The organism is Stenotrophomonas sp. TWI273 (genome assembly GCF_039674765.1).
Classification (GTDB): domain Bacteria; phylum Pseudomonadota; class Gammaproteobacteria; order Xanthomonadales; family Xanthomonadaceae; genus Stenotrophomonas.
The window spans coordinates 56,006-112,710 of the sequence record NZ_JBDJOA010000002.1 but is presented as its reverse complement, the minus strand read 5'-3'; the positions used below and the strand labels follow the sequence as shown (position 1 = coordinate 112,710).

Genomic DNA, 56,705 nt, shown 5'->3' with positions numbered 1-56,705 from the left:
CCAGCGCGCGGTCGGCGGCTGGCCCTCCTTGTCCTCGCGGCGCCAGCCGGTCCACAGGTTGTGCTGCTGCTCGATCATCTCCAGCGCCATGCCGAGGTTGCGCTGCAGGCGCTCGCGCGCGGCATCCTCGGGCTTGCCTTTGGCCACCTGCGTCAGCGCGGCGTGCGCCCAGTTGAACAGCGCGCGGGTGTCGTCGGCGATGGCCTCGATCTCCGGCATCCAGATGTCCGGCAAGCGGCCATTCGGAGCGCGCCACATCGGCTCCTGCGCGGAAGGATCCGGCCGCCAGCTGCGGTCGATCACATCGCGGAAGGCCTTGAGCTGCTTGCTGACCTTGGCGGCGGCCTCGATCGCCTCGTTGGGCAGCAGGTTGCCCAGCTTGTCCTTGTCCACCGCGCGGTAGGACGCGGCGATCAGCACCTGCAGACGGCCGGTGCGCTTGGCCATTTCGTCCAGCGCGAGGCTGGCCGCGCCCTGGTCGATGGCGACGTTGCCGATGTGATGCCCTTCATCAAGCACCAGCAGCATGTCCGAGGGCGGCGCGATCAGCGGCTGGCCGTTGTCGCTCTCGCCGATCGACAGCGCCGACAACAGCAGCGCGTGATTGGTCACCACGATCTGCGCCTCGCGCACGGTGTTGCGCGAGCGCAGCACCGCGCACTGCGCCGAGTAGGCGCACTTGCGCCCGGCGCAGCCGGAGGCCGGCGTGGTGATGCGCGAGCGCAGGGTGTTGCTGATCGTTTCCGGCGCGTTGTCCAGGTCACCGTTCCAGCGGCCTTCCAGGAAGGCCTTGCTCAGCGACTGCGCCAGGTCCATCTCGATCGGCGCCAACGGCCGGTCGAACAACGGCTGTTCGTCGTCGAACATGCCTTCCTGCGCGCCATCGCCATGCGCCTCGGCCGCGTTGCGGGTGCACAGGTAGCGGGTGCGGCCCTTGGCCAGCGCCACGGTGGCTTCAATGCCGGTGGCCTTGAGGAAATTGGGGATGTCGCGCTCGACCAACTGCGACTGCAGCGCCACGGTGCCGGTGCTGATCACCAGTTTCTTCTTGGTCGCCAGTGCGATCGGCACGCCGGCGGTCAAGTAGCCCAGCGACTTGCCGACGCCGGTGGGTGCTTCGACCACGCCGACGCCGCCGCTGTGCGAGAGCGCACGCGACACCACGCCGATCATCTGGCTCTGCGAACGCCGAGTGCTGAAGCCGGGCGTATTGGCCTGCAGCTTGGCGTAGGCATCGCGGATGCCGGCCTTGAGCTCGTCGTTCAGGGCGCGGGGAGCTTCAACTTTTTCGGTCACGCCGGGGGACTGCCTGACTGGATCACGGCCCCCATTTTCTCACGACCCGGGGGCCGTGACCGGCGCCATTTTCCGCGCCGGTTCATATCCGTGACGCGGCCCACGCCAATACTGTGGGCCGCGACAGGTGGCTGCACCCGCTCAGCGTGGCGGCAGCGGCGCAGTGGGGGGAACGGCGCGGCCGCGCAGCGCGCGGGTCATCGCCCAGACCAGCAGCACCAGCGCGAGCGCCTCGAACAGATTGAGCGCGAAGTGGCCGGCACCGAGCAGCTTGGACATCAGCTGCAGATTCTCGTAGTTGCCCTGCTGCACCATCCACATCGGCACCAGGTTCAGCACCAGGCCGGCCAGGGTGGTCAGCGCCATCACGCCCAGCGCAGCCAAGGCCACGCTGCGGATCGCGCCGCGCGGGGTATCCACCACCCAGACCACCGCGATCGCCAGCGCGATCAGTACCGGCAGGCGCACGCCCACCATGGTCAGCATCGAGATCAGCAGATCCATGTCCACCGGCTCAGTCCTCGCCGGCCAGCGGGGCCAGTTGGGTCCGCAGCTCGGTGTAGACCGCATCGGTCTGCGGGCGCACGGCGTGCCACTGCAGGAAGCTCTCCGCCGCCTGTTCGACCAGCATGCCCAAGCCATCAACGATGTTGCGGCAGCTGGCCGAGCGCGCCCACGCAGTGAAGGCAATCGCGGCCTCGCCGTAGTTGAGGTCGACCGCGGTGGTCATGCTGTTGACCAGCGACAGCGGCAGCTTGAACTCCGCGGCGCGGTCGCGGCCGGCCGAGGTGGCGTTGATGATCAGCTCGAAATCGCCCAGCTCGCGGATGTCTTCCCAGTAGCGGGTGATGGCGCGACCCGGCTCACCCATCGCATCGATCAGCGCGTCGGCGCGCTCGGGGGTGCGGTTGACCACCACCAGCTCCAGGATGCCGGCATCCAGCAGGGCCGGGGCCACGCTGCGGGCCGAGCCACCGGCGCCGATCAACAGGGTGCGGCGGCCACGCAGGTCCAGGCCGTGACGGTCGGTGAGATCCCGGACCAGGCCGATACCATCGGTGGTATCGCCATGCCAGCGATCGCCCTTGCGCAGCAGCGTGTTGACCGCACCGGCGCGGCGCGCGCGCGAGGTCAGCGTGGTGCACAGCGCGAAGGCGGCTTCCTTGTGCGGCGCGGTGATGTTGGCGCCCACGCCCCCCTCGGCGGCAAAGGCGTCCAGGGCCGCCAGGAACTCGCCCGGCGATGCCTCGATCGCACGGTAGTCCAGCGCCAGGCCTTCCTGCCGGCCGAACGTGGCATGGATGTGCGGCGACTGCGAATGCGCGATGGGCTGGCCGAATACGGCGTAACGGTCGGTCATGGGTTTCCTGCTCCGGGCCTAGAATGGAACGCAAACCCCAACGGACGCGATGATGCGCATTCCATTGTCTCTGCTCGCGCTGAGCGCCAGTTTACTCTGCACACCCGCCGCGATGGCGCTTTCCGAATTCGGCATCGAGGGCATGGGCGTGGTCTCGACCAAGGCCAACGAGGCGCAGGCCACGATCGCAGCGGATGGCCAGCGCATCGTCTGGGCCAGCGACCGACCCGGCGGAAAGGGGGGCTGGGACCTGTGGCAGGCGGTGCTGCGCGAGGGGCGCTGGCAGGACCCTGCCCCGCTCGCGCTCAACAGCGCCAATGACGAGCGCGACCCGTACTTCAGCCACGATGGCCGCTGGCTGTACTTCGCCTCCAACCGCAGCGGCGGAAAAGGCGGCTTCGATCTGTACCGTGCCCCGGTGACCGCCGACGGCACCATCGAGGCCGTGCAGGCCCTGCCGGCGCTCAACACGCGCGACGACGAACGGGCGCCCGCGCTGCGTCCGGATGGGCGCACGCTGCTGTTCTCACGCAACGGCAGGCAGACCCAGGGCGGCTTCGATCTGTATCTGGCGCCCGTGCAGGGCGAGGGATTCGGTACCGCGCAGGCCCTGCCGGCCCCGCTCAACACGGCCGCCGACGAACTTGGGGCGGCGTGGCTGGACAATGACGGCGCACTGGCGTTCACCCGCGCGAGCGACGGGCATTCGCAGGTCCTGCTGGCGAGCTGCGATCACCGCCAGGCGGCGGTGCCGCTGATGCTGTCCTTCAATACCGCCGACGGCCAGACCGGTGCGCCGGTGGTGGACGCGTCGAAGCCGTCGGAGATGGTCCTGGCTGGCATGGCACGCGCACCGCGTGCCGGCGGGCTGGATCTGTACCGGATCAAGGCGCCGTCAGCGCCGCAGGGTCCGGGCTGCGGTTGATGTTGCGGGGCCGAAGGGCAGCGACGCTTGGCGTCGCTCTACCCGTGGAGGCGGCGCCGCCCAGGGTCAATGGCCCTGCAGCAGCTCCGCGCGCAGCTGCTCGTACTGCGCTTCGCTGATCTCGCCGTGATCCTTGCGCTGGTTCAACGCGGCCAGCTGTGCCTGCAAGGCGGGCGACAGCTGCGCCTCACGGGCGATGCGGGCCGCGGCGGAGGGTTGCTCCGGTGCCTGCCGCGCGGCGCGGCGCACGCCACGGATCACCAGCCCGATCACCACGGCGAAGGCCAGCACACCGGCCGTCCAGGTCACCCACTGTAGCCATCCCATCGTCTGCATCATCGTCGTCCTGTATCGGGTGGGCGCGTATTGTCAGCGCTCACGCAGCCAACGCGCCACCTGCGGGGCGAAATAGGTCAACACGCCATCGGCGCCGGCGCGCTTGAAGCCGATCAACGACTCCATCACGCACGCCCGCTCGTCCAGCCAGCCATTGGCGAAGGCCGCCTTCATCATCGCGTACTCGCCACTGACCTGATAGGCGAAGGTCGGCACGCCGAACTGCTGCTTCACCCGGCGCACCAGGTCCAGGTAGGGCATGCCCGGCTTGACCATCACCATGTCCGCCCCTTCTTCCAGATCCAGCGCGATCTCACGCATGGCCTCGTCGCCGTTGGCCGGGTCCATCTGGTAGGTCTTCTTGTCCGCCTTGCCGAGGCCGGTGGAGCTGCCGACCGCATCGCGGAACGGGCCGTAGAACGCCGAGGCGTACTTGGCCGAGTAGGCCATGATCCGCACATTGACGTGGCCGGCGGCATCGAGCGCACGGCGGATCGCACCGATGCGGCCGTCCATCATGTCCGAGGGCGAAATGATGTCCACGCCCGCTTCGGCATGCGACAGCGACTGCTTGACCAGCGCCTCCACGGTAATGTCGTTGAGCACATAGCCCTTGTCATCGATGATGCCGTCCTGGCCGTGCGTGGTGTACGGATCCAGCGCGACATCGGTCATCACGCCCAGCTCGGGGAAGCGCGACTTCAATGCGCGGATGGCGCGCTGTGCCAGGCCGTTCTCGTCCCATGCCGCCGCGGCATCGAGCGACTTGCCGGCCGGATCGATCACCGGGAACAGGTCGATCACCGGAATGCCCAGCTCCAGCGCTTCTTCCGCCACTTTCAGCAGCTCGTCGATGGACAGCCGCTCCACGCCCGGCATCGAGGCCACCGGCGCGCGGCCGGCCAGCTCGTGCACGAACACCGGATAGATCAGGTCGTCGGTGGTCAGCGTGTTCTCGCGCATCAGGCGGCGCGAGAACTCGTCGTGACGCATGCGGCGGGGGCGATAGTCGGGGTGTGCCATGAGGAACTCCGGAACAGAATGCAGGAAGGAGGGCAGGAACTACTGCAGCAGGTAGTGCCGCGGTTGCAGCGGCTCGGGCAGCGGCTGGACGCCCAGGCTGTCGAGCAGGTCGATCTCGATGATGCGCACCATGGCATCCAGCGGCAGGTCGTTGGATTCCAGCCCGAACGGCTCCTCCATCTCCTCGCCCAGCTGGTCCAGGCCGAAGAACGCATAGGCGAGCACGGCCGAGACCACGGGAGTGGCCCAGCCCAGCGAGCTGGCCAGGCCGAAGGGCAGCAGCACGCAGAACAGCCATGCGCAGCGGTGCAGCAGCAGCGTGTAGGCGAACGGCAGCGGCGTGGTCAGGATGCGCTCGCAACCGGCCTGGATGCTGGACAGTGCATGCAGGCGCGTTTCGAACTGGGTGTACAGGAACGGATCAAGCTGGCCGGCGCGCAGCGCCTGGGCGAGATCGGCGGCGATCATCGCCAGCAGCTGGTCGGGCGCGTTGAGGCGCTGGCCGAACCGCGCGCGATCGGCCTCGGGCACCCACGGCAGCGCCGCCAGCGCCATGTCGCGGCCACGCAGGCGGGCGGCCAACGCATGCGCGAAGCCGATGCACAGCCGGCACACGCGGTCGCGCAGCGCAGGATCGTCGACCAGCAGCGCCTGGCACAGGCGGGCCAGGCTGCGGGATTCATAGATCAGCTGGCCCCACAGCTTGCGGCCTTCCCACCAGCGCTCGAAGCAGGCGTTGTTGCGGAAGCTCAGGAAGATCGACAGCACCAGGCCCAGCAGCGTGAACGGTGCCACCGAGACGCGCTCGATGCCCGGCGGGTGCCACAGCTCGGCCAGGGCAGCCACCGCGATCGACAGCAGCAGGATCGCCACCACCTTCGGGGCCACCGCCGGAACGATGGAGCCGCGCAGGATGTAGAGCAGTTGCCAGCCGTGGGGACGAGGACGAATGATCATCGGTGCAGGGAGAGCGCCCGGACGGGCGTGGACCGCCGGCAGAGCCGGATGCGGCAGCCAGTCATTCTACGCCGATGGTACCGGGCGGCCGTGAGCTGCGACGGTCGGTCGCACCCGGGCCGCGCACGGGCCGCTCAGATGATGCCGCCACCCAGCCCCAGCCGGACGATGCCCACCACCACCACGATGCCGTTGAGCACCAGCCCGGTCCAGGCCCGGCCGCGCTTGCTGGCGTGGGTGAACAGGATGCCGATCGCGGCGATGACCGCGCCCACTGCCGCGAACGGGATCAGGAACCAGTTGCCCCAGCCCAGCAGCGGGATCAGGGCCACAATCATCCAGAGCAGCGCGACGATGCCCCACAACAGACTGATCAATCCCATGCCCGGCTCCTTGAGGTGAATGCGTGGCCCACCATAGCGGTTCCCGGCGCAGGCGCAAGCGCCGGCGAGACGCCGTTGGCGGGGGCCTCACCGGGCCGGTGCTAGGGTGCGCTGGCAGGGGTTGGGACCGATTCAGTCGCCAGCGCCGATCATCCCAGCCATCACACACAGGGGTAACGCCATGAACATCCGATGCGCTGCATTGCTGGGCCTGGCGCTGCTCAGCGCCGGCTGCGCCAGTACCTCCAAGGTCATGCTCGGCCAGGCGCGTGCGCCGGTCGATCCGGCCACGGTGCAGATCTATTCCACGCCGCCGGCCGGGTCGCAGGAAATCGCCCAGCTCGAATCGGCCAGCGCGGTGGGTTTCGGCACGCAGGGCCAGACCGATGCCGCGGTCATGCGGCTCAAGCGTGAGGCCGCCGCCCTCGGTGCCAACGGCGTGATCCTGATGGGCGTGGGCTCCAGCGGCTCGCCAGTCGGCATGTCCGTCGGTGCGGGCAGCTACGGCTCGCACGTGGGCGGTGGCGTTGGCATCGGCATCCCGACCACGCAGAAGCGCGCGGCCGGTGTGGCCATCTGGGTACCGAATCCGCCGCCGGCGCCGCGTCTGCCGACGCAGACGATCACGCCGCAGCGGTAACGAAGGCCGCGGTAGGCCACGACCGTTGGTCGTGGCTGCTGGGATAGCGCACCGACCAACGGTCGGTGCCTACCGCAAACGCGTCAGCGCTTGGCCGCGCTTTTGTACTTCGGCACGAACACGTCATTGACGGCCTTGGCCAGCTGGTCCGGCGGCAGCAGACCCTGGTCGAGCAGGAAGTTGTTGAACGCCAGCCGGTCGAAGCGATCGCCCAGCGCCAGCTCGGTCTGCATGCGCAGCTCAAGAATCCGGGTGTAGCCGTAGAAGTAGCTGCCGGCCTGGCCGGGCATGCGCACCATGTAGCGGTCCAGCTCCTGCGTGGCCATCGCCTTGGACAGGCCAACCTCATCGATCAGCACGCGCTCGGCGTTGGCCCGGTCGATCTGACCCAGGTTGAGCATCGGGTCCAGCATCGCGCGCGCGGCCCGCAGCAGGCGGAACTGCAGCGCGATGAGCTGCCCGTCCAGCGGCTCGTACGGCACCATCTCCGCCTCGGCATACAGCGCCCAGCCTTCCACGTTGACCGAGTTGAACGCGAACATCGTGCGCGCCAGCGAGATGCCGCGCTCGACCATCGCGGTGAACTGCAATTCGTGACCCGGGCGCCCTTCATGCGCGCTCAGCGTCCACGCGGCCGAGCCGAAGTTGAAATCGTCGTACTGCGCGGCCTTGTCGCCCGCGGCCGGGTTGCCCAGCGGCAGCACGAAAGTGCCCTGCTGCCCGGTGTTGCCGACCAGCGGCGCCGGCAGGAAATGCGGTGCCGGCGAGGCAGCGCTTTCCGCCGCCGAGCCCAGGCGCATCTGCATCGGGCGCTGCGGCACGTCGACGATCTTTTCCTTGCGGATGATCGGGTCGATCGCATCGATCACGCCGCGGTAGTGGAGCTCGAGCTGATCGTCGGGAATCTTGTCGCCCTTGAGCGCGCGCACCACCGCCACCGGATCGGTGGTGTCGGTGACCTTCAGGCCCTTGGCCTGCACCACCAGCGGCGCCAGCTGGCGCATCGCCGAGCGGGTCTCCATGAACTCCAGCTGGGCACGCTGCATCAGCAGCGCCGGGGCGATGTCGATGCCCACGCGCTTGAGCTGGTAGGCGTACAGCGGATCGGGCAGGCGCGCATCGGTGCGGGCCTTGGGCAGCACCTCGCGACGGGTCCAGTCACGGTACTCGCGCAGCTGGCTGGCGATGGTCTGCAGCGCCTGCTCGGCACCGCCCACCTTGTACTTGCCGAACAGCTGCTCGATGCCGGTGATGTAGGTATCCACATTGGCCAGCGACTGCTCGACTTCGATCTTCGTCGGCTGCAACAGCGTCTTGTCGCCCAGGCGCTCTTCATAGCGCTGGCGCGACAGCGTCGTCACCGGCTGCGTGCCCGGGGCAAGCCCGGCGTAGGCCTTCAGGCGGTCCAGCGCCTTGGCCCGGCGCTCGGCGGGCACCTGATCGGACAGCAGCAGGTTGAGACCGCTGAACACCGTCTGCGGGGTATCGCTCCACGGCAGCAGGTATTTCTCGTTGAGTTCGCTGCCTTCGATGTTCTGGTCGGCGGCGGCGATCATGATCGCCAGGTCCTGACGGACGTTGGGATCGCGCTCGGTGGCGAGCTTGGCCTGCAGCTCACCGCGGGCCTTGGTCATCGCCGCGCGGTAGCGGGCGCCATTGTCCGGGCCGAAGTCGGCCACCTTGTCGTCATAGCCCGGCACGCCGAAGAAGCCGGTCTCTTCCGGCTGGAACGGGCCCTGCGCATCCAGCAGGATCTGCGCCAGCTGGTTGCTGCGGGTGACCCATGCGGGCGAAGCGGCGGGCTTGGCGGCAGCCGGGGCGGCCAACGCCGGCGGGGCCGACAGCGCGGCGGGAACGGACAGGGCCAACGCAACAGCAAGGACAAGCGGCTTCATGCAGGAACTCCAGGGCAGGATGCCTGCGACCCTACGCACTTGGCGGGTCGGGGGCAATTGGCCGGAGGTCATGGCTTGATTGTTAACCTCCCGGCCCGGGTCAGTCTGCTCACGGGTCTGGATAGAATGCAGCTATTGTGGCTCGTGTCTCATTCAACACGCGGACGTTGTCATGCAGACGCGCCGTTCCAGCCGGCAATCCGTTGTGGCTCACCCGCGGAGATGACCAGCGGTTGACCCGTCCGCATGCACGATCACTGCAATCGTAAGCCATCACTGTCCTCCACCGGTCAAGTGTATTCAATGGTGATTGATAGCCATGCCCGTATTGGAATTTTGGAGGGCTGATGGACGCGTGTGCAGGATCATGGTCGGCGCCCAAGAGGTGGCCGATTTCATGGGCGAGGCTGTTGATCTCATTAGGAAGGCAGCGACGTTCAACCACCGCAAATGCCGTTTCCTTCGTTGCCAGAAGCCGTTGTGCTTGACCGCAGACGGATTCCGGATCTTTCGTGTCGATGATCATCAGCATCAAATCCGCCTTTTCCAGATGCCTCATCCTATGCACCAGCCAGAGCGGGCCGTTAGAGCCCAGAACAAGGTCATCCAGCGTCTGTACCACGCTGGATTCAGCGTAGCCGGGCAGCGCATTTCCAGCCCGCTGTAGTTCAACCCGAATACCGCTAGCGAGGAAGCCAGCAGTTGCGTGTTCGACCGCTCCCTCCATCATTCTGAAAACCTGCTCCCTACCGTTGGCAAGCGCACCATTTCCGTACCCAAAAGCCACGCGTATCGTCGATACCGCGGTTGATGGGGAAGCAGCCTTATCCAGGATGAGCGGGTCCGCCGGATAGGGATCACGCACCGTGGGTGCTTCATTGGGAACCCGGCGCAGATCGATGCGCACCAGTAGATCCCCAAACAGCTGATACAGCAAATGGCCACGTGAAAAACTGGACATGAGGTCGCCGTTGCCCAGCTCGGTGATTTCGACAGTGCTCGACATTCCCCCAGGCCCCCGCACGCCGATGATCGTCCCTGCCCACAGTTGCCGCGACGTGGGCGAGCGCTGGACATCATGCGTGCTGACATCCGCCACATATAGAGGAACATCTTCCGGCTCTCTGGCGATCAGGGGCGTGCGCTCGATAATGAACACGTCGTCGAACAGATCGACCTGGATCCGATCGGACGCCAGTGCCGTGCGATCTACCTTGACCCGGCGCACCCAGTCATACATTCCGCCGGCATAGTGCTTGCGCGCCTCCAGCCCGGGATCCCACCCACCAGTGGGAACCTCGATGAACGGTAGCGCCGCAAAGGTTGTCGGCGCTAGAAACAAACCACACAACACAGCCATCAAGCCACTCAAGATTCGTTCCACCGCTCCACCTCGCCCGCAGCATTGCCCAAACGGGCAGGTGCATCGAGACTAGAGACCGCGGGTACGCAGAACCCAGCGTGGCATCACGGTATCAAAGAAAACAGCAGTCATTGCGAATCCAGAAGGCAGCAACGTCAGCTTCGCCTCTCAAAGACTGAGCGACGGCGGACACTCGCCCTTGGCGCGGCACTCAGCCAACGCACAGCGCTCGGCCGCCTCGGCGTCGTCCAGCGCGGTCAGATCGATGGCCTCGTTGGCATCGGTCACTACGTACAGCATCGGGTAGTCCCAATGGTCGCCGCTGCGCTTCGCATTGAGGAACAGGCGGCCCTTCCCTTGTGGGCCGGTCACACCGATCACGAACTGGCTCTGGCCATTGGAATGCATCGATCCCGCCGGCAGGTAGCCATCACGCAACGGTTCACCGAGGGCCTCGACCAGCTCGATGTTGCAACGTGCGCGGCGCATGGCCTCCTGGTAGGGCGTGCTGGATTTGCTCCAGTACGCCCACTGCGACAGCGCGAACCACACCGCGCCCGCTGCCGCCGCCATGCCGACCACCACCGCCACTGGCATGGCCCAGCGCCAGTGACGGCGCCACCAACCGGTGCGCACGGTGGTACCAGGAAGTGCGGGCGGCAATGTCATCGGCAAACTCCTTGTCAGGCCGGTGGCAGCAACGGCGGATCAGGGCGCCAGGCAGCGCCCCAGGAAGTCCTCGGCCAGGCGGTAGCGGTGCAGCGCGTTGCTGCCCGACAGGCCGTGCTTGGCACCGGGATAGGTCATCAGTTCAAACGGCTGGCCGCGCTTCTGCAACGCGCTCATCAACACGGTGGAGTTGGTGAACAGCACGTTGTCATCGGCCATGCCGTGGATCAGCAGCAGCCGCGAGCGCAGGCCGTCGATATGCGCCAGCACGCGCGCTTCCTCGTAGCCCTTCGGGTTGTTGCCCGGCAGGTTCATGTAGCGCTCGGTGTAGTGGGTGTCGTACAGGCCCCAATCGGTCACCGGTGCACCGGCCACGCCGCAGGCGTAGCTGTCGGAGGCCTTGGCCAGCAGCATCAGGGTCATGTAGCCGCCATTGGACCAGCCCTGCACACCGATGCGCGCCGGATCAACCCAGGCCTGCTGCTTCAGCCAGGCCACGCCGCGCAGCTGGTCAGCCACTTCCACCGTGCCCTGCACGCCGTACAGCGCACCGCCGAAATCACGGCCACGGCGTGGGGTACCGCGGTTGTCCAGCGAAAACACCACGTAGCCCTGCTGGGCCAGGTACTGGTTGAACAGGTGATCGCCACGGCCGGGCCAGCTGTTGGTGACCGTCTGCGAGGCCGGGCCGCCATAGACGTACACCACGACCGGATAGCGCTTGGCCGGATCGAAACCGGTCGGCTTGATCAGGCTGTAGTTCAGTTCTGTCTTGCCGTCGGCGGCGGTCAGGGCGCCGAACTCGACCGGGCGCTGCGCATCGAGATAGCGTGCGTACGGATGCGCCGGGTCTTCAAGATTGTTCTCGACCAGGGTGGCGATCTTCTCGCCGTTGGCACGGTGCAGCGCGATCTGCGGCGGCGTGGTGGTGTTGGACCAGCTGTCCACGTAGACGCTGGCGTTGCGCGCGAAGCTGGCGGTGTGCATGCCCGGGGCCTGGGAGAGGCGCTGCGGCACCCCACCCTGCAGCGACACGGCGTACAGCTGGCTTTCGCGCGGGCTGTCCATGCCGGCGCGGAAGTAGACCTTGCCAGCATCTTCGTCCACGGCCAGCAGTTCGTCCACCGGCCAGTTACCGGCGGTCAGTGCGGTGACGGTCTTGCCGTCATCGGAGATGCGGTACAGGTGCTCGAAGCCACTACGCTCGGACGACCACACAAAGCCGCCCTGCTTGAGGAAGCGCAGGCTGTTGTGCAGCGGTACCCAGGTCGGCGAGGTTTCGGTCACCAGCGTGCGCTGCTGGCCGCTGGCCAGTTCGGTCTGGATCAGTTCGAGCGTCTTCTGGTCGCGCGACTGGCGCTGGAAGGTCAGGTGCTTCGGATCGCGCCAATCGACGCGGGCCAGGTAGATATCGGGGTTGCGGCCCAGGTCGATCCAGCGCGGCGTGGCGTTGCGGCGCGGCGCGATCACCGCCAGTTTGACGGTGACGTTGTGGTCGCCAGCCGCCGGGTAGCGCTGCTCGATCATCTCGGTGCGGTCGGCATACATCTCGTAGCGCTTCTGCACCGGCACCGGCGATTCATCGATGCGGGCGAAGGCGATCGCCGAGTCATCCGGCGCCCACCAGTAACCGGTGTGGCGGTCCATTTCCTCATCGGCGACGAACTCCGCTACGCCATTGCCGATGGTGTCGCTGCCATCGTCGGTGAGCTGGATCTGCTGGCCACTGGCCAGATCGATCACCCACAGGTTGCGGGCACGCACGAAGCTGACGAAGCCGCCCTTCGGCGACAGCTTGGCATCGGTAGCGAAGCCTTCCCCATGGGTGAGCTGGCGCACCGCGGCCTTGCCCTGCTTGCTCAGGTCGTACAGGTACAGCTCGCCGCCGAGCGGGAACAGCAACGTGCGTGCATCCGGCGACCACTGGTAATCGACGATGCCGGTCATCGCGGCGATGCGCTGGCGCTCGCGGCGGGCCTTCTCGGCGTCGCTCAGGGTTTCCGTGCCGGGCAGCACCACCTTGGAATCCACCAGCAGATGGGTCTGGCCGCTGGCGAGGTCGTACGCCCACAGGTCCAGTTGGTTGCGGTCGGCGTCCTTGCCGCGCAGGAAGCTGACCTGCGAGCCGTCCGGGGCCACCTTGGGTTTCATCAGGGTCGGGCCGGACAACGGCAGCGGGCCGGTGATGGCATCCAGGGTCAGTTTTTCAGCGTGGGCGATCGAGGTCGAGGCGAGCATCAGGGCGAGCGAAGCAAACAGGTGGCGCATGGAGGGTTCCGGCAGCGTCTGGGCAGTCCCCGGCCAGGAAAACGGCACGGGGAACGCTTCATCCTAACCAAAACCGTTCCGGTCGTGCCGGGAATGGCGGGCGTCCGGGCGCGCCCACCGCTGCGGGGAGCCGGCCAGCGGCCGGCACGACCGGGCAAGCGACCACCGCGTCAGCGCTGGCCGAACAGGTGCTTGCGCTCTTCTTCGCTGAGCGGCTTGCCGGCCTGCGGGTTCACCTTCTCGCGCAGGGCGTAGGCCCGCTGGGTGGCCGGGCGCGCAGCGATCGCGTCATGCCAGCGCTTGAGGTTCGGGAAGGCGCTGAAATCGACCGGAAGCGTGTCGTAGGCCCCGATCCACGGGTAGCTGGCCATGTCGGCGATGCTGTAGTCATCGCCGCCGAGGTAGGCACTCTGCGCCAGGCGCTTGTCCATCACGCCGTGCAGGCGGCGCACTTCGTTGTTGTAGCGCTCGATCGCATAGGGAATCTTTTCGGGCGCGTAGACGTTGAAATGGCCCATCTGACCGCTCATCGGGCCAAGGCCGGCCATCTGCCAGAACAGCCATTCCAGCACCGCCACCCGGCCGCGGCTGTCGGCCGGCAGGAAGCGGCCGGTCTTTTCGGCCAGGTACAGCAGGATGGCGCCGGACTCGAACACGCTCTGCGCCGCGCCGCCGTCGGTGGGCTGGTGGTCGACCAGCGCCGGCATCTTGTTGTTGGGTGAGATCGCCAGGAAGTCGGGCGTGAACTGGTCCCCGGCGCCGATGTTCACCGGCTGGATCCGGTACGGCAGGCCGGTCTCCTCCAGCATCAGCGTGACTTTGTGGCCATTCGGGGTAGGCCAGTAGTACAGGTCGATCATGGCGACGGCTCGCGGATTGGGAATACCGAGTCTAGTCCGTCATTCGGCTTGGCAGGGTCAAGCCGGACCGTTACGCTGCGCCGTCCCCGCAACGCAGCATTCCAGCATGAGCTCGACCCAGACCCCCATCAGTCCCCTGTCTTCCCTGATCTTCGCCTCGCGCTGGCTGCAGCTGCCGCTGTACCTGGGCCTGATCCTGGCGCAATGCGTCTATGTGTTCCTGTTCGGCAAGGAGTTGTGGCACCTGCTGCACGAGGCCAATGAGATGGGCGAGCAGCAGATCATGCTGCTGGTGCTGGGCCTGATCGACGTGGTGATGATCTCCAACCTGCTGGTGATGGTCATCGTGGGCGGCTACGAGACCTTCGTGTCGCGCCTGCGCCTGGAAAACCACCCCGACCAGCCGGAGTGGCTGAGCCACGTCAATGCGAGCGTGTTGAAGGTGAAGCTGGCGCTGTCGATCATCGGCATCTCCTCGATCCACCTGCTGAAGACCTTCATTGCAGCTGGCAATCTGGATGGGCTGCCATCGTGCAACAGCGACGCGTACCTGCAGGCCGTTTCGGCCGCTGTCGCAGCCGCCGGGCCCACGGCCGCCGTAGCCTTCAAGTGCTCGGCCATGACCTCCACCGGCGTGATGTGGCAGACCATCATCCATGCCGCCTTCATCCTGTCGGCGATCGGTATCGCCTACACCGACAAGCTGATGAACGGGACGCCGAGCAAGACGTTGTCTCACTGAGGCTTGCACGGCAGCGGCGGCATCGGTGAGGATGCCCCCTGCCCTGGCCGCCTGGCCCCCGGGCCGGGCGGGGTGATGCTAGATTGCACACCTGCGGGTCCGCCGTGGACGTCGGGAAACGTCCATGGCCTTCGGTCGGCCTGACCGCATCAGGCCCTACGTATCGTCGTCTTCAAAGGGGAGTTGGATGTCGCACGTCAAGACTCATGGCCCGGCGCGGCTGTTCGCGCCGATGATCCTGCTGGTGGCCCTGTCCGCCTGCTCTGGCAAGGACGAAACCGTACCGGCCGCACCTGCGGCACCGGCAGCCCCCACTGCTGCGCCGGCCGCACCGGCGGTGTCGGCCAAGGTCCAATCGTTGGGCACCGAAGAACTGCGCGAGCTGGCCGGCAAGGCGCTGCGCGAGAACCGCATGTACGCCCCGGCCGGCGACAACGCCATCGAGTATTACCTGGCGCTGCGTGACAAGACCCCGGATGATGCCTCGGTCAAGAGCGCGTTGACCGATCTGCTGCCGTACACCCTGATTGCCGCCGAGCAGAACCTGGGCCGCGAAGACTTCGCTGAGACCCAGCGCCTGGTCGCGCTGATCGAGAAAGTCGACCCGACCGCCCCGGCGTTGCCCCGCCTGAAGCAGGGCATCAGCGGCAGCATGCAGACTGCGCTCAAGCGCACCCAGGAAGAGACCGACAAGGTCAAGAAGGACGCCGAGACCCGCGCCAAGCAGCTGGTGGAACAACAGCGCCTGGCGCAGCAGCAGACCACCGAAGCCGAGGCCGCGCGCCAGATTGCTGCCCAGCAGGAAGCCGCGCGCCGTGATACGCAGGATGCCGAGCGCCAGGCCAACGCCCGTCGCGAGGCCGAACAGCGCCAGCAGCAGGCGGCCGCCCAGCAGGCTGCGGCGACCCGCCAGGCCGCCGCCGCACCAAGCCTGCGCCCGGTCAGCACGCCCGCCCCGCGCTACCCGGCCGACGCGCTGCGTTCGGGCACCTCCGGCGAAGTCCTGGTCGAACTCACCGTCGGCACCGACGGCTCGGTGACCGCCGCCCGCGTGCTGCGCGCCACCCCGGCCCGCGTGTTCGACCGCGAAGCACTCAATGCCGTCAAACGCTGGAAGTTCGAACCGGTCGGTGCACCGGTCACCACGCGCCGCACGCTTGCCTTCGCGCCGGAAGGCGGCTGATCGCGACGTAAGCTGGTATGACGAAAGGCCCGGAGTGATCCGGGCCTTTTTTCTGATTTCAGTGGCGCATGCAGCACTGCCGCTATAGGGCAGTCGAAGGTTCTTGCAACGCCAAGGTGCCGGGCAACCCAGCGCTGACGAGATCACGCCCTGCCATCCCCACGCCGAGCAGGGCAATCAGCATCAGCAAGACGCCTGAGACGCGCAGCATCCCCCGGTGCACGTTTGGTTTCACCAACCGCCGGACCAACAGGCAGACCGTCATCAGGGTGGCGAAGTCCAGCACGATCCACAGTACGGTCAGCAGCCCCAGGCTCACCGTTGGCTGAGGCGTGATCTCGAGGAACTGCGGAAAGAACGATGCGAAGAAGATGATGTCTTTAGGGTTCGAGATCGACATCACGAAGCCCTTTGTGAAACTCCCGTGCGTCGCCACCGGCGTGGCCGCCGCCCTTCCGGCATCGTGCAGCATCTTGTAGCCGAGATAGCCGATGTAAAGGGCGCCGCCGCCTTTGAGCAAGGTAAACACCGTCTCATTGATAGACAGCAGCCCTTGGACGACCAGCATCGACAGCACGATCAGTACGAGGGAGCCAGCGTTGGTGCCGGCAATCGCCCGAAGCGCCAGCTTCGGTCCACCGACGATGCCGGTGCCTGCCACGAACACCGCAACAGGGCCTGGCATGGCGATCATCACGACCACGCTGAAAACGTACAACACGACAAGATTGGCATCGATATGCATGGGCGGGCTCGCTCTCCGTCTCCGAAAGCTCGTCACCCATCAATCTAGCCGGACAGCATCGCGGTAAGCGCAGATCGCCTGCGAGTGCAGCCTCTACCAGTGATCCCATGTGTCGTATCCAACACGGACCGCGCCTCACCGGTCAAGCGCTGAGGCGCGCTGTCGTCATGCGAATCCACCCCTGAAGAAGGGCCCCTTTCGGAGCCCTTCTTGGATCAACCCGAAATCGCCAACCGCTCCTGATGGTAGCGGCGCACCGCGGCATACCAGAACAGCGCCGCCAGCCCGAAGCCCGCACCGAGGTAGACCGCCCACATCTGTGGGCTGATCGCTTCGTGGCGGATGATCTTGAGCAGCATCTGGTTCTGTGCCAGGAACGGCACCGCGAACTGCCACAGCTCACTCTTGATCGGGTACACCATCAGCGCATACCCCGGCAGCATCGGCAGCAGCATCAGCCAGGTCATGTGGCTCTGGGCTTCTTTCATGCTTTTGGCGGCGGCCGAGAGGAAGGTCAGCAGCGACGTACCGATGAACAGCATCGGCAGCATGATCAGCAGCATCTGCAGCATCGGCAGGAAACCCATGTTGAGCTGCCGGCCTACCCCGCCCGAGGAAAGCTGCGCGCTGATCTTGAAGGCCGCCAGGGTCAGCAACAGCGATGCCACACCGACAGCGCAGGCTGCGGCGATCTTGCCGCTGACGATCGCACTGCGCGGTGCGGGGGTGGCGAGCAGCGGCTCCAGCGATTGCCGCTCACGCTCGCCGGCCGTGGTGTCCATCACCAGGTAGGCGCCGCCCAGGAACGAGGTGATGGTCAGCAGGATCGGCAAAAGCACTGACAGCATCATGCCGCGCTTGGCTTCGGCGGTGGCCAGATCCTGTGCGGCGACGTCCAGCGGTCGCGCCACCTGTGCATCGATACCGCGCGCCAGCAGGCGCAGCGCACCGACCTGCTGGCTGTAGCCGCCCAGTGCCGCCTCCAGGCGACTGCTGGGAATATCGGCGGCGCGGCGGGTGCTGTCCTTGATGATCTCGACCAGCGCCGGGCGGCCGTCGGCCCAGTCCTTGCCGAAGTCCGGGCTGATGCGCAGCGCCACATCAATGCGCTGGCTGCGGATCGCCTCGGTGAGGTCTTTCGGTGCCTCGGTCGCATTCAGACCCTGCGATGCCAGGAAACGCACCAGATTGGGGGCATGCTCGCCGCCGATCATCGGGATTTCCAGCGGCTGCTCGATCTGCGTCTTGACCCGGCTTTCGGCCAGTTTGCTCATGCCCAGGATCAGTACCGGGTACAACAGCGGCCCCAGCAGCAGCGTCAGCGCGAGCGTGCGGCGGTCACGGGAGAGATCGCGCAGTTCCTTGCGCATCACGGTCAACAGCGTGGCGAACGAACTCATGCGTGCAATCCTTCTTCGGTACCGATTGCCTTGACGAAGGCATCTTCCAGGTTGCTTTCCCCGGTCTGTGCGCGCAGCTCATCGGCACTGCCGGCGGCCATCACCGTGCCCTGCGCGATGATCACCACGTGGTCACACAGCGCGGCCACCTCCTGCATGATGTGGCTCGAGAAAATCACGCAGCGACCTTCGTCACGCAGCCCGCGCAGGAACCCGCGCAGCGCGCGCGTGGTCATCACGTCCAGCCCGTTGGTGGGCTCATCCAGGATCACGTTGCGCGGGTCGTGCACCAGGGCGCGGGCGATCGCGGTCTTGGTGCGCTGGCCCTGCGAGAAGCCTTCGGTCTGGCGGTCGAGGATGTCCTCCATCTCCAGCGCCGTGCACAACACCTTGGTGCGCTCGCGGATCCGCGCGGCACTCATGCCGTGCAGCTGGCCGAAGTAGGCGATGTTCTCGCGCGCGGTCAGGCGCTTGTACACCCCGCGCGCGTCAGGCAGGACCGCCAGCTGGCGACGCACCGCGACCGGGTCCACCGCCGCGTCGATGCCATCCACCAGCACGCGGCCCTGGTCGGGCTTCATCAGCGTGTACAGCATGCGCATGGTGGTGGTCTTGCCGGCACCGTTCGGCCCGAGCAGGCCGGTGATGCGGCCGTCTTCGGCCTGGAAGCCGACGTTCTGGACGGCCTGGATCAGGCCGGTCTTGGTCTTGAACGCTTTATGCAGGTTCTCGGCGACGATCATGCGCGCACCTCCCCGGTGCGGTGGGAGGAACGGTTCATGGGGCCCATCCGTTGAACGAGGTGAAGGCGGGCACCGGGCTGAGGGTATCCAGGCAGGTGGCGTCGAGGGATTTGGCATCCGCCGTGTCGATGAACTGGCCGAGGATGCGCGGCATGCAGCCGGCGTTGATCGTGCCGTGGCCCTGCCCCTTGGCGAGCAGGTGACGCCCGTTGGGCAGCTGCTTGAGCACCTGCTCGGCGTAGCGCGGCGGCGTGACCGGATCGAACTGGCCCGACAGCAGCAGCACCGGCAGCGTCGAGGCGAACGGCGCGGTGAAATCCTTCGGTCGCGAACCGGCGTTCCAGGCCGGGCAGGCGGCGAAGAACATGCGCGCCACTTCCGGGCCGAGCACACGGTCGCCCTGGGCGCCTTCCTGGTAGCGATCGGCATCTTCGGCGCACAGCACCGACCACTGCATGCCACGGTTCATCTGCACCCCGAGCGTGCGGCTGGCCATCTTGCTCAGCGACATCAGCGGCGCATAGCGACCCTGCGCGGCCTCATCAAGCATCACCGGCAGCAGCGAGGACAGCTCGGGCATGTACGAGAACATGAAGGCCAGTCCGGTCACCGAATCGGCGGTCAGCACATCACGCTCGGCCTGGCCGGTGCCGGGATTGCGGTACTCGACCTCGACCGGCGCCCTGGCCAGCGTGGCCATGACGTTGCGCAGCTGGGTGCGGGTGTCCACCGGGAAGCGCTTGGCGCAGATCGGATCCTGGCGGCACTGCGCCGACTGCAGGGTGATCGCATCTTCGAAGGTGTTGGCGAAGTCGCCACCGACCACCAGGTCGTTCGGCACCACGCCATCGATCACGACGGTGCGGGTGTGCTGCGGATAGTGCGCGGCGTACTGCTGTGCCACGCGCGTGCCGTAGGAGCCACCGATCACGTTGATCTTGTCCACGCCCAGTGCCTTGCGCACCGTATCGAGGTCGCCGATGGCTTCGGTGGTCGTGTAGAAGCGGGTATCGGCGCGACCGGTCAGCGACTGCGCGCAGCGGCGGGCATAGTCTTCGATCAGGCGCGCGCTCGGCGCCGCGTTCTCATCCAGCGGCAGCTCCTTGCCCTGCGCATCCAGGCAGGTGAGCGGATTGGATTTGCCGGTGCCGCGTTGATCGATCAGGAAAATGTCGCGCTGCTTGCGCACATCGCGAAGTGCCATGTTCACCGGTGCGGCGACCTCGGTCGCGGCCTGGCCGGGGCCACCGGCGAGGAAGAAGACCGGGTCGGCCTTGCCAGCGCCGTCATTGCCGGCCTCCAGCCAGGCGATGTTCAACCCGATCCGGCGGCCGTCGGGTTCGGCCGGATTTTCCGGCACCTGCAGCGTGGCGCACTGTGCCTCCACGTTCGCGCTGGCCTGCGCGCTGGTCAGGGTGCAGGGCTGGAACGCGAGCGTGCCGAAAAGGCGTTGAGCGGCGGCGGCGCCGGATGCATCTTCCGGTACCGGCGCACAGCCGGCACACAGGGCGGCGACCAGCGCACCGGCCAGCCTCAGGTGGTGTGTAGACATCTTCCGTACTTCCCCTTGTTGAAGGTCATGCCACCACGACGCGCGGGCGTGGCCGATGTGACCCAACTTACACGGCTGGCCCCGTGCCGGGGAAGGCGGCGGCGTCGCCGCGCACCTCACTGCACCGTCAAGGCCGCCGCGCTGATGGTGCGGTCGCGGCCCTCGGCCTTGGCCCGGTACAACGCGGCATCGGCTGCACCGAGCAGGCGCGCCATGTCGCCTGTGCCCTGATCGATCGCCAGGCCGATGCTCGCCGTCACCGGCACCGGCATGCCGTCCAGCCGCGCGGACGACTCACGCAGCGCCTGGCGCAGGCGATCGGCGCACTGCCGCGCCTGGGCCTGATCGGCCCCCGGCAGCAACAGGACGAACTCCTCCCCGCCATAGCGGCCCAGCAGGTGCTCGCGATCGGCGACGCAGCTGCTCAGCACGTCGGCGACATGCCGCAGTACCGCATCGCCGGCCAGATGTCCCCAGCGGTCATTGATCTGCTTGAAGTGATCCACGTCCAGCAGCAGCAACGCCAGTGGCCGGCCGGGGCGGCGGTTGAGCTCCAGCAGGCTGGCACCGTCGGCCAGCACCGCCCCGCGGTTGAGCAGGCCGGTCAGCACGTCGGTGCGTGCCAGTCGCTGCAGGTCCACCAGCATGCGTTCCACCAGCAGCAGCACCAGCGCGAAGCACCGCGCCAGCTCCAGGATCAGCCCGACCAGATACGTGGCAAAGACCGGTGCACCCGCGCGCAGGAGGTCGTCACCCGCATCCGGGGCCACCGGCAGGAACAGGCGGGCCAGGTACAGCAGCGTCTGCGCGGCGAACACCGCCGCCGCCAGCCGGCAGCTGGTGCGCTGCGCCGGCGGTGCGTGGCGCAGCAGCAGCCAGGTCATCCAGCCGTTGAGCAGTACCGCGAACACGCTGAACACGTGCAGCCGGATGACCAGGCTGGGATGGACCACCAGGAAGAATGCGATCGCGCCAAGATAGGTGGCCGTCAATGCCACCGGCTGCCACGCCGGCAGTCGGCGGCCAAGATGGCGCGCCACGCCGTACAGCATCAGCACGCCGGACAGCGCGACCGCGACGTTGCCCGACAGGATTCCGGCAACCTGCGGCAGGTACGGCCGCAGCGCGACCAGGGTCAGGCTGACCGACAGCATCCACAGGCTGGCCGTCCACAGCCGCAGCGCCGGCTGCCGACGCAGCACCAGCAGCAGCAACGAAAAACCCATGGCGATGCCCAGGCACAGCAGGAAGCCGAGCACGGCAATGGTGGGGAAATGCAGGGGCATCGAGTCAGCCAGGCGGAAGCGGCGCGCGGCGCATCTTACCGCTCGCCACGACGCTCCGCTGCCCGGTCCGGGACCGGGCAGCGGCACCTGGCTGCCGCGCACCGGCCAGCGGCGCGCCGGGAAGCGGGGTTACTTGCTGCTGACGTACTTCTCGCGCCGCACCTGCGGTGTGGGCAGGCCGGCCTCTTTCAGCGCCTCGAAGGTCGCATCGACCATGTCCGGGTTGCCGCACAGGTAGGCGATGTCGGTGGCCGGGTTCGGGGCGAACTCAGCCAGATGCTGCTGCACGTAGCCGTGGCGCACGTCCGGATGCGGGTTCTCCGGCAGCTCGCGGGACAGGCACGGCACATAGCGGAAGCCCGGGTGGGCGGCCGCGAAGGCATAGAAGTCGTCGCTGTAGAGCAGCTCGGCGGGGGTGCGCGCGCCCTGCAGCAGGACCACCTCCACTCCACGCTCGGCCATGGCGGTGGCCAGCAGCGGCAGCATCGACCGGTACGGGGTGACCCCGGTGCCGGTGGCGATCAGCAGGTAGCGGGCGTTGTGGTCGCCCGGCTGCAGGCAGAACCGGCCGAACGGGCCGCTGGCGCTGACGTGGCCGCCGATGTCCAGGCCCTCGAACAGGGCCGTGGCGGCGCCGCCGGGGACGAAGCTGACCGCGATATCGACCGCTTCGCCCGCGCCAAGGGCGTGGTTGTGAATGGTGGCCAGCGAGTAACTGCGCTTGGTGGCGGTGCCGTCGGCGTACTCGAAATGGACCTGGATGAACTGGCCGGGCTGGAAATCCAGCGGCTGGCCGTCATCACGCAGGAACTGGTAGTGGCCGACGGTCGGGGCGAGCATGCGCCGGTCGACCAGTTTGAGGGGGAATTGAACAGGCACGGCTTTTCGGGACAGTGTGTAGCCGGGGCAAGCCCTCGGGGTCTTCTATAATAGCCCCTCCCCGCCCCTATCCAGCGCCAGCCCATGGGCGCGAAGGCAAGAGCTTGGCTTCCCAGAACACTCCCGCGCCCACCGCCGCGCCCGCCCTGCGGGTGCGTGACCTCCGCAAAACCTATGACAACGGCACCCAGGCGCTGAAGGGCGTCTCGCTGGACGTGGCCCCGGGCGACTTCTTCGCCCTGCTGGGCCCCAACGGCGCCGGCAAGTCGACCCTGATCGGCATCATCAGCTCGCTGGTGAACCTCAGCGAGGGCCAGGTCGAGGTGTTCGGCAGCGACCTGGTGCGCAACCGCAGCGCCACCATGCGCCTGATCGGCCTGGTCCCCCAGGAGATCAACTTCAACCTGTTCGAAAAGCCCTTCGACATCCTGGTCAACTACGCCGGTTTCTATGGCGTGGCCCGTGCCGAGGCCGAGAAGATGGCCGAAGAGGAGCTCAAGCGCGCCCACCTGTGGGAGAAGGCGCAGGTGATGAGCCGCACCCTGTCTGGCGGCATGAAGCGCCGGCTGATGATCGCCCGCGCGATGATGACCCGCCCGCGCCTGCTGATCCTGGATGAGCCGACCGCCGGGGTGGACATCGAGATCCGCCGCGACATGTGGCGGGTGCTCAAGGAGATCAATGCCGCCGGCACCACGATCATCCTCACCACGCATTACCTGGAAGAAGCCGAGCACCTGTGCCGGAACCTGGCCATCATCAATCACGGCCAGATCGTCACCCAGGGCCCGATGCGCGAGCTGCTGGCCAAGCTGGACGTGGAAGGCTTCCTGTTCGATATCGACGGCAGCCTGCCGGCCCAGCTGCCGGAGATCGACGGCGCGATCCTGATCGCCACCGACAGCCACACGCTGGATGTGGACATGCCGCGTGCGATGGACCTCAACCGCGTGTTCGACGCCTTGAACGCCGCTGGCATCCGCGTGCGTTCGATGCGCACCAAGAGCAACCGCCTGGAGGAGCTGTTCGTGCGCCTCACCGGCAACCAGGAGAACGTGGCATGAGCAGCACCCCGACCCCGGTCATCACCGACGGCCAGCGCAACCGCATCGCCCTGATGACCATCGTGCGCCGCGAAGTGGCGCGCATCCTGCGCATCTGGGGCCAGACCCTGGTGCCGCCGGCGATCACCATGACGCTGTACTTCCTGATCTTCGGCGGGCTGATCGGCTCGCGCGTGGGCGAGATGGGCGGCTACACCTACATGCAGTTCATCGTGCCGGGCCTGGTGATGATGAGCGTGATCCAGAACAGCTACGGCAACATCAGCTCCTCGTTCTTCGGCGCCAAGTTCGGCCGCCACGTGGAAGAGCTGCTGGTCAGCCCGATGCCGAACTGGGTGATCCTGTGGGGCTATGTGTCCGGTGCGGTGCTGCGCGGGCTGATGGTCGGCGTGATCGTGCTGATCATCGCCATGTTCTTCACCCCCGTGCGCATCCCGCATCCGCTGGTGACGCTGACCACGGTGCTGCTGGGCGCGACGATCTTCTCGCTGGCCGGCTTCATCAATGCGGTGTACGCGAAGAAGTTCGACGATGTGGCGATCGTGCCGACCTTCATCCTGACCCCGCTGACCTACCTGGGCGGCGTGTTCTATTCGGTGAAGCTGCTGCCGACCTGGGCCGAAGCGGCCACGCACGCCAACCCGATCTTCTACATGGTCAACGCGTTCCGCTATGGGCTGCTGGGCACCAGCGACGTGCCGCTGTGGGTGGCCTACGCGCTGATGATCGGCTTCGTGGTCGCATTGACCGCGCTGGCGCTGTGGTTGTTGAAGCGGGGCGTGGGGATGCGCAGCTGATGCGCCTCCTGATCCTCGGCGCCGGCGGAACCGGTGGTTACTTCGGTGGTCGGCTGGCCCAGGCCGGTGTGGATGTGACGTTTCTTGTGCGTCCCGCGCGTGCGGCGCAGCTGGCGCGCGAGGGCCTGGTGCTGCGCAGCCCGCTGGGCGATGCGACGTTCCCGGTCAAGCACGTCACCGCCGAGGCGCTGCCCGCACTGGCGAGCGCCGAGCCGTTCGATCTGGTGATCCTGAGCTGCAAGGCTTACGACCTGGCCAGTTCGATCGAGGCGATCGCCCCGGCGGTCGGCCCGCGCACCACGGTGCTGCCGATCCTCAACGGGCTGCGCCATTACGCCGATCTCGACGCGCGCTTCGGCCGCGACGCGGTGCTGGGCGGGCTGTGCTTCATCAGCGCGACCAAGGCCGCCGATGGTGCGGTGCTGCACCTGGCGCCGGCGGCCAAGCTGACCTTCGGCGAGCGCGACGGCACCGGCAGCAGCGCGCGCGTGCTGGCGTTGGCGGCAGCCTGTGTGCAGGCCGGGGTGGACCACGTCGCCACCGATGCCATCGGGCAGGAGCAGTGGATCAAGTACACCTTCCTGACCACGTTGGCGGCGGCGACGTGCCTGATGCGCGCCGATGTCGGCACGATCGTGGCCACCGATGACGGTGCGGCGATCGTGCGCGGCCTGTACGACGAATGCGTGGCCGTTGCCGAGGCGGCTGGCGAGCCGATTCCGGCCAAGGCACGCGAGATCGCGCTGACGGCGACCACCCAGGCCGGCTCGGCCTTGAAGGCCTCGATGCTGCGCGATCTGGAGGCCGGCCAGCAGGTGGAGGCCGAGCATATCGTCGGCGACATGCTGGTGCGTGCACGCGCAGCCGGACAGGCGGCGCCGCTGCTGGCGGTGGCCTATGCGCACCTGCAGGCCTACCAGCGCCTGCGCAGCGCCTGAGCACCATGCCTGCCACGCTGCCCGCCCGCGTGCTGGTGCTGGGCCTGGGCTACAGCGGCCGGCATCTGGCCGCGCTGCTGCACGCGCACGGCGTGGCCTGCAGCGGCACCGTGCGTGATCCTGCGAATGCGCCAGACGATGGATGGGTCCGCCACCGCCTCGTCGCCGGCGAACCGATCAACGCGGACCTGCGCGAGGCGATCCGCACGGCCGAGGCCCTTGTCTGCACCGTGCCACCGGATGCCGAGGGCGACCCGGCCTTGCGCCTGCTCACCGAGGCGCTGAGTGACAGCCCTGCCCTGCGCTGGGTCGGCTATCTCTCCTCGACGGCGGTGTACGCCGACCGCGCTGGCGGCCGGGTCACTGAGACGTCCATCGCCGATGCGACTGATGAGACCGCCCTGAAACGGCTGCATGCCGAACAGCAGTGGCAGGCCCTCGCGCAGGCCCGCGGCCTCGCCTCGGCCGTGTTCCGGCTGCCTGGCCTGTATGGGCGCGGGCGCAATGCGCTGGTCCAGCTGGCGCAGGGCAAGGCAAGGCATGTGGTGCGGCCGGGGCAGGTGTTCAACCGGCTGCATGTGGAGGATCTGGCCAGTGGCGTGCTGGCGGCAATGCAGCGGGCCGAAGGCCATGCGCTGTACCTGCTGAGCGATGACGAGCCGGCGCCGCCGCAGGACGTGCTGGGCTACGCCGCAACGCTGAGTGGGCTGCTGCTGCCTGCCGCGCAGGCGTGGGACGCACCGGGGGTGGCCACCTCATTGCGCCGCTTCTACACCAGCCACAAGCGCATCGACGGCCGCACCACGCGCGCGGCATTGCGGTGGCAGCCGCGCTTCACGACCTATCGCGAAGGGCTGGACGACGCCTGGGCCCACGGCGACGGACGCTCCGCGCTGCGGTAGCCCACGACGGTCGGTCGTGGGTGCGGTTACCAATGCGGGGTCCGACACGCGTACCGACCAACGGTCGGCATCTGCCCGCTCAGGCCGCGTCAGGCAACCGGAAGAAGGTGCGCGTCGCCGCCGTCGCGTTGGCGGCCGTGGTCTCCACGTCTTCGCCCCGATCACGTGCCAGTTCCTCGACGATGTGCGACAGGAACATCGGCTCGTTGCGACGGTCCTTCGGCAATGGCTTGAGCGTGCGCGGCAGCAGGTACGGTGCATCGGTCTCGATCATCAGCCGGTTGGCCGGGATGTGCTTGACCAGCTCGCGCAGGTGCGCGCCACGGCGTTCATCGCACAACCAGCCGGTGATGCCGATGTACCAGTCCTGGTCCAGGTAATCGAACAGCTCCTGGCGCTCGCCGGTGAAGCAGTGCACCACCGCCGGGCCAAGCCGGCCCTCGAAATTCTTCATCTGCGCCATGAAATCGGCATGCGCGTCGCGCTGGTGCAGGAACAGCGGCTTGCCGTTCTCGGCGGCGAGCTGCAGCTGACGCTCGAAGGCACGGTGCTGCGCCGGGCGCGGGGAGAAATCACGGAAGTAATCCAGCCCGCACTCACCTACCGCCACCACCTCGGCATGGGCGTGCAGCGCGCGCATTTCTGCGTCGCATTCGTCGGTGTATTCCACCGCATGGTGCGGGTGCACGCCCGCGGTCGCGTACAGCAACCCCGGATGCTGGCGGGCCAGATCCAGCGCCATCGGCGAGTGCTCGCGGCTGGCGCCGGTGATCACCATCTGCACCACCCCGGCCTCGCGCGCACGCGCCAGCACGGCGTCGCGGTCGCGATCGAAGGAATCATGGGTGAGGTTGGCGCCGATATCGATCAGTTGCATGGGGCTGCTGCAGGACGGAAAACCGGGCCATTGTACCTGCGCCCCGGGAGACTCAATTGGACGCCGCCGGCGCGAGCAGCACCTCGACCAGTTCACGCGAGAGACCGGCCAGGCGTATCCGCCCGCCCTGCTGCTGCACGGTGATGAACGGCGCGCCGCCGCGCACGAAGGTATCCGTGGCCGCTACCGGTCCGTTGGCGGCAGTGCCCGGCATGCGCAGGTACCAGACCTGCGCGCACGTCGCCTCCAACGCCGGCACCGGCTCACGATAGAGGCCGCCGCGCCCACTGACCTCGGCCGTCCGCAGCAGACGCAGCAGACGCGCGAGCACGGCACTCGGCGCCACCTGGCCGGACATGCCCACCTCCTCGGCAAACGCGTCCGGCGCGGTGGTCATGGCGATCAGCGCGGCACTGGCGCGCGAGGCCGGCACCACCGTGCCGTCGATGGACCGGCCCGCCCGCGCCTGCGACTGCCAGAGCGCCTCGGTGGGCTCGCCCAGATACGGCTGCATGTCGCGCTCGAACTGCGTCCGCCATGCGCCGAACTGCTGCTGCGCCGCGGCCAGGTCCCATGCCGGCAGGGGGCAGCGCGCGGGGCGATCATGGCGCTCCCACCGCGTGGGCAGGCCGAGCGCTGCGCAGTCACGGCACGTCACCGCTCCGCCGGCGGCGGCCTCGAACCGCAGGCGGCGCGCGGCATCGTCAGCACAGTCACCGGTGTCGTCGAGCAGCAGATGGAAACCGACCGTCCGCCGGCACAGCCCCAGAATGTCCTTGCGCCGGTCCAAGGTGCTGCGCGCCAGTGCCTTCAAGGTGATGAAGGCAACATCGTCGGCCAACTGCAGACTCGGGTACACCGCTTCGCGCAACGTGCCATCGGCCACGGCGCGCAGGATCGCGCCGTCATCGCTCAACCCCGCCGGCAGGTAGCGCGCCTGGATCTGCGCCCGCGCCAGCACCGCCCAGTGATTGCCATCGTACGGCGCGTGCAGCGCCGTATCCGCCTCCGTGGCGGCAGGCGCGGCAGCGAGGGCCGTGAACGACGCCATCGCGCCTGCGGTCAACCACAACAGCACACCTACCGCGCAGCGCATCCGGGTCTCCAGGGTTCCAGGGCGGCACAGGGGAACACGCCGAACGCCCGCTGGCAATGCGCGCGCGGCGGACGCCGTATCCTTGTGTCATGCGTACCCCGATGTTTCCCATCTCCACACTGCTGCCGCAGATCCTGACCACGCTGGAGCGCGGCACCCGACTGGTGCTGGAAGCGCCACCTGGCGCCGGCAAGACCACCCAGGTACCGCTGGCCCTGCTGGAAGCGCCGTGGCTGGAAGGCCGCAAGATCCTCATGCTGGAGCCGCGCCGCGTGGCGGCCCGCAGCGCCGCGCAGTTCATGGCGCGCCAGCGGGGCGAGGACGTCGGTGAGACCGTCGGTTACCGCATCCGCTTCGAGAACAAGATCTCGGCGCGAACCCGCATCGAGGTGGTGACCGAAGGCATCCTGACCCGGATGCTGCAGGACGACCCGTTGCTGGAAGGCGTGGGGGCGCTGCTGTTCGATGAATTCCACGAGCGCCATCTGGCCGCCGATCTCGGCCTGGCCCTGGCGCTGGATGTGCAGTCGCAGCTGCGCGAGGACCTGCGCATCGTGGTGATGTCGGCCACGCTGGATGGCGAGCGGCTGGCGCAGTTCCTCGATGCGCCCCGATTGAGCAGCGAAGGCCGCAGCTTCCCGGTGACGATCGCGCATTTCCCCGCCCGTCGCGACGAGGCACTGGAACCGCAGGCACGGCGCGCGGTGGAGCAGGCCTTGGCCGAACATCCTGGCGACGTGCTGGTGTTCCTGCCCGGGCAGCGCGAGATCGCGCGCGTGCAGACCGCGCTGCAGGCCGTGCTGGATTCGGCCGTGCAGGTACTGCCGCTGCATGGCGAACTGCCGGTGGACCAGCAATCGCAGGTGCTGCAGCCCGATCCCGGCGGTCGCCGCCGCGTGGTGCTGGCCACCAACGTGGCCGAGTCATCGGTGACCCTGCCCGGCGTGCGGGTGGTGATCGACGCGGGTCTGGCACGCGAGCCGCGCTACGACCCCAACAGCGGCTTTGCGCGCCTGGATGTGGTGAACATCGCGCAGGCCTCGGCCGATCAGCGTGCCGGCCGCGCCGGCCGCGTTGCGGAGGGTTGGGCATGGCGGCTGTGGCCACAGTCGCAACGCCTGGAGGCGCAGCGGCGGCCCGAGATCGCGCAGGTGGAACTGGCTTCGCTGGCATTGGAACTGGCCGCCTGGGGCAGTGACGACCTGCGCTTCGTCGATATCCCGCCGGCCGGTGCATTGGCCGCCGCCCGTGAACTGCTGCAGCGCCTGGGCGCGCTCAGCGACAGCGGCACGCTGACCCCGCTGGGCCGGCGCATGCTGACCCTCGGTACGCACCCGCGGCTGGCCGCGATGCTGATGGCGGCCGCCGGGGGTGTCGAACAGGCGTTGGCCTGCGATCTGGCCGCGCTGGTGGAAGCGCGCGACCCGCTGCGGCAAGGGGGGGATGCACTCGCTGCGCGGTGGCGTGCGCTGGCGGCGTTCCGCCAGGGGCGCGTGCCGCACGATGCCAACCGCGGGGGCCTGGCTGCGATCGATGCGGCCAGCAAGCAATGGCGGCGACGCCTGCGCTGTGAGGCCGCGCCCCCTGCGTCGGTCGAGGCGCATCAACTCGGTGACCTGCTCGCCCATGCATTTCCGGACCGGATTGCTGCCCGCCATCCGACCGATCCGCTGCGCTATCTGCTGGCCAATGGCCGCAGCGCGCGCCTGTTCGATCCCAGCGATCTGCGTGGCGAGCCGTGGCTGGTCGCGGTGGAGCTGCGCTACGAAGCACGCGACGCGTTGCTGCTGCGCGCCGCGCCGGTGGACGAGAACCGCCTGCGCCGTGATTTCGCCGATCGCTTCAAACAGGAAGACGTGGTTCGCTGGGATGCTGAGAAGCGTGCGCTGGTCGCGCGACGCGAGACTCGATTCGATCGCATCGTGCTGGACAGCCGCTCGGCCGGTCGCGTGGATCCTGCGCACGCCGCGCAGGCGCTGACCGATGCGGTTGCCGAACTGGGGCTGGACGCATTGCCGTGGACCGAAGGGCTGCGCCAGTGGCAGGCCCGTGCACTGGCGGTGCGCGCATGGATGCCGGCGCTGGAACTGCCGGATGTCTCCGACGCAGCGCTGTTGGCGACGCTGCCGACCTGGCTGACCCCCGCATTCAACGGCAGGACCCGCCTGGACGCGCTCGACGAATCCAGCTTGGGTGAAGCGCTGAAGTCACCGCTGCCGTGGGCGCAACGCCAGCTGATCGATCGCCATGCCCCGGTCCGCATCACCGTGCCTTCGGGGATGGAGCGCCCGATCCACTACACGCTCGATGCCGATGGCGTCACGCCGCAGGCGCCGGTGCTGGCGGTCAAGCTGCAGGAACTGTTCGGCCTGAGCGACACCCCGCGCATCGCCGATGGCCGCATCCCGCTGACGCTGCATCTGCTCTCCCCGGGCGGCCGCCCGCTGCAGGTCACCCAGGACCTGCGCAATTTCTGGGCGAACACCTACGCCGAGGTGAAGAAGGAAATGAAGGGGCGGTATCCCCGGCATCCGTGGCCGGACGATCCGTGGACGGCGAACGCAACACACCGCGCCAAGCCGCGCGGCACGTGAGCAGGCCGCCCATTCCTCACCCGATGCGCGCATTCATGGCTGTCACCTGACCATCGCCCGGCACGTGGCGCGCGCAGCGCGGGGAACCGGCTACAGTCGTGATCCGGCCGTAGCAAATGGATAACACGCCCTACACGGCCACCGCGCGACACTGGATCAGAACCTTTAGGCAAGGACCCCCCATGAGCAGATTGACTGTGATTACCGACCGCGCCCTCGAGCGTGCCCTGGACATTGCCAGCAGCGCTGGTGACGGCCTCAAGCATGCCGGCAGCAACCTGCGTCACTTCGGGCCGCAGGCGACCGACTGGATCAAGACCGGTGCCGCACTCGGCGCGGTCAAGACCGGCAGCAAGGTCGCCGCCAAGGTGGTGCGCCGCAATCCGGCCGTGACCATCGCCGCCGCCGCTGTCGGCGTGGGCCTGCTGGGCTATGCGCTGTACCGCAAGCAGCAGAAGAAGAAGCTCGCCAACGGTGGGGTGGTGAACGGCCAGGCGCAGCGCATCAGCGCCCGCAACCGCCGCAACGACACCGTGGTGGACGAAACCAGCGATATCGGCAGCGACGCCTGATCCGCTGACGCGTTACCGCACGTGCATCGAAACCGCCGGTCTCTGCCGGCGGTTTTTTATTATCCGATCTGCCGCCATTGGCCGGGTTGCAGATCGCCGATCGCATGCGCGCCCATCGAGATACGCACCAGGCGCAACGTGGGCAGGCCGACCGCCGCGGTCATGCGTCGCACCTGCCGGTTGCGGCCCTCGCGCAGCGTGATCGCCAGCCACGCATCGGGCACCGTCTTGCGGAAGCGCACCGGCGGCGTGCGCGGCCACAGTTCGGGTGGCGGCTCCAAGCGCTCGACACCGGCCGGCAATGTGGGGCCATCGTTGAGCAGCACGCCACGGCGCAGCGCCTGGAGCTGCGCATCGGTCACTGTGCCTTCCACCTGCACCCAATAGGTCTTGTCCGCCTTGTGCCGCGGATCGGTCAACTGGTGTGCCAGGCCGCCGTCATCAGTGAGCAACAGCAGGCCTTCGCTGTCGTAATCCAGCCGGCCAGCCGCGTATACCGCCGGTGGCAGCCCGAAACCGGCCAGGGTCGCGCGCGGCGGCTGGCTGCGGTCGGTGAACTGGCACAGCACGTTGAACGGTTTGTTGAAGGCGATCAGCATCGGGGCAACAGCGGCAGTGGGATGGCCCATTGTCCCATCCCCATGCCGTCGCCGCGATCCAGACGGCGTCAGCCGATGGTCTTCATCTCGACCAGGACGCGCAGGCCATGGCCCGCGCGCGGTGTCTTACTTGCCCGGCTTCACGAAGCGCAGCGTCATGCGGTCGCTTTCGCCGATCGCCTGGTACTTGGCCTCATCGGCCGCGTCATGCTGGTTGGTCGGCGGCAGCGTCCACACGCCGTTCGGATAATCCTTGGTGTCGCGCGGGTTGGTGTTGATCTCGCTGCTGCCGGCCAGTTCGAAACCGGCGGCCTTGGCCATCGCGATCACCTGCTGCTGGCCCACGTAACCGGTCTTGTCGTCTGCCGGTACATCGGCCTTGGCACGGTGTTCCACCACGCCGAGCACGCCGCCCGGCTTGAGCACCGAGAAGAAGCCCTTGAACATGCCTTCGGCCTGGCCGCTGCTGCGCCAGTTATGCACGTTGCGGAAGGTCAGCACCACGTCCGCCGAGTTGGCCGGGCCGAACACCGGGGCCTTCGGGTCGTAAGCCACCACACGGCTCTTGCCGAACACGGCAGCGTTGCCGGCGAATTTCTTGTCCAGCCCATCGCGGCTGCGCTGCTGGTAGTCGCGGCCACGTCCCTCCGCCACGGCCATCGGGTCGACCACGGCGGCCACGTACTGGCCCTTGTCGTGCAGCAGCGGCGCCAGGATTTCCGAATACCAGCCGCTGCCCGGAGTGACTTCGATGACGGTCTGGCCCGGCGCGACACCGAAGAACGACAGCGTCTGCGCCGGATGGCGGTAGGCATCGCGTTTGACGTTGGCCGGATCGCGGCGGCTGTCCTGCACGGCCTTCTGCACGGCCGGGGTGATCGCGACCTGCGCGTTCGGGCCGGCGGGCTTGATCGCCATCGCGGGCGCGGCAAGCATCAGGGTGGAGACAGTGAACAGGCAGGCACAGGTCAACGAACGGGCTTTCATCGGCGGGGCTTCCAGTAACGGGATGCGGCGAGACTAGCAGCCAAGCGTGCACAGGTGTTCACAAAGCGTTAGTGCGACGCAGCAATCCAGAACACTGTTTTGTGCCTGCTGCCGCAACGCTGTCACCCCCCCGGCCGTATCCTGTGGAAACGATTCCCAGGGAGAACATCACCCATGACTGCTACGCGCGAACTCGGTCGTTCCGGCCTCCATGTCGCCCCCATCGCCTTCGGCGGCAATGTCTTCGGCTGGAGTGCGGACGAGAAGACCTCCTTCGCCCTGCTCGATGCCTTCGTCGAGGCCGGCTTCAACCTGGTCGATACCGCCGATGTCTATTCGGCGTGGGTGCCCGGTAACCAGGGGGGCGAGTCGGAAACCATTCTGGGCCGCTGGTTCAAGCACAGCGGCAAGCGCGACAAGGTGGTGCTGGCGACCAAGGTGGCCAAGTGGTCCGAACACCCGGGCCTGTCGGCCGACAACATCACCGCCGCCGTGGAGGATTCGCTGCGCCGCCTGCAGACCGACGTGATCGATCTGTACCAGGCGCACGAAGATGATGAATCCACCCCGCTGGAATCCACGCTGGCCGCCTTCGGTCGCCTGATCGAACAGGGCAAGGTGCGCGCGATCGGTGCCTCCAACTACAGCGCCGAGCGCCTGCGCGATGCCTTGAGGGTCTCGGCCGACTACAAACTGCCGCGCTATGAAACGCTGCAGCCGGAGTACAACCTGTACGACCGCGCCGGTTACGAAGCCGGGCTGGAAGCGGTAGTGCGCGAAGCGCAGCTCGGCGTGATCAGCTACTACTCGCTGGCCAGCGGCTTCCTCAGCGGCAAGTACCGCAGTGCCGCCGATGCGGGCAAGAGCAGCGCGCGCGGCCAGAGCGTGGTGGACAAGTACGTCAATCCGCGTGGCCTGCGCATCCTGGGCGCACTGGACGACATCGCCAGCACGCATGGCGTGAGCCCGTCGCAGATCGCGATCGCGTGGTTGATCGCCCGTCCAGGCATCACCGCGCCGATCGTCAGCGCCACCAGTGTCGAGCAGTTGCACGATGTGCTGGCCGCCGCGAAGGTCGCGCTGTCGGCGCAGGATGTGCAGCAGCTGGATGCGGCGAGCGCCGAACAGGCCTGAGCCCACCGCCACGTATGACGGACAGCCGCCGCAGGGCGGCTGTTTCCGTGTGGGGCGGGCGCTCGGTTTCCGGCCCGGCCGAGCGCCCTCGCCTTATCGGCTGGCCCGGCTGTCTTCGGCGACCAGCGCGTGGTGCAGGCTGACCCCGGCGCGCACGCCTTCGGCACTGGCCAGGCTGATGTTGCCGACCAGCGTTGCATCGCCTGCGGCATAGATGCCGGGCACGCTGGTCTGCTTGCCCGGGTCGACCTGGACCAGCACGCCGATCGGGCTGTTCTCCAGCACGCAGCCCAGCTGTTCCACCAGGGGTGTCGCCATGTGCTGGCGCGCGGTGACGAACAGCGCGCGCAGTTCAACCCGGCGGCCATCGGCGAGCACGGCAGCGCTCAGCGCCGGTGCCTCGCCTTCGAGACCGATCACGGCGTCGTGCTCGATGCTGACCCCGCGGTGCTGCAGGGCAGCGCGTTCTTCCGGTGCCAGTGTCATGCCGTGCGCGAACAGGGTGACGTTGCCCCAGTCCGCGAGCAACGCGGCCATCGTCGCGGATTTCTCATGCCCGCCCAGCAGGCCGATCGCGCCGCCGCCGATTTCATAGCCATGGCAGTACGGGCAGTGCACCACGCTGTGGCCCCAGCGCTCGGCCAGGCCGGGCAGTTCGGGCAGTTCATCGGCGATGCCGGTGGCCAGCAGCAGCTTGCGCGTGGCCCAGGTGTCACCGTTCGCGGTGCCGACCACGAAACCATCCACGGTCGGCTCGGCCGTGCTGACCGTATCGTTGACCCAGCGCACCGTCGGGTAGTCCAACAGCTGCGCCTTGGCGTTGCGCAGCAGCTCGGCACCGGCGATGCCATCCTGGCCCAGCACGCCCTGGGAATGGGCGGCGAAGCGGTTGCGGGGCAGGCCGCTGTCGATCACCAGGATCTCGCGGCGCGCACGCGCCAGGATTAGGGCAGCGGACAGGCCGGCGAAGCTGCCGCCGACGACAATCGCATCAAACCTCATGGGGAACTCCTGCAGCATGGTGGGCCAGGTGGCGGGCGAATTCCTCGCCCAGCGTGGCCAGGGTGGTGTCACGCAGGCGGGCCTCGAGCAGCGCCTGGGCCTGGCGGTAACTGTCGTCCAGCGCCTCGTTGACCACGCGCTGCACCGGGCAGCCGCGCCCGGTCTCGCGCGCGCCGGTGTGCAGCAGGGCGGGCGCACCGATGGCGACATACACGTCGTGCAGGGTGATCTGCGCCGGCTCCCGGGCGAGTTGGGCGCCACCCCCGTGGCCACGCACGGTGGTCACCAGGCCGCCTTTGTTCAGGGCCGACAGCAGACGGCGGATCACCACGGGATGGGTCGGCAGGCAGGTGGCGAGCTGCTCGGAGGTGCGCGGACCGTCCTGGCCGACCAGATGGGCCATCACGTGCAAGGCGTCTGAGAACTGGTTGCTGGATTTCATGTAACTACATTAGTTACATATTGGTTGCGTGTCCAGTCCTGTTTCGTTCCATATGCGACCAAAATTAATCTACACGCCATCGTCACAACGTTTAATGGAACGGTAACCGTGATTGGCGTCGCACTTCAGCCTGCTTTAGGCAGACCGATACCGCATTGCCCTTCCCCACTTTTCATTTCCCATGACGTCCTCCGCACCGGCGCGTCCACGCGCCCTGAGTCTTCAATTCAAACTGCTGGGCGCGCTGTCGCTCGGCCTGGTCATCATCGTGCTGGCGGCCCTGGCCGGGCTGGGGTCGGCCTGGCGGAACCTGTCGGCCGAGGTGCCCGTCGAGGTCGCCCGCAAAGCGCAGGCCGAGCTGCTGCAGCGCGAGTTCCGGCTGCAGGTGCAGGAGTGGAAGAACGTGTTGATCCGGGGCGCCGATGAGGCGCTGCGCGAGCGCCACCTGGCGGCGTTCGATGCGGAAGGACGCCGCATTGAAGCCCTGGCCGGCACGCTGGCGACCAGCCGCGATGAACAGACACGCACGCTGGCCAACCGGTTCCTGGCCGAGCACCGCGCATTGGAGGCCCGCTACCGCGGCGCGTTGGAGGCATTCGCGGCCAGTGGCTATGACACCCAGGCCGGCGACGCGCTGGTGCGCGGCGCCGACCGCGCCGTGGGCGCCACGCTGGATGCCTTGGCCGCGCGCGCCAGCGAACGAGCCGAGTACGAGACCGGTGCAACGGCCGAGCGCGCCCGCGCCGCGCTGGTCGCCTCGGCCATGGTCACGGCGCTGGCGGCGCTGGTGCTGCTGGCCGTGCTCACCCTGTGGCTGCGGCGCGCGGTGATCGCCCCGGTGGTCGCGGTCGAAGCCGCAGCCCGCGCGGTGGCACGCGGCGATCTGGAGCATGTGGTGGTGGTGCGCAGCGGCGATGAGATCGGTCGCCTTGGCACCGCGATGCGCGAGGTTACCCAGACCCTGAAGGGCGTGCTGGCCGCGCAGGCGACGATGGCGCAGCGCCACGACGCCGGTGAGATCAGCTACCGCATGGACGCCACGGCATTCCCGGGCGGCTATGGGCAGATGGTCAGCGACACCAACACCCTGGTCGCCAACCACATCCAGGTGAAGCTGCGGGCGATCGAGATCATGGGCCACTACGCGGTCGGTGATCTATCGGTGGACATGGAACGCCTGCCCGGCGAGAAGGCGGTGATCACCCAGGCGCTGGATACCGCCAAGGCCAACCTCGGTGCCATCAATGCCGAGATCAAACGATTGGCGGCGGCAGCGGCCGTGGGCGATTTCAGCCAGCGCGGCGATGAGGCACGCTACCAGCACGACTTCGGCGAGATGGTCGGCGGTCTCAACCGCCTGATGCAGACCACCGAGCAGGATCTGGGCGAGGTCTCGCGCGTGCTGCAGGCGATCGCCGGGGGTGATCTCAGCGCGCGCATGCGCGGCGACTTCCACGGGGTGTTCGCGCGCATGCGCGATGACATGGCGCGTACCACCGGTCAGCTGACCACCATCGTCGGCGACATCAAGCACGCCGCGCAATCGATCCAGACCGCCGCCGGCGAGATCGCCGCGGGCAACAGCGACCTGTCGCGCCGTACCGAACAGCAGGCCGCCAACCTGGAAGAAACCGCCGCCTCGATGGAGGAACTCACCTCCACCGTGCGCCAGAACGCCGAGCACGCGCGCCAGGCCAACCAGCTTTCGCTCAACGCCGCCTCGGTCGCCTCGCAAGGCGGTGAGGTGGTCGGCCAGGTGGTCACGACGATGGGGGCGATCCAGGCCTCGTCGCGGCAGATCGCCGAGATCATCAGCGTCATCGACGGCATCGCGTTCCAGACCAACATCCTGGCGCTCAACGCTGCCGTGGAAGCGGCGCGCGCCGGCGAGCAGGGCCGCGGCTTTGCGGTGGTCGCCAGCGAAGTGCGCACGCTGGCGCAGCGCTCGGCCAGCGCGGCCAAGGAGATCAAGGGGCTGATCGATCAATCCGTCGCCGATGTCGACAGCGGTGCCGCGCTGGTGCAGCAGGCCGGGCAGACCATGGGCGAGATCGTCGGCAGTGTGCAGCGCGTCACCGACATCATGGCCGACATCGCAGCGGCCTCGCAGGAACAGTCCGCCGGGATCGAGCAGGTCAACCAGACCGTGGTGCAGATGGACGAGACCACGCAGCAGAACGCAGCGCTGGTGGAAGAAGCTTCGGCGGCAGCGCGCAGCATGGAAGAGCAGGCGCTGGCCCTGAACGCGGCGGTGGATGTGTTCGTGCTGGATGCCGGGCGCGGTGCGGTGACCGGATTGGCGCGCGCGGCGTGATGCAGCCGTAGTGCCGGCCGCTGGCCGGCAACCGCACGCAGTGGGCATCGCGAGGGAGCCGGCCAGCGGCCGGTACTACCGGACGTAAGGGGTACCCACCATGGCCTCGGCCAGGTGATCGAGGAAGGAGCTGATCCGCGCCGAGACCGCCGTGTTGCGGTAGTACACGGCGTGGATCGGCTGGCGGACCTCCACGGTGATATCCGGCAGCACCTGCACCAGGGCGCCGGCTTCGCGGTCGCGGTGGGTCATGAAATCAGACAGGCTGACGATCCCGACCCCTTCCAGCGCCAGCCGGCGCAGTGTTTCGCCGCTGGAGACCGCCACCGCCGGGCGCACGTGCAGCAGCGCGTCGGTCGCGCCGGGCAGCGGCCAGTGGTTGAGCGAGTCAGGCTCGTTGAAGCCGAGCAGGGTGTGCTCGGTCAGTGCCGCCACGTCGCGCGGGGTGCCGTGCTGCTCCAGATACGCCGGGCTGGCCATCACGCGCAGCCGGCTGTGAGCCAGCGGCCGCGCATGCAGGGTGGAATCGGCCAATGGCCCGATACGGATGGCCACATCGGTGCGCCGCTCCAGCAGATCGATGTAGCGCTCGCTGCTGTTGAGCTCCAGCGCCACTTCGGGATAGCGCGCGCGGTAGCTGGCCACCAGCGGGGCGATCACGTGCAGGACGAACGGCATCGCCGCATCCACGCGCAGGCGCCCGGCCGGTCGCTGACGGCGTGCGGCGATCTGCTCTTCGGCCGCTTCCACCGAGGCCACGATCGCGCGGGCCTGGGCCAGGAAAGCGTCGCCCTCCTCGGTCAGCTGCAGGCGACGGGTCGTCCGCGTGAGCAGGGTGGTGCCGAGCTTTTCTTCCAGCCGACCCAGCGCGCGGCTGACCCCGGAGGTGGTCTGGCCCAGCTGTTCGGCGGCGGCGGTGATCGACCCGCTGTCGATCACGGCGATGAAGGCCTGCATTTCATCGAGGGTGGTTTTCATGGCGGCGGCCCGGCGGAGACGCTCCATTATTGACCATGGAGCAACAGTGATTGGCGTGAAGGCCGCTTTTTCCGCAAGAGTGCGGCGCGCAGACTGCGCAGCCTCACTCCCCACCGGTATCCGTCCATGTCCCGTGGTATCCCCTTGGCCTTGTTGGCGTTGACGCTGGGTGCGTACGCCATCGGCACGACTGAATTCGTCATCGTCGGCCTGATCCCGACGATCGCCGCCGACCTCGGCGTCACCCTGCCCTCGGCCGGCCTGCTGGTGTCGCTGTATGCGCTTGGCGTGGCGGTCGGTGCGCCGGTGCTCACCGCGCTGACCGGCCGGGTGCCACGCAAGACCCTGCTGGTCGCGCTGATGCTGCTGTTCACCCTCGGCAATGTGATCGCCTGGATGGCTCCGGGCTACGGCTCGCTGATCGTGGCGCGCGTGCTGACCGGCCTGGCGCACGGTGTGTTCTTCTCGATCGGCTCGATCATCGCCACCTCGGTGGTGCCCAAGGAAAAGGCCGCCAGCGCGATCGCGATCATGTTCACCGGCCTCACCGTGGCGCTGGTCACCGGCGTGCCGCTGGGCACCTTCATCGGCCAGCACCTGGGCTGGCGGGCCACCTTCCTGGCCGTGGCCGCGCTCGGCGTGATCGCGCTGATCGGCAGCCTGCTGTTCGTGCCGCGCAACCTGCAGCGCAGCGCGCCGGCCACGTTCGGCCAGCAGCTCGCCGTGCTCGCACAGCCGCGCCTGCTGCTGGTGTATGCGATCACCGCACTCGGCTACGGCGGCACCTTCCTCTCCTTCACCTACCTGGCCTCGATCCTGCAGGACGTGACCGGTTTCTCGGCCAATGCGGTCAGTGGCGTGCTGCTGGTCTACGGCGTGTCGGTGGCGATCGGCAACCTGTGGGGCGGCCGCCTGGCCGACCGCCGCGGCCCGATCCCGGCCCTGAAGCTGATCTTCGCGTTGCTGGCCGCCGTGCTGTTCGTGCTTACCTTCACCGCCTACAACACCTGGTTGGTGCTGCTGACCGTGCTCGCGCTGGGTGCGGTGGCGTTCGGCAACGTGCCGGGCCTGCAGGTGTACGTGGTCAAGCAGGCACAGCGGTTCGCCCCGCAGGCCGCCGACGTGGCGTCGGGCCTGAACATCGCCGCCTTCAACGTCGGCATCGCGCTCGGTGCTTCGCTGGGGGGCCTGGTGGTCGATCACTTCGGCCTGATGCACACCCCGTGGCTGGGCGCGCTGGTGGTGATGGGCGCCTTTGGCCTGACCGCGTTGAGCGGCCGCCTGGACCGCCGCGATGGCGTGGCCGACCGCGCCGAAGGCATCGCCGTGAGTGCGCATTGAGGGATCCCGGTCGCGGACCCGTGACAGCAGCCGACCAACGGTCGGCTCTACCTGACAGCCGACCGACGGTCGGCTCTACCTGACAGCCGAGCAACGATTCGTTCCACGCAACCACAGCCGACCAACGGTCGGCTCTACCGTCGCTTTACGGTGCACGGCGTAGCCTGCACCTCACCCCATGAAGGAGTTTCCATGAGCATTCCCGCCTTCGGCCTCGGCACCTTCCGCCTGAAGGGCCAGACCGTGATCGACTCGGTGCGCAACGCACTGGACGTCGGCTACCGCGCCATCGATACCGCACAGATCTACGAGAACGAAGCCGAGGTCGGCCAGGCCATCGCCGAGTCCGGCGTGGCGCGCGAAGCTCTGTTCCTGACCACCAAGATCTGGATCGCCAACTTCCACCACGACGCGCTGCTGGAGAGCCTGCACGAGAGCCTGCGCAAGCTGCGCACCGACCACGTCGAGCTGACCTTGATCCACTGGCCGTCGCCGAAGGATGCGGTGCCGATGGCCGAGTATCTCGGTGCACTGGCCGAGGCCAAGTCGCAGGGCCTGACCCGCCAGATCGGCATCTCCAACTTCACCATCGCCCAGACCCGCCAGGCCATCGAGATCCTCGGTGCCGATGCAATCGCGACCAACCAGATCGAAGTCCACCCCTACCTGCAGAACCGCGCGCTGATCGCGTTCCTGAAGGAACAGGGCATCGCTGTCACCGCCTACATGAGCCTGGCCTACGGCGAAGTGCTCAAGGACCCGGTGATCCAGGCCATCGCCGCGCGCCACCAGGCCACCCCGGCCCAGATCGCGTTGGCGTGGGCGCTGCAGCAGGGCTTTGCGGTGATTCCGTCCTCGACCAAGCGCGACAACCTCGCCGGCAACCTATTGGCCGCCGATCTGCGCTTGAGCGATGAGGACATGGCGCAGATCGCCACGCTGGATCGCGGGCATCGCCTGGCGAATCCGGAGGGGATCGCGCCGGCCTGGGATTGATCGGTAGCGCCCGACCGTTGGTCGGGCGTGGTGGGCATGCCGACCTACGGTCGGCACCTACCCCTGCAACCACGCGCGCAGTGCCGCGCTGACCTCGTCGGGCTTCTCCATCGGGGCCAGATGGCCACAATCGGGCAGCACCACCAGGGTTGAATCCGGCACCAGCGCATGCATCGCCTCGCTGATCGCCAGCGGGGTGATGCGGTCGTTCGCACCGCATACGATCAACAGCGGATCGCGGTATCCGACCAGCACGTCATGGCCATCCACCCGGTCCAGTGCGCTCTGGCGCAGGAACACCTCCGCGCCCAGCCGCGCGGTCATGTCGCGTACGCGCTGCACCAGCACATCGTCATCCAGCCGCGAGGCATCGATGTAGCTGCGCATCAACGTGTCACCGAAGCCGTGGAATTTTCCGGGCAGCCGCACGCTTGCCTGCTGCGTCCTCCGTTGCGCGGCGCGCTCGGGCGAGTCGGCATGGATCGAGGTATCGATCAGTGCCAGGCGCAGCACCCGCTCCGGCGCGGTGCGCAGAATCTGCTGGGCGACGAAACCGCCGAGGGAGAAACCGGCCAGGGCAAAGCGCGCCGGTGCCTGCGCCAGCACGTCATCGACCACGGCCTGCATCGTCTCGCCGCGGGTCTGGTCGCCCACGATGCAGTCGGCGATATCGGACAGGTCGGCGATCTGCGCACGCCAGAGTTCAGCGTCGTTGAGCAGGCCGGGGAGCAGCAGCAGGGGGAGGCGGTCGGTCATCCCGTATTGTCGCCCCGCCCACGTGCACGCGCCGTACCGCGATCGGCTCAGTGCGTTGCAGGATCGGGCGCCTGCGGCACCTGTACGTCCTGCACCGGCAGGGTCACCACCATCACCGTCGAATCGTCCGGGTCGAGCCGGGTCTTGAAGCCCAGGCTCTGGCACATCGCCAGCATGGTGCTGTTCTCGCGCAGCACCTGGCCTTCGATGATGTTCAGGCCCAGCCATTGCGCGTACTCGATCATGATCGCCATCAACCGCCAACCGATGCCGTGGCCCTTGAGGTCGGAGCGGATCAGGATGCCGTACTCGCCACGGTCGTAGTCCGCATCGGCGTGCAGGCGCACCGCGCCGAGCATGTCGCCGCTGCGCGGGTCGATGGCCACCAGCGCGATGGAACGCGCGTAGTCGAGCTGGGTCAGGCGCGCGATGAACTCGTGGCTGAAGTGCTTCACCGACTGGAAGAAGCGCAGCCGCAGGTCGTCATCGGTGACGCGCGCGAAGAAGGCACGGAACAGCGCGTCGTCCTCGGGGCGGACCGGGCGTACAAAGGCGGGGGCGCCGTCGGACAGGGTGATGGTGCGCTCCCACTCCTTCGGGTACGGAAACACCGCGAAACGGGGGTGGCCGCGGCCCTTGTGCAGTTTGCGCGACGGTTCGATCGCCACGCGCGCATCGAGTGCGATCACGCCGTCGCGGTCAGCCAGCAGCGGATTGATGTCGAGCGTGCGGATCTCGGGGATGTCGGCGGCAAGCTGGGCGAGCTTGACCAGGATCAGCGCAACCGCGCGTTCGTCGGCGGCCGGAACATCGCGGTACGCCTTGAGGATGCGTGAGACCCGCGTGCGGCCGATCAGTTCATGCGACAGGCGCAGGTCCAGCGGTGGCAGGGCGATCGCCTTGTCGTCGATCACTTCGACCGCAGTGCCGCCACGGCCGAACACGATCACCGGGCCGAAGGTCGGGTCATCGGCGATACCCGCGATCAACTCACGCGCCTTGGGCCGCACGATGGTCGGCTGCACCAGCACGCCATCGATACGCGCATCGGGCCGCTTTTCATGCGCGCGCGCGATGATGGAGGTCGCCGCCGCATGCACGGATTGCAGGGTACCGAGGTTCAGACGCACGCCGTCGACATCGGACTTGTGTGGGATGTCGGCCGAGAACACCTTGATCGCCACCGTGGCGCCCTGCTCCAGCAATGGCTGGGCCAGGTCCATCGCCTCGTGGGCATCACGGGCCTGCATCACCGGCGCGGACGGAATGCCGTAGGCGCTGAGCAGCTGGTGGGTGGCGATCGGGTCCAGCCACTGCTGGCCGGCGGCCAGTGCGGTCTCCACCAGCGCGCGCGCCCCGGCGGTATCGACCACGAAATCCTCGGGCAGGCTGGGCGGGGTTTCCATCAACGCGGCCTGCGCGTCGCGGTAGCGCACCAGATGCTGGAAGCCGCGCACGGCCTCCGCTTCGGTCGGGTAGGTCGGCACGCGCGCGGCATTGAGCGTGGCGGTGGCACGATCGTCGTTGCCCAGCCACACCGCGAACACCGGCTTGTCGCGGTGGTGGCGCGGGCGCAGGCCGAGCGTGCGGGTCAGGGCCTGCGCGGCATCGGCCGAGGAGGTGAACGCGGTCGGCACGTTGACCACCAGCACGGCGTCATTCTCGGTATCGGACATCAGCGCTTCGATCGCCGCGGCGTAGCGGTCGCCATCGGCATCGACCACGATGTCGACCGGATTGCTGCGCGACCAGCCTTGCGGCAGCACCGCATCGAGCTGGGCGACGGTGGCCGGCGACAGCTCGGCCAGGCTGCCGCGCAGGGCCAGCAGCTGGTCCACCGCCAGCCGCCCCACCCCACCGCCGTTGCTCAGGATCGCCAGGCGACGGCCCGGGAAGGTGCCGAGCCGGCCCAGTGTTTCGGCCGCGGTGAACAGCTCATCCAGCGCGCTGACGCGCAGCAGGCCCGCACGGTTGAATGCCGCACCGTACACCGCATCGGCGCTGGCCAGCGCCTGCACGTGGGTATCGGCATCGGGATTGATGCGGATGTGGCGGCCGGATTTGACCACCACCACCGGCTTGGCGCGCGCAGCGGCACGCGCGGCGGACATGAACTTGCGCGCATCGCGGATGTGCTCGACGTACAGCAGGATCGCGCGGGTGCGGTAATCGGTGGCGAAGTAATCGAGCAGATCGCCGAAGTCGACATCCAGGGTGTCGCCGAGCGAGACCACGGCGGAGAAACCGACCGAGCGCGCCACGCCCCACTCCACCAGGGCCGCGGCAATCGCACTGGATTCGGAGATCAGGGCCAGATCGCCGGCCTGCGGGAAGTGCGCGGCGATGCTGGCGTTCAAGCGTGCATGCGGCGCGATCACGCCCAGGCAGTGCGGGCCGAGAATACGCAGGCCCTTGGGCCGGGCGGCGGCCTCCACCTGCGCGGCCAGCGAGCCCGGGCCTTCGCCCAGGTTGGCCGTCAGAATGATCGCCGCGCTGACACCGCGCTCGGCGGCCGTGGCCACCACCTGCGGCACGATGCTGGCCGGGGCGGTGATCACCACCAGCTCGGGCACCCAGTCCAGATCCTTGAGCCGCTTCACGGTGCGGATGCCGTCGATCTCGCTGTAACGCGGATTGATCCAGGCCACCTTGCCGGTGAAGCCGGTGCCGCGCAGATTGCGCATCACTGCGCGGCCAGCGGAGCGTTCACGTGGGCTGCCGCCGATCACGGCGACCGACTGCGGGCGGAAGACGGCTTGCAGGTGGTAGGTGCTCATGCGATCAGACAGTAACAGGGACGGGGGTGGTTATTAACCACCCCCCGTCCCTGTCAAAGGAGGGTGCCGCGCAGGATCATCGCGGCGATGCTGAAGTAGATGACCAGGCCGGTAACGTCGACCAGCGTGGCCACGAACGGGGCCGAGGCGCTGGCCGGGTCGAAGCCCAGGCGCTTGAGGATGAAGGGCAGCATCGAGCCGGACAGCGAGCCGAAGGTGACGATGCCGACCAGGGCCGCGCCGATGGTCAGTGCCAGCAGCTGCCAGTGCTCGCCGTAGTCGTGCAGGCCCAGCAGCTGCCAGGACACGATGCGGATGATCGCCAGCACGCCCAGGATCGCGCCCAGGGTGATGCCGGTCGGCACCTCGCGCAGCGCCACCTTCCACCAGTCACGCAGGCGCAGCTCGCGCAGGGCCAGGCTGCGGATCAGCAGCGAAGTGGCCTGCGAGCCGGAGTTGCCGCCCGAGCTCATGATCAGCGGGATGAACAGCGTCAGCACCACCGCGCGTGCCAGCTCGTCCTCGTAGTGCTGCATCGCGCTGGCGGTCAACATTTCGCCGAGGAACAGCACGCTCAGCCAGCCGGCCCGCTTGCGCAGCATCTCGAAGAAGCCGATCTGCATGTACGGCTTTTCCAGCGCCTCCATACCGCCGAACTTGTGCACGTCCTCGGTGGATTCTTCGATCAGGGCATCGAGGATGTCATCCACCGTAACGATGCCAAGCACATGGTGCTGCGCGTCGACCACCGGAATCGCGAGCAGGTCGTGGCGGCGGATCAGCTGCGCCACCTCTTCCTGATCCAGCTGCACCTCCACCGTTACCGGCGGGTTGACCTGGGCAACGTCGAGGATGGGTTCCTCGGGCAGCCCGGTGATCAGCCGGCGCATGGTCACCACCTGCACCAGCGCGCGGGTGTGCGGGTCCAGCACATAGATCGCGTAGACGGTCTCGCGGGTGCGCTCGACCTCGCGGATGTGCTGCAGGGTGCGGCCGACCGTCCAGTCCGAGGGCACGCTGACGAACTCGGTGGTCATCAGCGCGCCGGCGGTGTGCGCCGGGTAGCTCAGCAACTGCTGGATCGCCTTGCGCGCCTCCGGGCTGAGCAGCGGGATCAGGCGCGCGCGCTCGTCCTCGTCCAGCTCGTGGACGATATCGGTGGCGCGGTCATCGGCCATCAGCCCGAGCAGGGCGGCGGCGCGGGCCACCGGCATGGCCGCCACGAGATCGCCGCCGCGGTTGAGCTCGGGCTGCTCGAGCATCTTCACCGCGCGCGGCAACGGCAACGCGGCCAGCGTGTCGGCGGCGCGCGACAGGCTCAGCGTGTTGAGGAATTCCACCGCATCGGCGGTGTTGAAATTATCGAGGGGTGCGCTCAACGAGGCGGCATCGGCCACCGGGCGCAGCAGGTCTTTCTGGTTCATCGTATTCGCCTGTGGGTATCGCATTGCGCGACGCCAACGCTGGCGAACCGACCCGTGTCAGGCGGTGGCCATCGCTGGCGTCGAGCAAGGTCGACTTCTACTGTCGCTGGACATGGGTTGGGGACTCCGGAAGGGTTTACTGCCGACGGCGGACGCCAGCAGCGGCGGGCAGTCTGGACCCGGGTGTGACGCAGGTCAACCCTTGTGCGGGACGCCGTTCCGGTGGCAGTCGCCTTCGGCACCCGTCGCGGCCGCATAATGCTGCGTGGCCCGGCCACAGGCCCCGGCTGCCGGGGAAGCATTCCACCCGCACGGCACACACCCCCATGAGCAGGTTCCCCCATGCATAGCGGCGCGCTCGAGCTGGCCCTGGTGCTGCTGCTGGCCGCGGTGATCGCGGTGCCGGTGTTCAAGAAACTCGGCCTGGGCGCGGTGCTCGGCTATCTGGCGGCTGGCGTGGTGCTCGGCCCGGATGGCCTGGGTTTCGTGCAGGACGCCGACCGCATCCTCAGCGCCGCCGAGATCGGCGTGGTGATGCTGCTGTTCGTGATCGGCCTGGAGCTGTCGCCCGCCCGCCTGAAGGTGATGCGCCGCTCGGTGTTCGGTGCCGGCGCACTGCAGGTCGCGCTGAGTGCCCTCGTGCTGGGCAGCCTGCTGATGCTGGATCACTTCCAGTGGAAGAGCGCGTTGATCGTCGGCATCGCGCTGGCACTGTCCTCCACGGCGGTCGGGCTGCAGCTGCTGTCCGAACACAAAGCGATCAACAGCGATTACGGGCGCTTGGGCTTCGCCATCCTGCTCTTCCAGGATCTGATCGCGATCCCGTTGCTGGCGGCGATTCCGCTGCTCGGCGGTGCGCGCAACGACACTCTGCAGTGGAACGACGTGGCGATCGCGATCGGCGCGCTGGCGGTGGTGATCCTGTGCGGACGGCCGGTGCTGCGCCGGCTGTTCAACATCATCGCGCGCACGCGCAGCCCGGAGGTGTTCACCGCCACCGCGCTGCTGGTCGTGCTCGGCACCGCATGGTTCATGCAGGAGGCCGGGCTGAGCCCGAGCCTGGGCGCGTTCCTGGCCGGTGTGCTGTTGTCCGATTCGGAATTCCGCCACGAGCTGGAATCGCAGATCGAACCGTTCAAGGGCCTGCTGCTCGGCCTGTTCTTCATCGCCGTGGGCATGGGCATCGACCTGGACCGCATCGTCGCCGAGCCGATGATGATCGCCGCCGGCGTGGCGATCCTGCTGGTGGTCAAGTTCGGCCTGCTGTTCGGCATCGGCAAGCTGGCCAAGCTGCGCACGCGCCACGCGGTGCTGCTGGGCAGCGTGCTGTGGCTGGGCGGCGAGTTCGCCTTCGTGGTGTTCAACGAAGCCCAGCGCGCGCACCTGCTTGGCAGTGCCAACCATGATCGGCTGGTGGCGATCGTCGGCCTGTCGATGGCGATCACGCCGCTGTTGATGATCGGCCTGATCCGCCTGCTGGGCCGCGATGACGGTCCCAAGGCGCCGGCCCAGCCCGCCGACAAGGTCGACATCACCGATGTACAGCCGCAGGTGATGATCGCCGGCATGGGCCGCTTCGGCCAGGTGGTGGCGCGCCTGCTGACCGCGCAGAAGATCCCGTTCGTGGCGCTGGAGTCCAATCCGGATACGGTCTCGGACCTGCGCCGCTTCGGCAACAAACTCTATTACGGCGACCCCACCCGGCCGGAGATGCTGCGCGCCGCCGGCGGCGAGCACATCCGCGTCTACGTGGTCACACTGGATGATCCGGACGCCAACATGCGGGCCACGCGGCTTATCCGGCGCATGTATCCCGATGCGGTGGTGCTGGTGCGCGCACGCAACCGCCAGCATGCGTGGCGGCTGATGGACATGTCCGCCGAGCCGTTCCGCGAGGTGTTCGGCACCAGCCTGGAACTGAGCGAACGGATGCTGATCGCGCTCGGCATGTCGGTGGAGACCGCACGCAGCCATGTGCAGCGCTTCCGCGAGCATGACGAGAAGCTGCTGCGCGATCAGTACCTGGTCTACGACGACGAAGCGGCGGTGATCCAGACCTCGCGCGATGCGCGCGCGGACCTGATGCATCTGTTCGAGGCGGATGCGGAGAGTGATGGGAAGGGTGTGGACGGCAACCCGCCGCGTTGATGAACCTGCAGGTGCACCTGCCCGTGCCTCATTGAGCGCTGCCGGCCAGCGGCCGGCACTACCAGGCGGGGCTCAGCCGTTATCGCGCAGGAACCGGGCCATCGAGGACACGCCCGGTACCAGCGGTTCGAATTCGCCGGCGACGTCGATGAAACCACGCATCACCGCGATCTCGCGCGGGCTGCGGTTGAGTGCGTCGCGCACGTCCGGGTCGGCGCCGGCACGCAGCAGGCGCTGCACCAGCAGCGGCAGGCCGTGCAGGGCCGCCAGATGCAGCGGGCCGAAGCCACGCGGATCCCGCACGTCCAGCGAGACCTCTTCGTCCAGCAGGCGCTCCACCGCGGCGAGCACGATCTGCTCGTCGCAGGCGGTGCCCGGTTCGGCGCGGGCGCCGAGCAGCAGCAGCAACGGCGTGACCGAGCCGGCGGCGGCCTGGTCCGGTTCGGCGCCGGCCAGCAGCAGGGTGTCGAGCAGGGCCAGCAGACGCGAGCGGTCGCGCGCACTGAAACCGTATAGCGCGGCGCAGTGCAGCGGGCCGAGCTGCTGGGCATCGCCCGCATGGACGTTGGCACCGGCGGTGAGCAGACGCGAAACAATGTCCGGCAGGCCCAGCGCCGAGGCCAGCATCAGCACGGTGACCCCGCCCGGCAGGCGGTATTCCAGTTCGGCACCGGCATCGAGCAGGGCCGAGACGATATCGATCTGGCGCATGCTGACCGCCGCCGACAGCGGCGTCGCACCGCTGGCCGCGGCGTGCTGCGGATTCGCACCACGGGTGAGCAGCAGGTCGACCACGGCCAGGTGCCCGCCACCGGCGGCACGCAGCAGCGCGGTGCAGCCTTGGGCGTCGACCACATCCACGGCGAAACCGAGATCGATCAGGCGACGCACGGCATCGGCGTCACCGGCCATCGCGGCCGCCGGCAGGTCGCCGTCGCGCAACGCGCGGCGCGGCAGCGGCCACACCCGCCAGTCCAGCCAGTCGGCCAGATCGCGGCGGCCGATCGACAGCGCCACGCCCAGCGGGGTCTGGCCGTCGGCGGCGCGGGCTTCGGGTGAGGCGCCCTGCTGCACCAGCAGCTTGATCGAGCCTTCGCGCGCGAGCGCGGTGGCCAGATGCAGGGCGGTCATGCCATGGCTGTCGCGCGCTTCGCGGTCCACGCCTTGAGTGAGCAGCGCCTGCTGCAGCCGCAGCCAGCCCAGCCGCACGGCCAGCGACAGCGGCGGATCGCCGGCCGGCGATGGCGCGAACGGATCCGCGCCGCGTTCCAGCAGTTCAAGGGCAAGCTGTTCCAGCCCGCGTGAGGCGTGGTCGTGCTGGGCGCAGGCGCTCAGCAGACGCGCCAGGCCACCGCGACCGGCCGGGGACACGCCACGGCGCAGCAGCACCTGCAGCGCCGGCACCGCGTCGATGCCCCGCGCCAGCAGCGCGAACATCGGGGTATCACCGCACGCATCCAGCACTTCCGGCGCCGCGCCGTGCGCGAGCAGCCAGTCCAGCGCCTGCGGATCCAGCGCCAGTTCGGCGTCGTGCAGCAGCGCACCCAGTTCCTCCGGCGCGCACAGGCGGGCCAGCGCGGCCATGCCCTCCACGTTGCCGAAGCTCAGCGCTTCACGCAGCAGTTCCAGTGGCGGACGGTCCGGCAGCGAGGGCGAGGCCGTGTCCCCGTCGCCGGACATCACCAGCCCATCGCTGACCGCGGACGGCAGCGGATAGGCGGGATCCAGCAGCGAGACGATCGCCCAGCGCCCGGCACCGGCGGCGATATCCACGGCACGGCGGCCCTGCGGGTCGGCCACGTCCACGGCGATGCCCAGATCACGCAGGCGGCGCACCAGCAGTGGCGAGACGTTGTCGGCCATGCAGGCCAGCAGCACCGCGTTGCGGCCTTCGCCATCAACCGCATTGAGATCGGGGTGGTGCGGCAGCAGGTGTTCGACCACGCCGGCCCGACCACCGCGCGCGGCTTCCAGCCACGGCGTGCGCGCCAGTCCGTCGCGGGCTTCCAGATTGGCGCCGGCGGCGAGCAGCACATCGATGATGTCGACATGGCCGGCCAACGCGGCTTCGTGCAGCGCGCTGCGGCGCTGGCGGTCGCGCGCATCGGCGCGGGCCTTGTGCTTGAGCAGCAGCTGCACACCGGCGGGATCGTCTTCTTCGGTGCCCGCGGCCGCCAGCAGCACGGGCGTTCCCTCGGCCGGCTCGGTCTTGGCCCCGCGTTCCAGCAGGAACTTGGCCAGGCGCCAGTTGCCCACCTGGCAGGCCACCGCCAGCGGTGACCAGCCATCGTCGTTCAGCGCGTCCACTTCGGCAGCGGCGTCGCGCAGCAACGCGGCGACGCCGGGATCGGAGCTGCGCGCGGCGTGGTGCAGGGGGGTGTTGCCTTCGCTGTCCACTGCACGCGGGTCGGCGCCGTTGGCGAGCAGGGTCATCACCGCCTCGGGGCGGCCGTGCCAGCTGTCGCGGGTGGCGGCCAGCAGCGGGGTCATGCCGCGGTGCGGCGCATTGACCCCGACGCCGCGGGCAATCAGTTCACGCAGCAGCCGCAGGTCAGGCAGCACCGCGGCGAGCACCGCCAGGCTGCGCTGGTCGCGCCAGGCCGGGTCGGGCAGGCCGTGCGGATCGGCGCCGGCCTGCAGCAGCTGCAGGGCGCGGTCGACCCGGCCGCTGCGCGCGGCGTCATACAGCGCCGGCTGTTGTTCGTGCAGGCCGATCGATTCGAGCGGCTTGGGCTCGGGGTATGGCTCGGCAAAGGGATCGGCGCGGTCACCGCGCGTCTCGGCCGGCACCGGCGCACCCAGGCTCGTCGCCGGCGCGATCGCCTGCAGCAGCACGTGCGCCAAGGGCGAGAGCAGCACGACCGCAGCGGCGATCGGCCAATGCAGCGCGTCCGACACCAGGCCCGGCCACGCCGGCAGCACCACCAGCGCGCACACCAGCACCACCAGTGCGGCCACGGCCAAGCCGCGCCAGGCGGTCAGGTCGCGCCCGGCCAGGGTCTGCCAATGCCGGGCCAGACTGCCCTCGCTGCGTTCCACGTCATTCCACAACGGCCAGGTTCGCCAGACCCCGAGCAGCGCGGCACTGACCGCCACGCTCAGGCCAAGCACGGCGGCCAGGCTGCCGCTGTCGTGCAGTGCGCTCAGCGGCCAGGCCACCAGCAGCGTCAGCAGCAGCGGGCCAAGGGACCACAGCACCAACAGCGCGGGCGCGTCGTGGCGGGCCACCTGGGGCAATGGCTGCAGCGGGCGCGTCCGGCGCCACCACGATACCGCCAGCGCGAACGCCGGCTGGGCCAGCGCGGCGCACACCGCACCGGGCACGCCACCGACGGCCGCGGCCAGGGCCAGCAGCACACCGAGCGCGGCAGCGGAGGCAACAGCGCGAGGGCGTTGGGAGTCAGTCATTGCGTCGCGGGAACCGGACCGGCGCCAACGGGGGCGGCGGCAGCTGCAGGTGGAATCCACGCTCGGTCAGGTTCTGGCGCACTTGTGCGGCATCGACCTGGGCAAGGCGACGGTCGGGAGTCAGGGCCACTTCGAGAACGAACTGGAACGGCGCCAGCGAGGCCTTTACCGCGTCAGGGATGACCGAGAAGTCATCACGAACGGCGAGATAGACGAAGCTGTCCTGCTTGCGTTGGCTTTTATAGACGTAGGCTTGCATGCCGCAGGGCTTTGCCCAGGGTAGTGAATGACAATGATTGTGGAGGAAAGCCGGCACAGGTGAAAGCCGCGTGCACTGTCCACCGTCGGTTTTCCGTCGCGCGACAGCGTCAGGTTCATCAATGTCGCGATGTCGTTCAGCTGGGCGCCGCTGCAGTCTGCCCGCGCCGCCGTGATGAATGCGTATCTGCGGCGGCCTGGGCAGGGGTCAGCCGACCACCGCCGGGTGAGGCGGTGGCCGTGTCTGCTTACTTCACCTTGGCGTAGGTGCCCTTCAGTGCCACGCCGGCCAGGATCGCGCCCGCATAGCATTCGTAGTTGGTGGTGCTCTTGAACTCGTTCTTCTTGTAATAGCTGACGATGTCGACCACCGCATTGGCACCGCGCGACTTGGCACCGTCCTGCAGCGCGCGCAGCGCCGACAGGGCCACCCAGCGGCAAGCGTCGGCATCGCTCTTGTTGGCGGCGTTGGTCTTCTTGTTGGTCACATCCTCGCCCAGGCGCTGCAGCACGCTGACTTTCTCGCCGGCCAGATAGAACTTCACGCTGCCGTCGATGCCGACGTTGCGGGCTTCGGCGGAATTGACCAGCTCATGCAGCGACTGCTCCACGCGGGTATCGCGGGCCTGGGCGGTGCCGGCGACGGCGAGCAGGGCGGTGGCGGCCATCAGGGCAAAACGACGCATTCAACTTTCTCCTTGTTGGTGGGACGCGAGGGGTCTACGGAAACGGCCGGCCCGCACGGCAGGCCGGAAACAGCGGTCAGTCCTGCCAGCGGCGGAAGATCAACGAGGTGTTGATGCCACCGAAGGCGAAGTTGTTGCTCATGACGTAGTCGGTCTGCAACGCGCGGCCTTCGCCATCGATGTAATCCAGCACGCCGCAGCGCGGATCGACCTCGTGCAGATTCAGGGTCGGGGCGAACCAGCCGTCACGCATCATCTCGATGCTCAGCCAGGCCTCGAACGCGCCGCAGGCACCGAGCATGTGGCCGACGTAGCTCTTGAGCGAACTGATCGGCATGCCCGGGCCGAACACCTGGTGGGTGGCCTGGGTTTCGGCGATGTCGCCGTGCTCGGTGGCGGTACCGTGCGCGTTGACGTAGCCGATCCGATCGGCGGCCAGGTCGGCGTCTTCCAATGCCAGCCGCATCGCCTGGGCCATGGTGCCGGCGCTGGGCTGGGTGACGTGCTGGCCGTCGCTGTTGGTGCCGTAGCCGACCACTTCGGCCAGGATCGTGGCACCACGCGCCTGTGCATGCTCCAGCTCTTCCAGGATCAGCGTGCAGGCGCCCTCGCCCAGCACCAGGCCATCGCGGTGCGCATCGAACGGGCTGGGCGTGGTCTGCGGCGCGTCATTGCGCACGCTGGTGGCGAACAGGGTGTCGAACACCGCCGCGGCGGTGGCATCAAGCTGCTCGGCACCACCGGTGACCATCACCGTCTGCTTGCCGCTGCGGATCGCTTCATAGCCCGAACCCACGCCCTGGCTGCCCGAGGTACAGGCGCTGGAGGTGGTGTAGACGCGGCCGGACAAGCCGAAGAACACGCCGATGTTCACCGGCGAGGTGTGGCTCATCATCTTCAGGTAGGTGGTGGCGCTGATGCCTTCGGTGGTGTGCTCATGGAGCATGCGGCCGAACTCGGCGGTGGCCTCGTGGCTGCCCGAGGACGAGCCGTAGGCCACGCCGGCCATGCCACTGCGCAGCACAGGGTGGCCGACCAGGCCGGCTGCCTCCAGCGCCAGCTCGGTGGCACGCACCGACATCACCGCCACCTTGCCCATGCTGCGGGTGGTCTTGCGGTTGTAGTTGGCCGGGAGCTCGAAATCCTCGGCTGGCGCGGCCAGGCGGGTATTGAGGCCATCAAACACTTCCCACTCGGGGATGTAGCGCACCGCGTTGGTCCGCGCCTGCAGGCGCGCGCGGATGCTCGCCCAATCCTGCCCGAGCGGGCTGATGGCAGCGGCGCCGGTCACCACCACGCGACGATCGGAGCCGGCCATCAGACCATGCCTCCGTTGACCGAGATCACCTGGCGGGTGATGTAGCCGGCCGACTCGGAGAGCAGGAAGGACACGGCCGCAGCGACCTCTTCCGGCTGGCCCAGGCGGTTGGCGGGAATCAGCTTGAGCGCGTGCTCGACGACTTCTTCATTGACCATCTCGGTCTCGATCAGCCCGGGGGCCACGCAGTTGACGGTGATCGCGCGGCTGGCCAGCTCCAGCGCCAGCGCCTTGGTGGCACCGATGATGCCGGCTTTGGCCGCACTGTAGTTGGTCTGGCCACGGTTGCCGACCAGGCCGGACACCGAGGACAAGGTCACGATGCGGCCCGGTTTGCGCCGGCGCACCAACGGCATCACCAGTGGGTGGAGCACGTTGTAGAAGCTGTCCAGGTTGGTGTGGATGACCGTATCCCAATCCTCGGCCGGCATCGCCGGGAAGGCACCGTCGCGGGCGATGCCGGCATTGCAGACCACCCCGTAATAGGTGCCGTGCTCGGCGATGTCCGCTTCCAGCGCGGTGCGCGCGGCATCGCGGTCGGCCACATCGAACATCAGCACCCGGGCCTGCCGGCCCAGCGCCTGGATCTCGGTCACCACGGCCTGTGCGTCTTCGATGCGGCTGCGGCAATGCACCACCACGTCGAAGCCGTCGCGCGCGCAACGCAGCGCCACGGCACGGCCGATGCCACGGCTGGCGCCGGTCACCAGCACGGTCAAATTCCCTGTCATGCCTCTCCACTCTCCAGATAAGCCGCTGCATCCGTGGGTTGGAACACGGAAACGTTGGCAACTGCCACTTCGATATCGTCCGCCAGGATCCGGCAGGCGAACATGCCCAGGCCATTCTCGCCCAACAGCTCGCAGTTCGCCTCCACCCGCAGGCAGCTGCCGGCGGCAAAGTATGGCCGGTGGGCGGTGTAACGACGGCTGCCGAGCAGGAAGCCGATCGAGGGTTCCGCACCGGTCTGCCAGGCGCGGCAGCCGGCCCAGGCGGCAATCGCCTGGGCCATGTATTCGACCCCGACCCAGGCGGGCACGCCGTCGGGGGTGCAGAACAGACCCTGCGTCGGGACGTCCACCTCGACCGCGATGGATTCGTCCTGCCAGGCCACCACGCGGTGGATCAGGCGCATGCTGTCGCGGTGCGGAAGCACGGCGTCGATGTCGGGGGGCAGCGGCATGCTCATCCCTTGGCCAGTGCCAGCACGGCATTGCTGCCGCCAAAGGCAAATGAGTGACTGAGCACGTGCTGCAGCGGCTGCGCGGCACGCGTCCCCGGCGCCACCAGCGCCAGTGCCGGCAAGGCGTCATCGGCCTGTCCATCCCACCAGTGGGTGGGCAACTGCTGGTCGGGGTTGTCGGCCAGCGTCATCCAGCACAGCGCCGCTTCGATCGCGCCGGAGGCACCCAGCGTGTGCCCGGTCAGCGGCTTGGTTGAGCTGGCCGGCACCTGCGTGCCAAGCACGGCGGCGACCGCCTGGCTTTCCATCGCATCGTTGTGGCCGGTGGCGGTGCCGTGCAGGTTCACGTAGTCGATCTGCGCGGGCGTCAGGCCGGCCCGGTCCAGCGCCTGCTGCATCGCATCGATCGCCCCGCGTGCCTGCGGATCCGGCGCGGACATGTGGTGCGCATCGGAGGATTCCCCCCAGCCGGAGAGCCGCACCGGGCCCGGCTCGCGGGTCATCAGGAACAGCGCCGCGCCCTCACCGATGTTGATGCCGTTGCGGTTGACGGAGAACGGATTGCAGCGCGCCGCCGAGACCGACTCCAATGCGCTGAACCCGGCCACAGTGAACCGGCACATCGAATCGGCGCCACCGGCCACCACGGCATCGACCACGCCGGCCTGCAGCAGGCGCGCGGCCGACATCAGCGCCTTGGCGCTGGACGAGCATGCGGTGGAGATCGTCCACGCCGGGCCGGTGCTGCCGATCCGCTCGCGCACGAAGCGCGCGGCGGTGCCCATTTCCTGCTGGGCGTAATGGAAATCGGCCGGCCACACACCATCGCGGTGATGCGTACGCAGTGCATTCTCCGATTCGCCGATGCCGGAGGTGCTGGTGCCGATGATCACCGCCACGCGATCGGCACCGAAACGGGCCACGGCGGCAGCGATGCCCTCGCGGATCTGCTCCAGTGCGGCCTCCAGCAGGCCGTTGTTGCGGCCACGCAGGGCCACCGGCAAGGCGGCCAGGTCCGGCAGCGGCGCATGCACTTCGCCCAGCGCCAGCGTGCGCCCGGGGAGGATCTCAGCGTTGTCGCGCAAACCGCCGGGCTGCGCCGCGAACAGGCCGTCGCGTACCTGGGCGCGGTCGGCACCCAGCGCGCAGATCACCCCCAGCTCGTTCAGATAGACCGCGCTACTGCTCACTCTTGGCCCTGCCCCATGTCCATCGATTCGATCACCAGTTCATAGCCCTCGGCCAGGTTGCGCAGGCGCACGCGGCCGTCGGGGAGGCTGTCGCGCACCAGCCAGGGTTTGCCGCCCTGCTCCAGGCTGCGCACGCCATCGGTCTCCTGCAGGGTCCAGCCGGCGGGCAGCGCGGCACGGATCGCCGCCGCCGGCCACAACGCGAACTGCAGGTCGTCCAGCACGCGCTCGCCGCGCACCTGCGGCGGCAGCCATGGGGCACGGGTCTGTTCAAGATGCTGCCCGTCCCAGACCATGCGCACGCCGGTCTGGCCCATCGCCTGCACCGCCAGCCGCACCTGCTCGGCATCCACTTCCAGCAGCGCATCCAGCTCTCGCTGGTGGCTGCCGAAGCGGAACTGCAGGCGCTGCTGCAGCTG

General features: G+C 68.2%; 51 protein-coding genes (2 of these 51 running past the window's edge). 15 read left to right on the top strand and 36 right to left on the bottom strand.

Annotated features, from left to right (window positions below; translation table 11 throughout):
- The 3 genes from dinG to aroE all read right to left on the bottom strand — a co-directional run.
- Positions 1-1,296, bottom strand: the 5' portion of a protein-coding gene (gene dinG, locus ABE571_RS02950) for an ATP-dependent DNA helicase DinG (RefSeq protein ID WP_346493153.1). It extends 807 nt beyond the left edge of the window; the window shows 1,296 of its 2,103 coding nt (coding positions 1-1,296); it begins with the start codon at positions 1,294-1,296; its stop codon lies off the left edge, out of view.
- 141 nt (positions 1,297-1,437) lie between these two features.
- A complete protein-coding gene (locus tag ABE571_RS02945; protein WP_313219354.1) occupies positions 1,438-1,800 on the bottom strand; it encodes a hypothetical protein in 363 nt (120 codons plus the stop codon).
- Positions 1,801-1,810: 10 nt separating this feature from the next.
- On the bottom strand, positions 1,811-2,656 hold the full coding sequence (gene aroE / locus ABE571_RS02940) for a shikimate dehydrogenase (protein WP_346481639.1): 846 nt from the start codon (positions 2,654-2,656) through the stop codon (positions 1,811-1,813).
- A 52-nt stretch (positions 2,657-2,708) separates the two neighbouring features.
- Here aroE and ABE571_RS02935 point away from each other — a divergent pair, with 52 nt between their 5' ends.
- Complete coding sequence (locus ABE571_RS02935; protein ID WP_313209395.1) at positions 2,709-3,581, top strand: TolB-like protein; 873 nt, start codon at positions 2,709-2,711, stop codon at positions 3,579-3,581.
- A 66-nt stretch (positions 3,582-3,647) separates the two neighbouring features.
- On the opposite strand, the gene ABE571_RS02930 is transcribed toward ABE571_RS02935, so the two are convergent.
- The 4 genes from ABE571_RS02930 to ABE571_RS02915 form a co-directional block, all read right to left on the bottom strand.
- On the bottom strand, positions 3,648-3,917 hold the full coding sequence (locus ABE571_RS02930) for an SHOCT domain-containing protein (protein ID WP_284128632.1): 270 nt from the start codon (positions 3,915-3,917) through the stop codon (positions 3,648-3,650).
- Positions 3,918-3,950: 33 nt separating this feature from the next.
- Positions 3,951-4,940 carry a porphobilinogen synthase gene (hemB, locus tag ABE571_RS02925; protein WP_313209399.1) on the bottom strand — a complete coding sequence of 330 codons (990 nt, stop codon included), beginning with the start codon at positions 4,938-4,940 and terminating at the stop codon, positions 3,951-3,953.
- Positions 4,941-4,979: 39 nt separating this feature from the next.
- Positions 4,980-5,897, bottom strand: a complete 918-nt coding sequence (locus ABE571_RS02920) for a bestrophin family ion channel (protein ID WP_313219351.1) — start codon at positions 5,895-5,897, stop codon at positions 4,980-4,982.
- Positions 5,898-6,031: 134 nt separating this feature from the next.
- Entirely contained in the window at positions 6,032-6,280 is a 249-nt protein-coding gene (locus tag ABE571_RS02915) for a hypothetical protein (protein WP_019185442.1), read from the bottom strand.
- A 181-nt stretch (positions 6,281-6,461) separates the two neighbouring features.
- On the opposite strand from ABE571_RS02915, the gene ABE571_RS02910 reads away from it, so the two are divergent.
- Positions 6,462-6,920, top strand: a complete 459-nt coding sequence (locus tag ABE571_RS02910) for a hypothetical protein (protein WP_019185443.1) — start codon at positions 6,462-6,464, stop codon at positions 6,918-6,920.
- Between the two features lie 83 nt (positions 6,921-7,003).
- On the opposite strand, the gene ABE571_RS02905 is transcribed toward ABE571_RS02910, so the two are convergent.
- From ABE571_RS02905 to ABE571_RS02885, 5 genes are all read right to left on the bottom strand, one after another.
- Entirely contained in the window at positions 7,004-8,815 is a 1,812-nt protein-coding gene (locus ABE571_RS02905) for a DUF885 domain-containing protein (RefSeq protein ID WP_346493152.1), read from the bottom strand.
- A 109-nt stretch (positions 8,816-8,924) separates the two neighbouring features.
- Positions 8,925-10,187 carry a M12 family metallo-peptidase gene (locus ABE571_RS02900; RefSeq protein WP_346493151.1) on the bottom strand — a complete coding sequence of 421 codons (1,263 nt, stop codon included), beginning with the start codon at positions 10,185-10,187 and terminating at the stop codon, positions 8,925-8,927.
- 159 nt (positions 10,188-10,346) lie between these two features.
- A complete protein-coding gene (locus ABE571_RS02895) occupies positions 10,347-10,847 on the bottom strand; it encodes a cytochrome c oxidase assembly factor Coa1 family protein (RefSeq protein ID WP_346493150.1) in 501 nt (166 codons plus the stop codon).
- A gap of 39 nt (positions 10,848-10,886) precedes the next feature.
- On the bottom strand, positions 10,887-13,115 hold the full coding sequence (locus tag ABE571_RS02890; RefSeq protein ID WP_346493149.1) for a S9 family peptidase: 2,229 nt from the start codon (positions 13,113-13,115) through the stop codon (positions 10,887-10,889).
- A gap of 170 nt (positions 13,116-13,285) precedes the next feature.
- Positions 13,286-13,975, bottom strand: a complete 690-nt coding sequence (locus ABE571_RS02885; protein WP_313219347.1) for a glutathione binding-like protein — start codon at positions 13,973-13,975, stop codon at positions 13,286-13,288.
- A 106-nt stretch (positions 13,976-14,081) separates the two neighbouring features.
- Between ABE571_RS02885 and ABE571_RS02880 the strand changes: the two genes are divergently transcribed.
- Positions 14,082-14,717, top strand: coding sequence for a TIGR00645 family protein (locus ABE571_RS02880; protein WP_313209426.1), 636 nt, complete (start codon positions 14,082-14,084; stop codon positions 14,715-14,717).
- 187 nt (positions 14,718-14,904) lie between these two features.
- Entirely contained in the window at positions 14,905-15,900 is a 996-nt protein-coding gene (locus tag ABE571_RS02875; protein ID WP_313209428.1) for an energy transducer TonB, read from the top strand.
- An 82-nt stretch (positions 15,901-15,982) separates the two neighbouring features.
- On the opposite strand, the gene ABE571_RS02870 is transcribed toward ABE571_RS02875, so the two are convergent.
- The 6 genes from ABE571_RS02870 to ABE571_RS02845 all read right to left on the bottom strand — a co-directional run bounded on the left by ABE571_RS02870 (position 15,983) and on the right by ABE571_RS02845 (position 22,505).
- Complete coding sequence (locus tag ABE571_RS02870) at positions 15,983-16,645, bottom strand: LysE family translocator (protein WP_346493148.1); 663 nt, start codon at positions 16,643-16,645, stop codon at positions 15,983-15,985.
- A 215-nt stretch (positions 16,646-16,860) separates the two neighbouring features.
- The gene (locus tag ABE571_RS02865; protein ID WP_121040808.1) at positions 16,861-18,045 is read right to left on the bottom strand and encodes an ABC transporter permease; all 1,185 of its coding nucleotides are present in this window, start codon (positions 18,043-18,045) and stop codon (positions 16,861-16,863) included.
- Positions 18,042-18,788 (bottom strand): ATP-binding cassette domain-containing protein, encoded by a 747-nt coding sequence (locus ABE571_RS02860; RefSeq protein WP_313209434.1) that lies wholly within the window; start codon positions 18,786-18,788, stop codon positions 18,042-18,044. The genes ABE571_RS02865 and ABE571_RS02860 overlap by 4 nt, the downstream gene beginning before the upstream one ends.
- A gap of 34 nt (positions 18,789-18,822) precedes the next feature.
- The gene (locus ABE571_RS02855) at positions 18,823-20,340 is read right to left on the bottom strand and encodes an alpha/beta hydrolase (RefSeq protein WP_346463394.1); all 1,518 of its coding nucleotides are present in this window, start codon (positions 20,338-20,340) and stop codon (positions 18,823-18,825) included.
- A 116-nt stretch (positions 20,341-20,456) separates the two neighbouring features.
- On the bottom strand, positions 20,457-21,626 hold the full coding sequence (locus ABE571_RS02850) for a GGDEF domain-containing protein (protein ID WP_346465691.1): 1,170 nt from the start codon (positions 21,624-21,626) through the stop codon (positions 20,457-20,459).
- A 129-nt stretch (positions 21,627-21,755) separates the two neighbouring features.
- Positions 21,756-22,505: a ferredoxin--NADP reductase gene (locus ABE571_RS02845; RefSeq protein ID WP_313209440.1), complete on the bottom strand. Its 750-nt coding sequence runs from the start codon at positions 22,503-22,505 to the stop codon at positions 21,756-21,758.
- A gap of 104 nt (positions 22,506-22,609) precedes the next feature.
- On the opposite strand from ABE571_RS02845, the gene ABE571_RS02840 reads away from it, so the two are divergent.
- The 4 genes from ABE571_RS02840 to ABE571_RS02825 are packed head-to-tail and all read left to right on the top strand — an operon-like array spanning position 22,610 to position 26,206.
- Positions 22,610-23,569, top strand: coding sequence for an ABC transporter ATP-binding protein (locus ABE571_RS02840; protein ID WP_121040818.1), 960 nt, complete (start codon positions 22,610-22,612; stop codon positions 23,567-23,569).
- Entirely contained in the window at positions 23,566-24,366 is an 801-nt protein-coding gene (locus ABE571_RS02835; protein WP_346493147.1) for an ABC transporter permease, read from the top strand. The genes ABE571_RS02840 and ABE571_RS02835 overlap by 4 nt, the downstream gene beginning before the upstream one ends.
- Complete coding sequence (gene panE, locus ABE571_RS02830) at positions 24,366-25,304, top strand: 2-dehydropantoate 2-reductase (protein ID WP_313209443.1); 939 nt, start codon at positions 24,366-24,368, stop codon at positions 25,302-25,304. Before ABE571_RS02835 ends, panE begins: the two co-directional genes overlap by 1 nt.
- Before the next feature lie 5 nt (positions 25,305-25,309).
- Positions 25,310-26,206 carry an NAD-dependent epimerase/dehydratase family protein gene (locus ABE571_RS02825; RefSeq protein WP_346493146.1) on the top strand — a complete coding sequence of 299 codons (897 nt, stop codon included), beginning with the start codon at positions 25,310-25,312 and terminating at the stop codon, positions 26,204-26,206.
- 79 nt (positions 26,207-26,285) lie between these two features.
- Here ABE571_RS02825 and ABE571_RS02820 read toward each other — a convergent pair whose 3' ends face one another.
- Together ABE571_RS02820 and ABE571_RS02815 are read right to left on the bottom strand one after the other, a co-directional pair.
- Positions 26,286-27,083, bottom strand: a complete 798-nt coding sequence (locus ABE571_RS02820; RefSeq protein ID WP_346493145.1) for a TatD family hydrolase — start codon at positions 27,081-27,083, stop codon at positions 26,286-26,288.
- 52 nt (positions 27,084-27,135) lie between these two features.
- Positions 27,136-28,179, bottom strand: coding sequence for a hypothetical protein (locus ABE571_RS02815; RefSeq protein WP_346493144.1), 1,044 nt, complete (start codon positions 28,177-28,179; stop codon positions 27,136-27,138).
- 89 nt (positions 28,180-28,268) lie between these two features.
- On the opposite strand from ABE571_RS02815, the gene hrpB reads away from it, so the two are divergent.
- Together hrpB and ABE571_RS02805 are read left to right on the top strand one after the other, a co-directional pair.
- Positions 28,269-30,773, top strand: a complete 2,505-nt coding sequence (gene hrpB / locus ABE571_RS02810) for an ATP-dependent helicase HrpB (protein ID WP_346493143.1) — start codon at positions 28,269-28,271, stop codon at positions 30,771-30,773.
- Between the two features lie 182 nt (positions 30,774-30,955).
- Positions 30,956-31,345: a hypothetical protein gene (locus tag ABE571_RS02805; RefSeq protein WP_102788673.1), complete on the top strand. Its 390-nt coding sequence runs from the start codon at positions 30,956-30,958 to the stop codon at positions 31,343-31,345.
- Between the two features lie 59 nt (positions 31,346-31,404).
- On the opposite strand, the gene ABE571_RS02800 is transcribed toward ABE571_RS02805, so the two are convergent.
- Together ABE571_RS02800 and ABE571_RS02795 are read right to left on the bottom strand one after the other, a co-directional pair.
- Positions 31,405-31,944, bottom strand: a complete 540-nt coding sequence (locus ABE571_RS02800) for a pseudouridine synthase (RefSeq protein WP_102788674.1) — start codon at positions 31,942-31,944, stop codon at positions 31,405-31,407.
- A gap of 126 nt (positions 31,945-32,070) precedes the next feature.
- Entirely contained in the window at positions 32,071-32,880 is an 810-nt protein-coding gene (locus tag ABE571_RS02795) for a methyltransferase (RefSeq protein WP_313219763.1), read from the bottom strand.
- Between the two features lie 225 nt (positions 32,881-33,105).
- Here ABE571_RS02795 and ABE571_RS02790 point away from each other — a divergent pair, with 225 nt between their 5' ends.
- Positions 33,106-34,065 (top strand): aldo/keto reductase, encoded by a 960-nt coding sequence (locus ABE571_RS02790; protein ID WP_313209455.1) that lies wholly within the window; start codon positions 33,106-33,108, stop codon positions 34,063-34,065.
- Between the two features lie 93 nt (positions 34,066-34,158).
- Here the strand turns inward: ABE571_RS02790 and ABE571_RS02785 are convergent, their stop codons facing one another.
- Positions 34,159-35,067 (bottom strand): NAD(P)/FAD-dependent oxidoreductase, encoded by a 909-nt coding sequence (locus ABE571_RS02785; protein WP_346493142.1) that lies wholly within the window; start codon positions 35,065-35,067, stop codon positions 34,159-34,161.
- Positions 35,057-35,509 (bottom strand): Rrf2 family transcriptional regulator, encoded by a 453-nt coding sequence (locus tag ABE571_RS02780; protein WP_313219329.1) that lies wholly within the window; start codon positions 35,507-35,509, stop codon positions 35,057-35,059. The genes ABE571_RS02785 and ABE571_RS02780 overlap by 11 nt, the downstream gene beginning before the upstream one ends.
- 181 nt (positions 35,510-35,690) lie before the next feature.
- Here ABE571_RS02780 and ABE571_RS02775 point away from each other — a divergent pair, with 181 nt between their 5' ends.
- Positions 35,691-37,823, top strand: coding sequence for a methyl-accepting chemotaxis protein (locus ABE571_RS02775; protein ID WP_346481589.1), 2,133 nt, complete (start codon positions 35,691-35,693; stop codon positions 37,821-37,823).
- 75 nt (positions 37,824-37,898) lie between these two features.
- On the opposite strand, the gene ABE571_RS02770 is transcribed toward ABE571_RS02775, so the two are convergent.
- Positions 37,899-38,801 carry a LysR family transcriptional regulator gene (locus tag ABE571_RS02770; protein WP_102788681.1) on the bottom strand — a complete coding sequence of 301 codons (903 nt, stop codon included), beginning with the start codon at positions 38,799-38,801 and terminating at the stop codon, positions 37,899-37,901.
- A gap of 126 nt (positions 38,802-38,927) precedes the next feature.
- Here ABE571_RS02770 and ABE571_RS02765 point away from each other — a divergent pair, with 126 nt between their 5' ends.
- A complete protein-coding gene (locus ABE571_RS02765; RefSeq protein ID WP_346493141.1) occupies positions 38,928-40,142 on the top strand; it encodes an MFS transporter in 1,215 nt (404 codons plus the stop codon).
- 192 nt (positions 40,143-40,334) lie between these two features.
- Entirely contained in the window at positions 40,335-41,138 is an 804-nt protein-coding gene (dkgB, locus tag ABE571_RS02760) for a 2,5-didehydrogluconate reductase DkgB (protein WP_346493140.1), read from the top strand.
- A gap of 57 nt (positions 41,139-41,195) precedes the next feature.
- On the opposite strand, the gene ABE571_RS02755 is transcribed toward dkgB, so the two are convergent.
- From ABE571_RS02755 to mgtE, 3 genes are read right to left on the bottom strand one after another with little or no spacing between them, the layout of a single operon-like run.
- The gene (locus tag ABE571_RS02755) at positions 41,196-41,894 is read right to left on the bottom strand and encodes an alpha/beta hydrolase (RefSeq protein WP_313219322.1); all 699 of its coding nucleotides are present in this window, start codon (positions 41,892-41,894) and stop codon (positions 41,196-41,198) included.
- A 47-nt stretch (positions 41,895-41,941) separates the two neighbouring features.
- Positions 41,942-44,671 (bottom strand): bifunctional acetate--CoA ligase family protein/GNAT family N-acetyltransferase, encoded by a 2,730-nt coding sequence (locus ABE571_RS02750; RefSeq protein ID WP_313219320.1) that lies wholly within the window; start codon positions 44,669-44,671, stop codon positions 41,942-41,944.
- A gap of 53 nt (positions 44,672-44,724) precedes the next feature.
- A complete protein-coding gene (gene mgtE / locus ABE571_RS02745) occupies positions 44,725-46,095 on the bottom strand; it encodes a magnesium transporter (protein WP_070469987.1) in 1,371 nt (456 codons plus the stop codon).
- A gap of 342 nt (positions 46,096-46,437) precedes the next feature.
- Here mgtE and ABE571_RS02740 point away from each other — a divergent pair, with 342 nt between their 5' ends.
- The gene (locus ABE571_RS02740; RefSeq protein WP_313209476.1) at positions 46,438-48,243 is read left to right on the top strand and encodes a monovalent cation:proton antiporter-2 (CPA2) family protein; all 1,806 of its coding nucleotides are present in this window, start codon (positions 46,438-46,440) and stop codon (positions 48,241-48,243) included.
- 72 nt (positions 48,244-48,315) lie between these two features.
- Here the strand turns inward: ABE571_RS02740 and ABE571_RS02735 are convergent, their stop codons facing one another.
- From ABE571_RS02735 to ABE571_RS02700, 8 genes are all read right to left on the bottom strand, one after another.
- Positions 48,316-51,651 (bottom strand): ankyrin repeat domain-containing protein, encoded by a 3,336-nt coding sequence (locus ABE571_RS02735; protein ID WP_346493139.1) that lies wholly within the window; start codon positions 51,649-51,651, stop codon positions 48,316-48,318.
- Positions 51,644-51,910, bottom strand: coding sequence for a YcgL domain-containing protein (locus ABE571_RS02730; RefSeq protein WP_019185480.1), 267 nt, complete (start codon positions 51,908-51,910; stop codon positions 51,644-51,646). The genes ABE571_RS02735 and ABE571_RS02730 overlap by 8 nt, the downstream gene beginning before the upstream one ends.
- Positions 51,911-52,157: 247 nt before the next feature.
- Positions 52,158-52,595 carry an excinuclease ATPase subunit gene (locus ABE571_RS02725; protein WP_313209482.1) on the bottom strand — a complete coding sequence of 146 codons (438 nt, stop codon included), beginning with the start codon at positions 52,593-52,595 and terminating at the stop codon, positions 52,158-52,160.
- A gap of 76 nt (positions 52,596-52,671) precedes the next feature.
- Positions 52,672-53,913, bottom strand: a complete 1,242-nt coding sequence (locus ABE571_RS02720) for a beta-ketoacyl-ACP synthase (RefSeq protein ID WP_346481585.1) — start codon at positions 53,911-53,913, stop codon at positions 52,672-52,674.
- Positions 53,913-54,644: a 3-ketoacyl-ACP reductase FabG2 gene (locus ABE571_RS02715; protein ID WP_346493138.1), complete on the bottom strand. Its 732-nt coding sequence runs from the start codon at positions 54,642-54,644 to the stop codon at positions 53,913-53,915. Before ABE571_RS02715 ends, ABE571_RS02720 begins: the two co-directional genes overlap by 1 nt.
- On the bottom strand, positions 54,641-55,096 hold the full coding sequence (locus ABE571_RS02710) for a hotdog family protein (RefSeq protein WP_313209488.1): 456 nt from the start codon (positions 55,094-55,096) through the stop codon (positions 54,641-54,643). The genes ABE571_RS02715 and ABE571_RS02710 overlap by 4 nt, the downstream gene beginning before the upstream one ends.
- Positions 55,097-55,098: 2 nt before the next feature.
- Complete coding sequence (locus tag ABE571_RS02705; RefSeq protein WP_346465673.1) at positions 55,099-56,286, bottom strand: beta-ketoacyl-[acyl-carrier-protein] synthase family protein; 1,188 nt, start codon at positions 56,284-56,286, stop codon at positions 55,099-55,101.
- Positions 56,283-56,705 carry the 3' portion of a DUF3261 domain-containing protein gene (locus tag ABE571_RS02700; protein WP_313219313.1) on the bottom strand. The gene runs 129 nt beyond the window's last position, so 423 of the gene's 552 nt are visible here — the last part of the coding sequence; the start codon falls outside the window, past its right edge — the gene reads right to left on this strand; it ends in the stop codon at positions 56,283-56,285. Before ABE571_RS02700 ends, ABE571_RS02705 begins: the two co-directional genes overlap by 4 nt.

Bases quoted from the DNA above. Each gene is read 5' to 3' on its own strand.
- ABE571_RS02870 (WP_346493148.1), bottom strand. From the start codon at position 16,645: ATGCATATCGATGCCAATCTTGTCGTGTTGTACGTTTTCAGCGTGGTC.
- ABE571_RS02715 (WP_346493138.1), bottom strand. From the start codon at position 54,644: ATGACAGGGAATTTGACCGTGCTGGTGACCGGCGCCAGCCGTGGCATC.
- ABE571_RS02860 (WP_313209434.1), bottom strand. From the start codon at position 18,788: ATGATCGTCGCCGAGAACCTGCATAAAGCGTTCAAGACCAAGACCGGC.
- ABE571_RS02710 (WP_313209488.1), bottom strand. From the start codon at position 55,096: ATGCCGCTGCCCCCCGACATCGACGCCGTGCTTCCGCACCGCGACAGC.
- ABE571_RS02850 (WP_346465691.1), bottom strand. From the start codon at position 21,626: ATGCCCCTGCATTTCCCCACCATTGCCGTGCTCGGCTTCCTGCTGTGC.
- mgtE (WP_070469987.1), bottom strand. From the start codon at position 46,095: ATGAACCAGAAAGACCTGCTGCGCCCGGTGGCCGATGCCGCCTCGTTG.
- ABE571_RS02930 (WP_284128632.1), bottom strand. From the start codon at position 3,917: ATGCAGACGATGGGATGGCTACAGTGGGTGACCTGGACGGCCGGTGTG.
- ABE571_RS02875 (WP_313209428.1), top strand. From the start codon at position 14,905: ATGTCGCACGTCAAGACTCATGGCCCGGCGCGGCTGTTCGCGCCGATG.
- ABE571_RS02880 (WP_313209426.1), top strand. From the start codon at position 14,082: ATGAGCTCGACCCAGACCCCCATCAGTCCCCTGTCTTCCCTGATCTTC.
- ABE571_RS02790 (WP_313209455.1), top strand. From the start codon at position 33,106: ATGACTGCTACGCGCGAACTCGGTCGTTCCGGCCTCCATGTCGCCCCC.
- hemB (WP_313209399.1), bottom strand. From the start codon at position 4,940: ATGGCACACCCCGACTATCGCCCCCGCCGCATGCGTCACGACGAGTTC.
- hrpB (WP_346493143.1), top strand. From the start codon at position 28,269: ATGCGTACCCCGATGTTTCCCATCTCCACACTGCTGCCGCAGATCCTG.
- ABE571_RS02750 (WP_313219320.1), bottom strand. From the start codon at position 44,671: ATGAGCACCTACCACCTGCAAGCCGTCTTCCGCCCGCAGTCGGTCGCC.
- ABE571_RS02780 (WP_313219329.1), bottom strand. From the start codon at position 35,509: ATGAAATCCAGCAACCAGTTCTCAGACGCCTTGCACGTGATGGCCCAT.
- ABE571_RS02755 (WP_313219322.1), bottom strand. From the start codon at position 41,894: ATGACCGACCGCCTCCCCCTGCTGCTGCTCCCCGGCCTGCTCAACGAC.
- ABE571_RS02765 (WP_346493141.1), top strand. From the start codon at position 38,928: ATGTCCCGTGGTATCCCCTTGGCCTTGTTGGCGTTGACGCTGGGTGCG.
- ABE571_RS02855 (WP_346463394.1), bottom strand. From the start codon at position 20,340: ATGTCTACACACCACCTGAGGCTGGCCGGTGCGCTGGTCGCCGCCCTG.
- ABE571_RS02800 (WP_102788674.1), bottom strand. From the start codon at position 31,944: ATGCTGATCGCCTTCAACAAACCGTTCAACGTGCTGTGCCAGTTCACC.
- ABE571_RS02920 (WP_313219351.1), bottom strand. From the start codon at position 5,897: ATGATCATTCGTCCTCGTCCCCACGGCTGGCAACTGCTCTACATCCTG.
- ABE571_RS02820 (WP_346493145.1), bottom strand. From the start codon at position 27,083: ATGCAACTGATCGATATCGGCGCCAACCTCACCCATGATTCCTTCGAT.
- ABE571_RS02885 (WP_313219347.1), bottom strand. From the start codon at position 13,975: ATGATCGACCTGTACTACTGGCCTACCCCGAATGGCCACAAAGTCACG.
- ABE571_RS02725 (WP_313209482.1), bottom strand. From the start codon at position 52,595: ATGCGTCGTTTTGCCCTGATGGCCGCCACCGCCCTGCTCGCCGTCGCC.
- ABE571_RS02770 (WP_102788681.1), bottom strand. From the start codon at position 38,801: ATGAAAACCACCCTCGATGAAATGCAGGCCTTCATCGCCGTGATCGAC.
- ABE571_RS02730 (WP_019185480.1), bottom strand. From the start codon at position 51,910: ATGCAAGCCTACGTCTATAAAAGCCAACGCAAGCAGGACAGCTTCGTC.
- ABE571_RS02805 (WP_102788673.1), top strand. From the start codon at position 30,956: ATGAGCAGATTGACTGTGATTACCGACCGCGCCCTCGAGCGTGCCCTG.
- ABE571_RS02905 (WP_346493152.1), bottom strand. From the start codon at position 8,815: ATGAAGCCGCTTGTCCTTGCTGTTGCGTTGGCCCTGTCCGTTCCCGCC.
- ABE571_RS02775 (WP_346481589.1), top strand. From the start codon at position 35,691: ATGACGTCCTCCGCACCGGCGCGTCCACGCGCCCTGAGTCTTCAATTC.
- ABE571_RS02740 (WP_313209476.1), top strand. From the start codon at position 46,438: ATGCATAGCGGCGCGCTCGAGCTGGCCCTGGTGCTGCTGCTGGCCGCG.
- aroE (WP_346481639.1), bottom strand. From the start codon at position 2,656: ATGACCGACCGTTACGCCGTATTCGGCCAGCCCATCGCGCATTCGCAG.
- ABE571_RS02895 (WP_346493150.1), bottom strand. From the start codon at position 10,847: ATGACATTGCCGCCCGCACTTCCTGGTACCACCGTGCGCACCGGTTGG.
- ABE571_RS02835 (WP_346493147.1), top strand. From the start codon at position 23,566: ATGAGCAGCACCCCGACCCCGGTCATCACCGACGGCCAGCGCAACCGC.
- ABE571_RS02945 (WP_313219354.1), bottom strand. From the start codon at position 1,800: ATGGATCTGCTGATCTCGATGCTGACCATGGTGGGCGTGCGCCTGCCG.
- ABE571_RS02865 (WP_121040808.1), bottom strand. From the start codon at position 18,045: ATGAGTTCGTTCGCCACGCTGTTGACCGTGATGCGCAAGGAACTGCGC.
- ABE571_RS02915 (WP_019185442.1), bottom strand. From the start codon at position 6,280: ATGGGATTGATCAGTCTGTTGTGGGGCATCGTCGCGCTGCTCTGGATG.
- ABE571_RS02795 (WP_313219763.1), bottom strand. From the start codon at position 32,880: ATGCTTGCCGCGCCCGCGATGGCGATCAAGCCCGCCGGCCCGAACGCG.
- panE (WP_313209443.1), top strand. From the start codon at position 24,366: ATGCGCCTCCTGATCCTCGGCGCCGGCGGAACCGGTGGTTACTTCGGT.
- dkgB (WP_346493140.1), top strand. From the start codon at position 40,335: ATGAGCATTCCCGCCTTCGGCCTCGGCACCTTCCGCCTGAAGGGCCAG.
- ABE571_RS02785 (WP_346493142.1), bottom strand. From the start codon at position 35,067: ATGAGGTTTGATGCGATTGTCGTCGGCGGCAGCTTCGCCGGCCTGTCC.
- ABE571_RS02825 (WP_346493146.1), top strand. From the start codon at position 25,310: ATGCCTGCCACGCTGCCCGCCCGCGTGCTGGTGCTGGGCCTGGGCTAC.
- ABE571_RS02910 (WP_019185443.1), top strand. From the start codon at position 6,462: ATGAACATCCGATGCGCTGCATTGCTGGGCCTGGCGCTGCTCAGCGCC.
- ABE571_RS02735 (WP_346493139.1), bottom strand. From the start codon at position 51,651: ATGACTGACTCCCAACGCCCTCGCGCTGTTGCCTCCGCTGCCGCGCTC.
- ABE571_RS02815 (WP_346493144.1), bottom strand. From the start codon at position 28,179: ATGCGCTGCGCGGTAGGTGTGCTGTTGTGGTTGACCGCAGGCGCGATG.
- ABE571_RS02720 (WP_346481585.1), bottom strand. From the start codon at position 53,913: ATGGCCGGCTCCGATCGTCGCGTGGTGGTGACCGGCGCCGCTGCCATC.
- ABE571_RS02890 (WP_346493149.1), bottom strand. From the start codon at position 13,115: ATGCGCCACCTGTTTGCTTCGCTCGCCCTGATGCTCGCCTCGACCTCG.
- ABE571_RS02935 (WP_313209395.1), top strand. From the start codon at position 2,709: ATGCGCATTCCATTGTCTCTGCTCGCGCTGAGCGCCAGTTTACTCTGC.